Annotated in this window: 43 protein-coding genes, 11 tRNA genes, 8 rRNA genes and 2 pseudogenes (2 of these 64 only partly in view); 15 read left to right on the top strand and 49 right to left on the bottom strand. The window is 43.8% G+C overall.

What is annotated here, in order from left to right; genetic code table 11:
* The 21 genes and pseudogenes from ACFVP7_RS01260 to adaA all read right to left on the bottom strand — a co-directional run.
* A protein-coding gene (locus tag ACFVP7_RS01260) for a hypothetical protein (protein WP_396582912.1) crosses the window boundary here: on the bottom strand, positions 1-14 show its beginning. It extends 250 nt beyond the left edge of the window; the window shows 14 of its 264 coding nt (coding positions 1-14); it begins with the start codon at positions 12-14; the stop codon falls past the left edge of the window.
* 58 nt (positions 15-72) lie between these two features.
* On the bottom strand, positions 73-1,059 hold the full coding sequence (gene ybdK / locus ACFVP7_RS01255; protein WP_396582911.1) for a two-component system sensor histidine kinase YbdK: 987 nt from the start codon (positions 1,057-1,059) through the stop codon (positions 73-75).
* On the bottom strand, positions 1,056-1,727 hold the full coding sequence (ybdJ, locus tag ACFVP7_RS01250) for a two-component system response regulator YbdJ (RefSeq protein ID WP_015382624.1): 672 nt from the start codon (positions 1,725-1,727) through the stop codon (positions 1,056-1,058). The genes ybdK and ybdJ overlap by 4 nt, the downstream gene beginning before the upstream one ends.
* A 1-nt stretch (position 1,728) precedes the next feature.
* Positions 1,729-2,706, bottom strand: a complete 978-nt coding sequence (locus ACFVP7_RS01245; RefSeq protein ID WP_232567384.1) for an alpha/beta hydrolase — start codon at positions 2,704-2,706, stop codon at positions 1,729-1,731.
* A gap of 248 nt (positions 2,707-2,954) precedes the next feature.
* On the bottom strand, positions 2,955-3,380 hold the full coding sequence (skfH, locus tag ACFVP7_RS01240; RefSeq protein WP_396582910.1) for a sporulation killing factor biosynthesis/export protein SkfH: 426 nt from the start codon (positions 3,378-3,380) through the stop codon (positions 2,955-2,957).
* A 4-nt stretch (positions 3,381-3,384) separates the two neighbouring features.
* Positions 3,385-3,900: a sporulation killing factor biosynthesis/export protein SkfG gene (gene skfG, locus ACFVP7_RS01235; RefSeq protein ID WP_396582909.1), complete on the bottom strand. Its 516-nt coding sequence runs from the start codon at positions 3,898-3,900 to the stop codon at positions 3,385-3,387.
* 46 nt (positions 3,901-3,946) lie between these two features.
* Positions 3,947-5,362, bottom strand: a complete 1,416-nt coding sequence (skfF, locus tag ACFVP7_RS01230; protein WP_396582908.1) for a sporulation killing factor system integral membrane protein — start codon at positions 5,360-5,362, stop codon at positions 3,947-3,949.
* Positions 5,355-6,077 carry a sporulation killing factor ABC transporter ATP-binding protein SkfE gene (skfE, locus tag ACFVP7_RS01225; protein ID WP_327846179.1) on the bottom strand — a complete coding sequence of 241 codons (723 nt, stop codon included), beginning with the start codon at positions 6,075-6,077 and terminating at the stop codon, positions 5,355-5,357. Before skfE ends, skfF begins: the two co-directional genes overlap by 8 nt.
* A gap of 18 nt (positions 6,078-6,095) precedes the next feature.
* Positions 6,096-7,586 (bottom strand): sporulation killing factor biosynthesis protein SkfC, encoded by a 1,491-nt coding sequence (gene skfC / locus ACFVP7_RS01220; protein WP_396582907.1) that lies wholly within the window; start codon positions 7,584-7,586, stop codon positions 6,096-6,098.
* Positions 7,583-8,815, bottom strand: coding sequence for a sporulation killing factor system radical SAM maturase (gene skfB / locus ACFVP7_RS01215; protein ID WP_003234902.1), 1,233 nt, complete (start codon positions 8,813-8,815; stop codon positions 7,583-7,585). The genes skfC and skfB overlap by 4 nt, the downstream gene beginning before the upstream one ends.
* Before the next feature lie 66 nt (positions 8,816-8,881).
* Positions 8,882-9,049, bottom strand: coding sequence for a sporulation killing factor (skfA, locus tag ACFVP7_RS01210; protein ID WP_009966416.1), 168 nt, complete (start codon positions 9,047-9,049; stop codon positions 8,882-8,884).
* A 470-nt stretch (positions 9,050-9,519) separates the two neighbouring features.
* Positions 9,520-9,867: pseudogene (locus ACFVP7_RS01205) on the bottom strand (glutamine--fructose-6-phosphate aminotransferase); the annotation flags it as partial.
* A gap of 95 nt (positions 9,868-9,962) precedes the next feature.
* Positions 9,963-11,135 (bottom strand): MFS transporter, encoded by a 1,173-nt coding sequence (locus ACFVP7_RS01200; protein WP_268554238.1) that lies wholly within the window; start codon positions 11,133-11,135, stop codon positions 9,963-9,965.
* Positions 11,136-11,261: 126 nt separating this feature from the next.
* Positions 11,262-11,564, bottom strand: coding sequence for a helix-turn-helix transcriptional regulator (locus tag ACFVP7_RS01195; protein ID WP_003234907.1), 303 nt, complete (start codon positions 11,562-11,564; stop codon positions 11,262-11,264).
* A gap of 483 nt (positions 11,565-12,047) precedes the next feature.
* Positions 12,048-12,422, bottom strand: coding sequence for a DUF2294 domain-containing protein (locus tag ACFVP7_RS01190; RefSeq protein ID WP_003246482.1), 375 nt, complete (start codon positions 12,420-12,422; stop codon positions 12,048-12,050).
* A 57-nt stretch (positions 12,423-12,479) separates the two neighbouring features.
* A complete protein-coding gene (locus tag ACFVP7_RS01185; protein WP_014475635.1) occupies positions 12,480-12,770 on the bottom strand; it encodes a DUF6407 family protein in 291 nt (96 codons plus the stop codon).
* A gap of 63 nt (positions 12,771-12,833) precedes the next feature.
* A complete protein-coding gene (locus tag ACFVP7_RS01180; RefSeq protein ID WP_396582906.1) occupies positions 12,834-13,361 on the bottom strand; it encodes a carbonic anhydrase in 528 nt (175 codons plus the stop codon).
* A gap of 76 nt (positions 13,362-13,437) precedes the next feature.
* Positions 13,438-16,053 (bottom strand): DUF2309 domain-containing protein, encoded by a 2,616-nt coding sequence (locus ACFVP7_RS01175; RefSeq protein ID WP_396582905.1) that lies wholly within the window; start codon positions 16,051-16,053, stop codon positions 13,438-13,440.
* A gap of 14 nt (positions 16,054-16,067) precedes the next feature.
* Positions 16,068-17,585 (bottom strand): NADH dehydrogenase subunit 5, encoded by a 1,518-nt coding sequence (locus tag ACFVP7_RS01170; protein WP_396582904.1) that lies wholly within the window; start codon positions 17,583-17,585, stop codon positions 16,068-16,070.
* A gap of 518 nt (positions 17,586-18,103) precedes the next feature.
* Positions 18,104-18,646: a methylated-DNA--[protein]-cysteine S-methyltransferase gene (adaB, locus tag ACFVP7_RS01165; protein ID WP_396582903.1), complete on the bottom strand. Its 543-nt coding sequence runs from the start codon at positions 18,644-18,646 to the stop codon at positions 18,104-18,106.
* Positions 18,630-19,268, bottom strand: coding sequence for a bifunctional transcriptional activator/DNA repair enzyme AdaA (gene adaA / locus ACFVP7_RS01160; protein ID WP_396582902.1), 639 nt, complete (start codon positions 19,266-19,268; stop codon positions 18,630-18,632). Before adaA ends, adaB begins: the two co-directional genes overlap by 17 nt.
* 273 nt (positions 19,269-19,541) lie before the next feature.
* Between adaA and alkA the strand changes: the two genes are divergently transcribed.
* Positions 19,542-20,453: a DNA-3-methyladenine glycosidase II gene (gene alkA / locus ACFVP7_RS01155; RefSeq protein WP_396582901.1), complete on the top strand. Its 912-nt coding sequence runs from the start codon at positions 19,542-19,544 to the stop codon at positions 20,451-20,453.
* A 278-nt stretch (positions 20,454-20,731) separates the two neighbouring features.
* Here the strand turns inward: alkA and ACFVP7_RS01150 are convergent, their stop codons facing one another.
* From ACFVP7_RS01150 to ACFVP7_RS01095, 12 genes are all read right to left on the bottom strand, one after another.
* Positions 20,732-20,872 carry a hypothetical protein gene (locus ACFVP7_RS01150; RefSeq protein WP_139026436.1) on the bottom strand — a complete coding sequence of 47 codons (141 nt, stop codon included), beginning with the start codon at positions 20,870-20,872 and terminating at the stop codon, positions 20,732-20,734.
* Positions 20,873-20,918: 46 nt separating this feature from the next.
* Complete coding sequence (gene glmS / locus ACFVP7_RS01145; RefSeq protein WP_396582900.1) at positions 20,919-22,721, bottom strand: glutamine--fructose-6-phosphate transaminase (isomerizing); 1,803 nt, start codon at positions 22,719-22,721, stop codon at positions 20,919-20,921.
* A gap of 433 nt (positions 22,722-23,154) precedes the next feature.
* Positions 23,155-24,501 carry a phosphoglucosamine mutase gene (gene glmM, locus ACFVP7_RS01140; RefSeq protein WP_015382618.1) on the bottom strand — a complete coding sequence of 449 codons (1,347 nt, stop codon included), beginning with the start codon at positions 24,499-24,501 and terminating at the stop codon, positions 23,155-23,157.
* 18 nt (positions 24,502-24,519) lie between these two features.
* Positions 24,520-25,974 carry a CdaA regulatory protein CdaR gene (gene cdaR, locus ACFVP7_RS01135; protein WP_024571951.1) on the bottom strand — a complete coding sequence of 485 codons (1,455 nt, stop codon included), beginning with the start codon at positions 25,972-25,974 and terminating at the stop codon, positions 24,520-24,522.
* On the bottom strand, positions 25,967-26,788 hold the full coding sequence (gene cdaA / locus ACFVP7_RS01130; RefSeq protein WP_003223651.1) for a diadenylate cyclase CdaA: 822 nt from the start codon (positions 26,786-26,788) through the stop codon (positions 25,967-25,969). Before cdaA ends, cdaR begins: the two co-directional genes overlap by 8 nt.
* A 160-nt stretch (positions 26,789-26,948) precedes the next feature.
* Complete coding sequence (rsiW, locus tag ACFVP7_RS01125; protein ID WP_134982371.1) at positions 26,949-27,575, bottom strand: anti-sigma-W factor RsiW; 627 nt, start codon at positions 27,573-27,575, stop codon at positions 26,949-26,951.
* A gap of 13 nt (positions 27,576-27,588) precedes the next feature.
* Positions 27,589-28,152 carry an RNA polymerase sigma factor SigW gene (sigW, locus tag ACFVP7_RS01120; protein ID WP_014478649.1) on the bottom strand — a complete coding sequence of 188 codons (564 nt, stop codon included), beginning with the start codon at positions 28,150-28,152 and terminating at the stop codon, positions 27,589-27,591.
* A 230-nt stretch (positions 28,153-28,382) separates the two neighbouring features.
* Positions 28,383-28,454: transfer RNA gene (locus ACFVP7_RS01115), tRNA-Gln, on the bottom strand.
* 4 nt (positions 28,455-28,458) lie between these two features.
* A tRNA-Tyr gene (locus ACFVP7_RS01110) sits at positions 28,459-28,543 on the bottom strand.
* Positions 28,544-28,565: 22 nt separating this feature from the next.
* A tRNA-Thr gene (locus ACFVP7_RS01105) sits at positions 28,566-28,638 on the bottom strand.
* Between the two features lie 4 nt (positions 28,639-28,642).
* Positions 28,643-28,718, bottom strand: a tRNA-Val gene (locus tag ACFVP7_RS01100).
* Positions 28,719-28,721: 3 nt separating this feature from the next.
* Positions 28,722-28,796 (bottom strand) — tRNA-Glu (locus ACFVP7_RS01095).
* Between the two features lie 179 nt (positions 28,797-28,975).
* On the opposite strand from ACFVP7_RS01095, the gene ACFVP7_RS01090 reads away from it, so the two are divergent.
* The 13 genes from ACFVP7_RS01090 to ACFVP7_RS01030 all read left to right on the top strand — a co-directional run bounded on the left by ACFVP7_RS01090 (position 28,976) and on the right by ACFVP7_RS01030 (position 43,407).
* Positions 28,976-29,431: a DUF523 domain-containing protein gene (locus tag ACFVP7_RS01090; protein WP_396582899.1), complete on the top strand. Its 456-nt coding sequence runs from the start codon at positions 28,976-28,978 to the stop codon at positions 29,429-29,431.
* Between the two features lie 12 nt (positions 29,432-29,443).
* Positions 29,444-29,926: a GNAT family N-acetyltransferase gene (locus tag ACFVP7_RS01085; protein ID WP_396582898.1), complete on the top strand. Its 483-nt coding sequence runs from the start codon at positions 29,444-29,446 to the stop codon at positions 29,924-29,926.
* 110 nt (positions 29,927-30,036) lie between these two features.
* Positions 30,037-30,951: an N-acetylmuramic acid 6-phosphate etherase gene (gene murQ / locus ACFVP7_RS01080; protein WP_160831911.1), complete on the top strand. Its 915-nt coding sequence runs from the start codon at positions 30,037-30,039 to the stop codon at positions 30,949-30,951.
* 16 nt (positions 30,952-30,967) lie between these two features.
* The gene (locus tag ACFVP7_RS01075) at positions 30,968-31,819 is read left to right on the top strand and encodes a MurR/RpiR family transcriptional regulator (protein WP_396582897.1); all 852 of its coding nucleotides are present in this window, start codon (positions 30,968-30,970) and stop codon (positions 31,817-31,819) included.
* Positions 31,820-31,844: 25 nt separating this feature from the next.
* On the top strand, positions 31,845-33,212 hold the full coding sequence (locus tag ACFVP7_RS01070; RefSeq protein WP_160831909.1) for a PTS transporter subunit EIIC: 1,368 nt from the start codon (positions 31,845-31,847) through the stop codon (positions 33,210-33,212).
* Positions 33,213-33,268: 56 nt separating this feature from the next.
* Positions 33,269-34,594, top strand: a complete 1,326-nt coding sequence (gene amiE, locus ACFVP7_RS01065; RefSeq protein ID WP_396582896.1) for an N-acetylmuramoyl-L-alanine amidase — start codon at positions 33,269-33,271, stop codon at positions 34,592-34,594.
* 27 nt (positions 34,595-34,621) lie between these two features.
* Complete coding sequence (gene nagZ / locus ACFVP7_RS01060; RefSeq protein WP_396582895.1) at positions 34,622-36,550, top strand: beta-N-acetylhexosaminidase; 1,929 nt, start codon at positions 34,622-34,624, stop codon at positions 36,548-36,550.
* Between the two features lie 13 nt (positions 36,551-36,563).
* The gene (locus tag ACFVP7_RS01055) at positions 36,564-37,808 is read left to right on the top strand and encodes an exo-beta-N-acetylmuramidase NamZ domain-containing protein (RefSeq protein WP_396582894.1); all 1,245 of its coding nucleotides are present in this window, start codon (positions 36,564-36,566) and stop codon (positions 37,806-37,808) included.
* Positions 37,809-37,998: 190 nt separating this feature from the next.
* On the top strand, positions 37,999-39,588 hold the full coding sequence (gene btr, locus ACFVP7_RS01050; RefSeq protein ID WP_128746885.1) for a bacillibactin transport transcriptional regulator Btr: 1,590 nt from the start codon (positions 37,999-38,001) through the stop codon (positions 39,586-39,588).
* A 90-nt stretch (positions 39,589-39,678) separates the two neighbouring features.
* Complete coding sequence (gene feuA, locus ACFVP7_RS01045; RefSeq protein WP_128746884.1) at positions 39,679-40,632, top strand: iron ABC transporter substrate-binding protein FeuA; 954 nt, start codon at positions 39,679-39,681, stop codon at positions 40,630-40,632.
* A gap of 18 nt (positions 40,633-40,650) precedes the next feature.
* Positions 40,651-41,655, top strand: coding sequence for an iron ABC transporter permease (locus ACFVP7_RS01040; RefSeq protein ID WP_014478640.1), 1,005 nt, complete (start codon positions 40,651-40,653; stop codon positions 41,653-41,655).
* Positions 41,648-42,658, top strand: a complete 1,011-nt coding sequence (gene feuC, locus ACFVP7_RS01035) for an iron ABC transporter permease FeuC (protein WP_003234980.1) — start codon at positions 41,648-41,650, stop codon at positions 42,656-42,658. Before ACFVP7_RS01040 ends, feuC begins: the two co-directional genes overlap by 8 nt.
* On the top strand, positions 42,655-43,407 hold the full coding sequence (locus ACFVP7_RS01030) for an alpha/beta hydrolase (RefSeq protein ID WP_396582893.1): 753 nt from the start codon (positions 42,655-42,657) through the stop codon (positions 43,405-43,407). The genes feuC and ACFVP7_RS01030 overlap by 4 nt, the downstream gene beginning before the upstream one ends.
* 10 nt (positions 43,408-43,417) lie before the next feature.
* Here the strand turns inward: ACFVP7_RS01030 and ACFVP7_RS01025 are convergent, their stop codons facing one another.
* Together ACFVP7_RS01025 and ACFVP7_RS01020 are read right to left on the bottom strand one after the other, a co-directional pair.
* On the bottom strand, positions 43,418-44,338 hold the full coding sequence (locus ACFVP7_RS01025) for a bile acid:sodium symporter family protein (RefSeq protein WP_072557088.1): 921 nt from the start codon (positions 44,336-44,338) through the stop codon (positions 43,418-43,420).
* Between the two features lie 145 nt (positions 44,339-44,483).
* A complete protein-coding gene (locus ACFVP7_RS01020) occupies positions 44,484-45,920 on the bottom strand; it encodes a SulP family inorganic anion transporter (RefSeq protein WP_080528835.1) in 1,437 nt (478 codons plus the stop codon).
* Between the two features lie 307 nt (positions 45,921-46,227).
* On the opposite strand from ACFVP7_RS01020, the pseudogene ACFVP7_RS01015 reads away from it, so the two are divergent.
* Positions 46,228-46,605 (top strand): annotated as a pseudogene (locus ACFVP7_RS01015) (MFS transporter); the annotation flags it as partial.
* An 85-nt stretch (positions 46,606-46,690) separates the two neighbouring features.
* Here ACFVP7_RS01015 and rrf (ACFVP7_RS01010) read toward each other — a convergent pair.
* The 14 genes from rrf (ACFVP7_RS01010) to ACFVP7_RS00945 all read right to left on the bottom strand — a co-directional run.
* A 5S ribosomal RNA gene (gene rrf, locus ACFVP7_RS01010) occupies positions 46,691-46,806 on the bottom strand.
* Positions 46,807-46,860: 54 nt separating this feature from the next.
* Positions 46,861-49,788, bottom strand: a 23S ribosomal RNA gene (locus ACFVP7_RS01005).
* 170 nt (positions 49,789-49,958) lie between these two features.
* Positions 49,959-51,508 (bottom strand): 16S ribosomal RNA (locus ACFVP7_RS01000).
* 185 nt (positions 51,509-51,693) lie between these two features.
* A 5S ribosomal RNA gene (gene rrf / locus ACFVP7_RS00995) occupies positions 51,694-51,809 on the bottom strand.
* 54 nt (positions 51,810-51,863) lie between these two features.
* Positions 51,864-54,791 (bottom strand): 23S ribosomal RNA (locus tag ACFVP7_RS00990).
* Between the two features lie 170 nt (positions 54,792-54,961).
* Positions 54,962-56,511: ribosomal RNA gene (locus ACFVP7_RS00985) — 16S ribosomal RNA — on the bottom strand.
* A gap of 172 nt (positions 56,512-56,683) precedes the next feature.
* Positions 56,684-56,759: transfer RNA gene (locus ACFVP7_RS00980), tRNA-Ala, on the bottom strand.
* Between the two features lie 8 nt (positions 56,760-56,767).
* Positions 56,768-56,844 (bottom strand) — tRNA-Pro (locus ACFVP7_RS00975).
* A 27-nt stretch (positions 56,845-56,871) separates the two neighbouring features.
* Positions 56,872-56,948: transfer RNA gene (locus ACFVP7_RS00970), tRNA-Arg, on the bottom strand.
* A 31-nt stretch (positions 56,949-56,979) separates the two neighbouring features.
* A tRNA-Gly gene (locus ACFVP7_RS00965) sits at positions 56,980-57,054 on the bottom strand.
* A 60-nt stretch (positions 57,055-57,114) separates the two neighbouring features.
* A tRNA-Thr gene (locus tag ACFVP7_RS00960) sits at positions 57,115-57,187 on the bottom strand.
* A 2-nt stretch (positions 57,188-57,189) separates the two neighbouring features.
* Positions 57,190-57,264: transfer RNA gene (locus ACFVP7_RS00955), tRNA-Asn, on the bottom strand.
* A 45-nt stretch (positions 57,265-57,309) separates the two neighbouring features.
* Positions 57,310-57,426 (bottom strand): 5S ribosomal RNA (rrf, locus tag ACFVP7_RS00950).
* Positions 57,427-57,480: 54 nt separating this feature from the next.
* A 23S ribosomal RNA gene (locus ACFVP7_RS00945) occupies positions 57,481-57,671 on the bottom strand; it runs 2,737 nt beyond the window's last position.
* The 16S, 23S and 5S rRNA genes sit together here with 6 tRNA genes alongside, the layout of an rRNA operon.

Below are 57,671 nucleotides of genomic sequence, written 5' to 3'. Positions count from 1 at the left end.
CATATGATGTTCACCCCATTTCTTTCTCCCTATTATATAAATTTTATAGGAGAAAGAAAAACATCAGCGGGGTCACTCTTTTGAAAACAAGAACCCCGTTCCGTTATCATTTGTATGCAGCTCATAAGTAATCGCAAGCAGCCTGCATGTATCCTCAATAATCTTTAACCCAAGTCCCTCACTGCTCTCATTCCGATCAAATCCAATACCGTCATCACGAATAAAAACATTGCCATGTTCAATCGTGACTTCCATCTTTTCAGCTTTTGAATGCTTTAACGTATTTTGAAAAATATTATCAAACAGCCTTTGCATCCATAACGTGTTGCTCATCCATATCACATCTTGATCTGCCGGCTTATAGTGCAGCTCAATCCCACTCATACTGTATAAATAATCCCACTTTTTCACCGCTGTTTCTAATAGCTCGTTTAGACGCACTTCTTCATTTACAATATAAGAGCTTTCCAGCGTCTCAGCGGAATATAGATTGAATTCATTGGTTAATTCCGAGATATATTCGATTTGCTGATACAATGATTCGAATACAGCCTGACCATGACATTGGTCTTCCAAATAAAATAACTGCAGCCTGAGAGCCGTTAAAGGTGTATTAATGTCATGCCGCAGTTTTTGCAAAAGCTCCTTTTTGATTTCCTCTTGCTGTCTCAGCTCCAGTTCACGATATGTCGTCCGTTCAATTAACAAATTGACCGACTTGATCAGTTCCCCGATTTCATCAGCACGCTTCACTTCAATTTTATCGGGCACCCTTTGATCACTCGCCAAATGCCTAATGGTTTGATTTAATAGATTGATTTTATGCAACAGAGAATGAATCGACTTTGAAAATAAAAAAGCTAACAATAAGAGTGATATCAAAAATACAACGATCATTGCCGGGTACGCAAACGACCTGTGAAAGGGCATACCATGATTCATCGGTTTAAACATGCTGTCATAAATCACCGACATCAAAACACTGACCGCCAGCAATAGCATCGGAACACTAATGACGGCCGTAAACAATAACAACTGATATTTTGTCTTGAGCTTCATTTCTTCACAACGGTATTCAGCCGATACCCTTCTCCATATATATTTTCAATCATCTCACCCGCTTGATCATTGATTTTAGCTCTGATTTTTTTAATATGCACATTGACAATATTCGGGTTTCTATCTTCGAGCTGCCATAGATATTCAAAGAAATGTTCCTTTGTCAGGATACTGTCTCTATTTTCATATAAATAAAAGAAAATTTTCCGCTCAATCGCAGTAAACAATACCTCATCATGCAGGCTTTCATTGAACACTTTTTTCGTTACCGCATCAATATACAAATGTTTGATTTGCGTAAAGGTGCCATAATGATGCTCAAGCATATTCCGCATTCTTAATAGCAGCTCTCTCGGATCAAAGGGCTTTACCATATAATCCTCGCCGATCTGCAAACCTTGAAGCTTGCTGTCCATATCATTACGGGCCGAAAGAAAAATAACCGGAATGCCCAGCCCCAGCTCTTTGATTTTTGCAGACATTTGATACCCGTCTTCACCCGGCAGCATCACATCCATAATGACCAAATCCACCTTCTGAATCACCGAAAGCACATCCGCTCCATCTGTTTTCCATATCACACGATATCCCTCACGCTGCAAAATCTTTTGCAGCAAATCACCAATCATCACATCGTCTTCAACGATTAAAATATGATAACCCTTCATCCTAGCGAACCTTTCTCATAAACTCCATGGAAAGTTTATATATTTGATCAGGCTGATATAAATAAATACTGTGTGTTCCCCTCAGTTCCTTTATATCGGCAGTATTGAATTGAGCCGCAAACGCTTCATAGTCTTTTCGGTTTTGTATAGCATACTTTGAATGTCTATTTTGGTCAGAGACCGCATCTAAAATCAAGACGGGGGTCTCCTTTGGTGCCGGCAGATTCACAGATTTGCTGCCGTTTTGGTAAGACTGTAAAAGCTCATGCTCCATATCTGCATTAAAAAATTGCTTAAAATTAATGGCTTTATAGATTTCTTTTTCTTCATCAGTTAAAACCGACTGCCGAATCACCTCAGGATTATATACAGCGGAAGGCATAAACCGATGAAAACCAATCGAGGTTAACAGGTGGAACCCTCTCACTTTCAATCTGTCAACTCCGCTCAATTTATACGTGACGTACTGCTGGGGCAATCCAATATCCATCGCAATAATGGCCTTGATTTCCTTAGGATATTTCTGTGCCCAATACATCGCTTCAATCCCGGATATCGAATGAGGCATTAAAATATAAGGAGGCTTATTTCCGCTTTTCATAAGCGCTTTCCTCGTCTGTTCCAATACCGTATCAATATCTCTGTCATCGTGAGACACTTCACTGTATCCATAACCTGCCCGATCTACAACAGCAATCTTATTTTCTTTTGAAAACTTGCTGTACAACCCCTTCATTTCATAAGCAGGCGCTGCAATCCCCGAACCGGACATAAACACAAACGTATCCTTCCCGCTTCCCTCTTGATACACATTCATCTTTTTCCCGTCAACATCGACTACTGTGCCTTTACCTTTCAGCAGTGCCGTCTCCTTATTTAGCTGGAAATGGTGATAAATAAATACCGAGACGCATACAAGCAAAACCAAAGCAGCCAAGCTGACAAATACAATTTTTAGGACTTTCCATAATGTTTTCATATGATGCTCCTTTCACGTGATACTGAAAGGATACAATATGAAAATAAATTTCTGATTAACTTTGGAACAGTTTTATTTTCACATTTGACTTTGCCCTTACGGAAAGGTGTACATTTGGAGCATAGCAGAACATTTGATGAATTTACCTACTAATAAAAAAATATTTCATTAAAAAACCTTCCTGCTTATAGGAAGGACCGTTTCATCATAATATTCAACCGTTTGTCGCACATACAAGACGGAAAATTTCACAAGCCTGCAATTTTTTTTAACATCTTATCCCAACCAACATCTCCCATCGTTTTAGTAATGATCTGACCGTATTGACTTAATAGACAAAAGCTGGGGATGCCTTGTACGTGACAAGTTGTGACGATTTCATAGTTTTGGTCTAATACAATCGGAATAGCTAGTCCCCTATCAAGAGCATACGTCAAGACAACCTCCATAGATTTCTCTTCTTCTATATAAGGGACATGTACTCCGATTACTTTCACATTCATATCCTTTATATCTTGAAGGACTTTGTCTGTTAATTGGTGACAGTTTGGACAGCTCATTGACCAAAAATAAAGAAGAAGATATGTGTCACTTGGAAATGTAAAATCATTCTGTGATTGATTCAACCATGGTAAATCACTTGGCCATTCAGTCAACATTTGTTCATCTTTCATCCTTTCAGTCCTCCTTATCTTTCAGCTGAAAAGCAATCAGCTTTCCTAATGCCTCTTCAGCCGCAAACGGAGCAACTATTCCTGAAGGATGTTCATGCTCGTATTTTAGACATTTATACATCTTAGGTTCAATGCAAGACGGATCAATCCATGCAATACACCAAGATGCCCAAAAGCACGATTGCCCTTCACTTTCTTGAGCGATTTTGATGACAAAGGGCAGACTGGGCTTCCCGATTCTCATTAATGAAATCGCCGCTGCCATTCTTGTATCTTCGGCATGACTTTTTAATAAACATGATAGCTCCTCCGCTGCTTCACTCGCGTCTTCCCCAAACTCACCTAAAACAGCTGCAGCAATATTACACAAAGAGCCTTCCTCTTTTAAGGCCTCAACCAAAACTGGTATTGCATCTTTTCCCGATTTCTTAAGCTCACCTATCGCTTTAACAATTGTGATCTCATTTGTATTCGCTAAATTCTGAACAGATAACGACAATTTATCACCATTTGAATTCATAAAAGAGCCCCTCTCCGCGTTTTAAAACAATAACTCTACATAACCACTATCTGAAACGATAAAACAGGCACCAACTTAGGCTCCCTATACAGACAACCACCACTAATGTATACCAGTCAGCAGTCAATAAATGAATGACATACAAACAAATGCCGCTCAGGCCTAATGCCATAAAAAATGACTTGTAGTATTGAGGCAATGAAAGCTTAATATCGTTTCGGTTTGTATGGGTAAAAGCAAAAAGCCTTATTGTCATGAACCATATATATATCCCTAAGCCATATATATACCAATAAACTAAATTCCCAACTGCCATAAAAGTAATAGAGACACAGTAAAGAATATACAACCAGACTGTATTCGTCAGCTCTAGAATAATGATTTTTTTCCAAAGGGCACCGGGGAATAAATGAAGGGTGCCTGATTGAGAATGTCTGACAATTCCTGAATAATAGGAACTTAACATGACTGCCGAAACGATGAGAAAGAAAAGAAGATAAAACCATTCTGGATACATGAAAATGACGACATAAAAGACGCCACTGAGCATGACCGTATGAATGCTATGAAAAAATAAATATTTTTTAAAAAGCAACAGTTCCAACCACAGAAAAGACCAAATGCCATTTAGACCTTGCAAGCCCCACCAAGTCGTTTTTGGTTTCTGTATAATTTGCCCTGAACCAAATTGACGTTCTTGAAATTCCTCCCAGAATTCAGCTTCTTTCACCAACGATTCCTTCATTTCTACCTGACGGCTCGTAAAAGCAATTGTCATAAAAGAGACTGTGATGATCCCAATAAATACAACCACATACAACGGTGACAATGTATCAAACACTAATCCAACACCACTAATAAGACGGGCAATGCTCTCCCATATCCCAGATGAATGTTGGAGAAAGAAGAAGTGATAAAGACATATGGAGTAAATGCCTAACATTAGAAGAAAAACTAAAACGTATACCCTTTTCATTTTCTTCACTGTTCTGGCACAAGAGACCGACATCAACCACACTTCAGCGATAAAAAAGAGCCCTACAAAAATTATGGATCGGCCTAATAAATTGATATGCTCACCAGACAGAAGCACAATTAATACATCACCGAATATGGCTGAGATGATCCAAAGCAACGCCTTCCAAGTGACGCTGAAAAATAAAACACTATACACAACTTTTGAAAAAGATGTGGCAGTGCCATAAAGCCATATAATATCTGCCATTTGACTTGGTAATCGATTTGAAAAAAGTCCAAATGCCGTATAAAGGATAAAAACACCTGTAAGTACCCAACCAGCAATACTCATATCCCATGTCGTAGATCTAGAAACAAAACTTACTTGAAATCCGATGGCTCCAACAAAAAGGAGCATGATCAAAAAAGGCATTTTTTTTTCCTGACCTTGACTGACAAAACGCCTTTTTGACTGAAGCCATAAAAAAGAAATGATATTATTCATCTGACCATTCCCCCAGAAGACGAATCACTTCTTTTCTCCATTCCGCTTGTTCTTCTTCGAATTGAGGAACATACAAATCCTGCATGAGTTTGCCGTCTCTAATTAATATCACCCTGTCTGCTGTCTCTAAAACAAACTCTAGACTATGAGTTGATACAAATGCTGAACACCCTTGATCGGTTTTAGTTTTTAACCAGTTAGAGAGCCACTGTTTTGATGGGATATCAAGGCCCACAGTCGGTTCGTCTAATATATACAGCAAAGCGTCTTGAACAATCGCCCCCGCCAGGACAACCCGCTGCTTTTGGCCTCTTGACAGCTGACCACACAATTGGTTTGCTTTCTCCTCCAAGTGCACTTCCTTCAATGCATGATAAACCCTTTCTTTTACATCTTTTTTACCTGGATGATATCCTCTTGCCCTAAACTGAATATGTTCTGCAGCGGTTAAAGCGGGATACAGATATGGCTGATCAGGAATAAGCGCGACTTTTTTTTGAACATTTATATGTCCTGGAGGAGAACCCTCAATGAGGATATCTCCTTTATCCGGCTTATAGAGACCTGTCAAACACCGAATTGTCGTTGTTTTCCCAGCTCCATTTGGCCCCAATAGCGCCACGATTTCTCCTCGTTGAATTGAGAAAGACAAATGTTCAACCCCATCACCATTTCGATAGTATTTGCTTAAATTTTGCACTTGCATCAATTGCATCAAATCTTCTCCTAATCATTAGAGTGAAGTATGCTTTGGCTGATCATGATGCATATGTTTCTGAAGCTTGAACTGCCACAGCGGCATACAGACGAGTACTAAATTATGAATGAAATGAGCTACTAATACACAAATAAAACCAAATTTGATGAAGAGAACTCCCAGAAAGCAACCGAATATAAATAGATGCAGCCAACGTATCCACCTTGGGTCATATCCAGTTACTTGGTGCATCACCGCCCATAAAAAGGAAGATACAATAATGGAGATGAGGATATTTCCACTCATCCACCAAATGACTGGAATCATTAATAGCCGATAGATGACCTCTTCTCCAATTGAACTTTGTATGCTCATATTCAATCCTTGCCTAAAGGTAAAACCTGATAGAAAGACAGTTCGGTTAGAAAGCTCAGGTGAAATTCGTAAATAATGCTTTTTCTCCAATAAGTTAAACAGCAGAGAAGTCACTCCTAAACTAATGAGCCCTGCTCCTATTCCATAGAAAATCTGAACTATTGGTTGTTCAAACGTTTTCCATCCAAAATCACCAGCAAGCGCATTTCCTGCCAATGAACATATAAATACTACAAATCCTGTTAATAATCCTGTAAGAAGTGTAGACAAAATACCTAATAAACTGACCGTTTTGACACTCATTCTTGCATCATAAGCATTTACAATTGTTAATTGAATATCTTCTTTCAGCGTCAATGACTGGCATATTATAATCAACAAACCCAGAACAAGACTGAAGATTATGCTTGTTTGCACATCCATAAATACAAGGATGAGAATCGCAAGGATCATCGCTAAAGCTGAACCCAGCATACCAGATACTCCGAATGTCGATTCCACTTGTTCATCTCGAATGACTTTACTCATTTGATCTGTTAGTATTTCTTGTTCAGTACCAATATAAGAAATTCGGCCGCCCTGTAATTCAACAGTCACCTTGAGCCGAATATCTCCCGCTTCCGCTATGTACCAATAAGTACTGACCTCGCGAAAATCCTCCTCTTTTTTACCAGTACCAGTCATATTTGCTCTAGACCAAAGTCCATCAGGTGAAGCCATTAACCTCTGCTTGAGTGTCTCTGGAGAAACTTGTTCGAACTTCCCCGAAAGGGACTTTTTCGGAACATCCGCATAAAAAAAAGTGATTTCTCGATTGGCATTGACACCAACTACAAATGATTGATTCTTGTGAACGAAACGGACTCTCCATGATTCGACCAACCCAACATCATATAAAACCTTTCTATTTTTCTTAAGTATGCCTAAGTGATGAAGTTTATTTACTGTATCGTGGTCATACCAATATACCGAATAAAAATCCCAGTTCTCTACATTTATCCCAACAAACTCTTTTATAAATTGAATGCTTATTTCTTTTGCCTCATCTTTGCTTAAGAGTAGTGAAGCAATTGTTGGGGGTTTGAATTTAATAAATAACAGTAATCCAACAACTGCTAAAATACTCCAGAACACCAATGATAGACTATTCATTCCTGAATCCCTGCCTTGACTTCTTTTTGAAAAGGCAAGTCCGGTTCAGATAGCTCAATTTTCCCTATACATTTGCAATTTTTAGCTTCACATTTTAACTGAAGCAAACGAGCAGGTGAACCAATGTCAGCCATGCTATCTTCTAAAATATGCCCTAGCGGCAAATCTTCTAATTGGCAAGGAGTTACGTATCCATCTGCTCTTATATACCAAGCAAGATATCCTGGTGTGCAAAAATCTGTTGTGAACGAACTCTCTTCGTGCTCCCAATCAATTATGTTCAGGCGATCTCCCCATTTATGACGTGCTTCCCTAAGCTGTATTTGAACCATTTCTTCAAAATCAATATCCAAAGCCTTAAAGCCTTCTGTCGCACGTCCAACAGATAACGTTTTTCCTGCACGAAAGATAAAAGCACCCGCATTGGCACATTGCTCCACCACATCTGATACTTCATCAGCATTGGACTCATTAATGGTCATAGCGACAATCACTGGAATGTTTGCTTCTGATAATTTTTTAATGGTATTCATACTTTCTTTAAAGCCGCCTTTTCTGCCTCTTAATTGGTCATGTGTATTATCCATACCATCAATACTAATCTGTACAGAAACATTACCTAAGTGACTAAGTAATTCAACTTCTTCATCTCGCCAGTTCAATCCATTACTAAATACATTCACATTGGTAAACAACGAACTTGCAACAACGACTAATTCTTTAAACCCTTTGATCAGCTTTGCTTCACCCCCGGTCAGCGTAATATCAGCAACTCCATGGGCTGCTAGCTTTTGCATAACCAATATCCATTGTTCACTAGATAGTTCCTCAGGATATGGTTTACCTGAGCTGGCATAGCAAAACGAACAGCTCAAATTACAAGCATTTGTCAACTGCAAGGTACAACTAATAGGTAAATATGAATCTAGCGAACCCGAAACGTGTAAAGGCTGATCTAACAGCCCTTCCGTCCAAGCCTCCGTAAATGGATGGGCACTAAGCTCTTCTTTTAATTGGTCAGCACTCATCTCTTCTTTTTTCATAATCTCCCAAATACGTGCCGTTTTATGAAGATTTTTGTTTTTTGATAACAGAAACGCCAACTGTGCTCCACGTCCACTGAGTCTGAAATAAAACATACTTTTTCTATCAATCATTACAGCACCATGAGGCTGTAAATGAACCGCTAACTCTGGCAAATCAAAATCTTTAACACGATCATATGACATATAAAATCCCCCTTAAGAGAAAATAAGGAGTATAAGCAAATACGCTCAACTCCCTATTCTCAAATGTTAAATAGCTCTCATAGCAGGATGCGGAAGTGCACAAACACGTGTCATAGCAATACTCTTTGAGGCCCAACAGCCCATACAGCCAGCAGCTTTCACAATCGAAGTACCTCCCGGCTTCATAAGTCCTTTTTTACTCACAGATTCCCATTCTTTTTGGTTTCTTTTCATAAGTAAACCTCCTCTCAATTTTTGCATAGAGTCTATTGACATAGCTCCCATGCGATACGATAATACCAGATTGCAATTGTCGAAGTAAGGGGGATTTTGTATATTATCCTAAAAATTACATTAATTAGTATAAATAGAATATTTTAACCCATTAAAAATAGAAAAGCTGACAAGCTATCCTCTCGAGAAAAACAGGAGCTCACCCCTAATTTTCCACTTATGTTTTAAATATTTTCTTGTTCTATAAACAAAACGTCAAAAGACGATCAATTATGTTATAAAAATTCTGATGCCTAATAGATTGACAAAAAATCTCTTCGAGGAAATTAAATCAAGAGATTATTTTCAAATAAACTTTAGTGATTAAGAAAGCAATGACTTTGGTTAAATGAATGAAGTCTCCTGTAATTTAAATCAAATATCTATACTAAAAACCCCTTCGGCTAAAATATCCAAAAGGGTTAAACATCTTACTCCACAGTAACACTCTTCACAAGGTTACGCTGCTTATCGACATCACAACCGAGATGCAGGGCAGCATTAGTAAGCAATCAGCTGCAATCGACAACGGAAACAGAGCAAGCGCTGTGTTTACTTCCGGCAATACGAATATGTCATCCGCATTGTCTAGGCCTTTCAGCGAGATGATGCAAGTGTTTACTCCCCAAGTGGCAACTTCCTTGACGTTTACGCGGATGTTCAGGTTTACGTTCTCTTGTGTTTCCAGTGTTCGGTCAAGGCAATCGTACTGTACTTCAGCTCGCCGCGGCAAAGCCTTAAGAAATCTCATTCAGCTTCAGTGCACCTTCGACACATACAGAACGATGTCGGCCCTTGGAAGACTCATGCATGGACTGACTACGCTAAAAAAAACACCCGCTTGTATAACGAGCGGATGTTAGATCTTTCGAAATTATTGATTGATATCTTTTAGCGTCTGTTTCGGTTGTGAATGAAAAATCATCAATGATGTAATAATGGCAATCATAACCCCTAACGCACCAACCCAGGTAATCGAGGCCAATGATACGTTTTCCACAAAAACCCCTCCTATACCTGCGCCGACCGCCATGGCGAATTGCATCATTGACTGATTCATGCTAAGCAAAACTCCTGACATTTCCGGTTCTATTGTAGCCAGGTGAAATTGCTGTGTCGGACCGGTAGACCATGCAGCAAACGACCATAATATGAGAATCACCAACACTCCGATATAGGAATGAGTAACAAGTGACAGAAGAATCAGTGTGACGATATGCAACGTCATCCCGCCAACGAGTGTAAAGGGCACTCCCCATTTATCGGTGCTATATCCCCCAAACTTTGATCCAACCAAACTGGCAATTCCAAATATAAGCAAAACACCGCTGAGCAGCTTGCCATTTATACCTGAGATGTTCAAGAGATACGGTGACAAATAAGTGTAAGCAACAGAATATCCCCCGAGCCAGAAGAAAGTGATTGATAATCCCATAGCCACTTTCCGTTTTTTGAAAAGAGCAAGCTGTTGAAGCAAAGGCACAGGCTTATCCCCTTCAGTATGCGGAAGAGTAAAGAAAATAACGACCATCGCGATCAATCCCAACAAAGCAATGGCACCAAATACAGACTTCCAGCCTAATGCTACTGCTATCATTCTTCCAAGCGGAACACCTATGATTAAAGAAGCGGTAAATCCCATCACGACCGTAGCGATGGCACTGCCCTGCTTCCCTTCCGATGCAATCTTAGCCGCAATCGTTAATGCGGTGACAACAACCACACCTGCTCCCATCGCCATAATGATCCGCGCTGCAATAAACCATCCATAACCAGGCAGTACAAAAGCCAGGACATTACCGAACACAAACAAACCTAGGGCATACATCATCAATTTGCGTCTATCCATACTTGCTGTCAACGCCATAAGTACGGGTGTAGAAAGAGCATATACAAGTGAGAAAATGGTAATAAGCTGGCCCGCGGCAGCTAAAGTGATCCCGAGAGTATGAGCAATTTGATCCAAAATTCCCGAAATGATGTACTCTGAGGTTCCAACTAAAAAGCTGACAATGGCTAAAATATAAATTTTCCAAGTGTTAGACATAAAACATTCACTCCTTAATTATTAATAAACATATCACGAATTATCGATATGTTATTATAAAAAATAAACACATCGCAATATGTCGATATGTATGGTGTAAAAATAAACATCTTTTGATGTTTATTTTTATATCTCTGTTTTAAGAAAGTCAGCAAGTTTCCCAATGGCTTCTTCATCTCTTTTGTAATACGTGTACTTTCCGATTCGCTCCGCCTTAATTAGGCCGGCTCTTAAAAGGATGGTAAGATATTGGGAAGCCGTCGATTGCGTCATTTTCAATTTGTCTGTTATTTGACTGACACATACCCCGATTGTGTTCATATCAATCCCTTCATGGGGTGCAAAATGACGATCGGGCTCCTTCAGCCATTGTAAAATTTGCAGTCTTGATTCATTTGATAAGGCTTTGAATACTTCAATTGGTTCCATACCGATTATTATATCGTTATATTTCGATATGTCAATCCGTTTTTTGGATATATTTAATTAAAGGTTTATCTCTGACTAATTCCGTGAAATGAAACTGAAGACAGCATATCAATTTTGTTCACCGCTTAAATTTATCATCAAGCTTTACGAAATTGGTCTCATAATCATGTCACTAAACACTTTGGGGAACCCGGCAGGTGACAAGGATGTTTTCAATTAAAATGAATTTAATATTGTTCAAGTGACTAATCACCAGCATCAAATTCATGTATTTAAAATAGATGTGAAAAAACATCCGCTCATAACAACAGCGGATGTTAGATCTTTCGACAGGAATAACATGACAGTGTACTATGAATTGACATCTCTTTATGTCCGCTTAGGATATGAATAAAAGTTATCAATGATGCCATAATTGTAAAACAAAAGAATCGGCAGTTCAATATGTTCAATTCACACGTCAAAACATTTATTTTCTTTAGATTATAAGATCTTTTCCAAATTTTTCTCTAGATCATTACATAATTTAAATACCATCACTCGTTCACCTGTCCGGGAGCTTAAATCAGTATGAAAACTTTTCACTTTTTCTCCGGTTATTTTTAAGATAATATCTTTAAGGCCTTCTATACCTGATTCGACTAACTCCGAACGAGTTTGTTTGATAGATAACATACCCTCTTTTGATCCACAAACTACATATTCGGCTGGTGTTAAAATCCCTTTTAAATTGACGATGATCATGTCCCGCAGTATATCAGTCTTAACAGATACAGACCCCCGCCCAAGATAATCCTTCTCCCATTGAGTAATGGACTTACTGATCTCTGATTCAATAGAACCCTTCGACTTTTTCATATCTAATACATCTCCTGAGCAAAAAAATTGGCATATTCTATTTGTGATTTCGTCTCATTAATATTCTCTTACAACATATCCTTCATATACACCTTCAATATCCAAATCAGTTTTACCGTTTCTTGTGACCACTATCATTTTGGATAACATATTTTCTTCCATCATAGAGTGGACATGCAAAAATCGAACATTTCCTGAATGGGTTTCCTCAACTTCTTCATAAGACTTTAGATGATAAAAATCAATTGCTTTTCTAATTAGTTTTTTCATACATTCCATATTTTCACGATCAAACGAGTTCATTTCCTCTATTGTTTTCGTGACAAAATCAGTTAAATTAGCGCTCATACAATCTCCTTAGAACTGCTTTCTCCATATATGGGTGCGTTTAGAAGTTGAACCTGTATTTCATCATGACAAGCAATGATCAGGTAAGGCTTGACCTGTTTTAACATCAGGAACCTCCACGGTTGAGGGTTTTCCATCCTTATGATGAACGAATAAACCTCTAACTTTAACATATGACGGCACTAGGGGATGATGTCGAATCATATCAACACTTTTTTCAACGGTGTCACTGCTATTTTCATTTAGCCATTCATCGACCGTACCACCTAAAAATTCAGGCTTGCAATTTTGAAAGAGATAATCCAATGTTTGTATTTTATCTTTCATTGTTTCAAGTTGAGTTAGTCCATTACCTGCGGAAGTCTTCTTGTCTTTTGTTCCTACTACAAAAATCTCCTCAACATCTTCCTGGTAAATCGCAAAAATAACAGACCTCATGATTTCTCCATAAGGATGTGAAATACTGGCACCATAGCTTTGTATAGTCAACATATTCTCTGCAGAAGTGTTAGTTGCTTCTTGTAAAATAGGCTCCAAACCGTTTTCAATATCCGTCAAAAATAATACTTTTTTATTTTGGATTACATTCATACAGCACACCTCTTCCTTATGTTTATCATTTTTATTTTGAATAACAAATCCATTTGATAAATGCTTAAATTCATCATTACCAGCTTTCCCAACATCCTTCTGGATCAATATTAGCCAGTCGGACCCATCCATTTTGAACTTTTTGCAGAAATGCTGAGTCATGATTTAATAACCGTTCTACATATTCTCTAGGTGCTTGGATGAGTATCAATAAACGAAGAGGAGAATGATAGGCCTCGTGATCTGATTCCATGACGGATTGCCAAGGCAGTCCGGCTAACAAGTCGCTTGCATTCCCCTGCATAACGCCGAGACCTGAAGTAACGGTTTGAGTTGCTTTATTTCCGCTGCCATAATAATGAGGTGCTACCGTTGATGCGTAATATTGTAAATTAATCCATTGGGCCACAGTTCCAGGTCCTGCAATAATATTTGCTAGGAGTTCACCGCTTTCATCCTGCTTCCAATCATAATTATGGAGAAAGGCCCTTCCTTCCAAATCACAATCCTGAGTTAGTTCACGTTTACCGATAATAAAAGCGGCATTACGAGCCAGTCCCCATTCCGGACGTATCTCACTCCAATCTTCCGCAAATCGGTGTGCCTCTGCCTTCGGATTTTTTAGCTTCGATTGGAAATTCGGTAATTGGGCCAGACGTTCTGCGTTTACATGATGTCTCACTTTCGGCATAACGGCTTCAATTTGTTCAAATGCTTCTTGTGCAGCTTCGGAAAGCTCTGGTACATAAAGCCAATGTAATTCATCCACCGTTGTATTATGTTCAGCTGCCGCAAAAACCGTATCCTCAGGAATTTTAATTCCTTCAGCTAAAAGAGCTTCCCGTACCTCTGATAGATTACATAAAGCAGCTAAAACTCTTGCATTGAATCCACCAGCCGCTCCACCGCAGGCACCACAATCAAGGGCTGCAGAATAAGGATTATTAGTACTTTGACTGCCATGCCCGCAAATCACGACCAATGGTGCGATGTTTTCTGTTAATCCCATCATTTTTAATGCTTGGCGAGCATAGTTCACTTTTTCTTCATCAGTAAAACCCACAGGTATTTCTGCTTCTGTAGCATCATGATGAAGCGAGAGTTTTGTATCAGGTTTGCGCAACCAAGCCTCACGGAGATTACGAATGAAATGACCCGCCTTTCTTGGCACAAAGCTACGGGCTGCCATTTGCAGAGTAAGCCAAGGTCCGCTTAGCTCAGGCAGTAGTAAGCTCGAAAGCGCATTCTGCTTCATTGTTTTAAAGGTATGGCTTAAAGAATGAATTGCTTGCTTCCGTTGATTGTATTTTTTGAATACATCCTCATCTGCGAACTCTTTTATTTTATTTTGCGGTTTTTGTATGATCGGCAAGGAAGCATGACTGTGATTACTTCCAAGTTCACAAGTTGCAATCGGCACCCCGAAGAAACCAGCAATACCAATTGTTTCAAACGGGCCTTCTTTTTCTAGTTGACGACGAAAAGGCTCTGATCGTACATCGATGCAGAATGCTAATTGAGCTAATGCAGATTTTTTACCGCCGGCTTCACGTTGTTTCGAGATGATCTTCTGGCTTAATCGATCAGTGTACGTTTGTTCCCAAGCTTCTAACCAAAGTTTCTTGCGAAGTTTCTCATCAAAGCTGTAGGCAAATGATAAATATTCGTTTTGTTCAACGGTCGTCATCTGTGACCATTCTTCTAATGTAAGCCCACCCCAATGAATCCAAGCTGCTATAAGGGGAGCAATTGAAATTGTTTTCTTAGATCGTTCATTAGTCAAAGGTAAATATGGCTTTATAAGAGCCCACTCCATGGATATTCGAACCGCTAAATATTCTGTTAGGAGTGCATGTTCGTGGCTCGATTGTTGGGAGCGCCAAAGCATCATCCCTGCCCATCCAGGTAATGAAAGTAAATGACCTTCAAGATAAGTCTGGATTTCTGACTCTGGGATTTCTAGTGCGAATAAAGCTTTCTGTAAAGCCAAATGTGCCTCTTTCGGCCAACCTTTTAACCTTTCTCGCTGCTTTTTGCTAAGTGCTGGATCATATTGAATGAGATGCTGCCAAGCACGATAGAAACCTTCCTCACGATTAGGCATTGTCCAGCCTGCTTGAGAGTCATCAAGATATAATTTACTCCACTTAATGACATGATGATCTAGTATATTGGCTAGCCTTTCACCATCTTGATTCTCTATATGCGAACTTAGTGGCTGCATAAAAAAATTCTCGATATGATCCAATCCACTACATTCACTTACTAATTTCTCCAGCTTATGTGATGATAAAAGGTCGGAAGGCAGAGGATCTAACTTTAATGCAGCATGACAAAATCGCTCTGCCACGTCCCGTGGGATGTGATAGGAATGTGAATCAAGCCAACGCTGCAGCCCCATTTCCACAAAATCTTCATCAATCTCACCTTTATTCTTTGCTGAACGGATCATAGACGCACTAGGGTATATATCAACATCGCGAGTATTTTTCAACCAACTTGCAACCTGATCAAAAGGTTGGTTTTCAAGTCCCATCCACGGATTACGGGTAGCAAATGTAGAAATAGGCCAAAGTGGCGCAATCACTCGGCTGGCAGATGTAATGAATACGTTAAGATCCCTTTCTTGAACATCAATATCTGTATCTATCTTTTTTACATTATCTTTCGTTAATACGGATGTAATGCCCATCTCAGATTAGCTCCTTATGAAATATATTGTTTAAGGTAGTCTGGGTGACTCTCTACTGACTTTGGTTTTGCTTCACCTAATCGAACTAACCAAAGATAGAGTACCGCGAAAAAAACGGAAGAACGATGACGAGCAACCCACGTACCTAAAGCACTGCCAAATAGTAAGAGACATACGACAATCATGACAGCTGACATTGGAGGTTGAACACTTTGAAAAATGGTTGTATGCAGCCACTTATAGAAAAGGTTATGAATGATAAAATATACGAGGGCTGCTCCTCCTAAAACAGTTAAGCCGGCAATTCGGCCAATTCGGCCCTCTCCAAAAGCGACAAGCTGAGTCCAAGAAACGGACAATGACCACCCTAAGATCAGCGCACAGATTAAGTGATACCCGTCTCCAGGAGCAGTGAGCCAAAAAGCAACACCTATCACTAAGGCTAACGCACGACCAGCCACGAGCCATAAATAGGATGATCTCTCCTTAACACGAGCCGATACTTCATGACGCCCTACTGCTGAACCAGCTTGTAGAAACAACGTAGCTTTGAATAAACCATGTAAAATAAGATGAATAATGGCTGCTATATAGGCGCCTAATGCACACTGAATGAGCATAAACCCCATTTGTCCAATCGTGGAGCCTACTAACTGGCGTTTATAGTCAACCTGGACTAAACTAATTCCAGTTCCAATCAATACAGAAATGCTAGCAAGCAGAAGTAAGATAATCGAAGCGATACCACCATGAAATAGAGGTGAAAATCGAGTTAGTATTATTCCTCCAGCATTTACTAAACCTGCATGCATAATTGCAGAAACAGGGGTTGGAGCAACAATAGACTCAACCAACCATCTTTGGAACGGCCATTGAGCTGCAGGAATGATCACCGCCAGTACAATCAATAGCTGAATCCCTGTTCTCTCCCATTCTCCCAGACCAGCTATACTTTCATTTGTTACAACCAATGATAACTGCCATTGACCTGTGGCATGAAAAAGCCACATCATCGCAAAAAACAAAGAAAACCAACTTAACAAAAATAACCGTCCAGAAATTTTGGCTGCTTCACTAGCCACTTGCCAAGCACTGTTTAACCTAATAAGTAAGGTTAAACCAACAAGAGTTGCTCCCCAAAATAGAACCATCAAGCGGAGATCACCACTTAACCATGTCATTGAAGCAGATCCTGTTGTGAAAGTAAAAAGCGTAAAATATTTTCGATAAGATCGATCCCCCATTAAGTAACGTACAGAAAAACGCTGAATGATGAATCCAATTGCAAGAACAAAGAAAGTCATTAAACAAGCTAAGGAATCTAAGTGCCAAGGGCCAACATTTCCACTCACACCACTATTGGCAAGAATCAGTAAGGAAACCAAAAGTGGTAAAGCCAAGATCCCAATATGAATGCGAACAAAACTCAAGGGTACTCGCGGATGTAAAAACAATAGTCCACTAATCCCAGAAGCCATAAGCATAATAAAAAATAATGTTAATAATGATGACAAACTCAGCGAAACTAACATTCTAAATTCTCCCTTTTTTAAAACTCATTATTGGTCAAAAGACCTTTCAATCAGATCATATTTGTCTATTATTTATTTCAATTTTTATTTATCTCTATTTTTTTCCAACAAAAAAGCCGACAACTTCAAAATTTCAATGATTATGTTAGATCATTGAATCCTGAAAATTGTCGGCTTCACTTCAACTAACTTCAGCGAAGTTTTTTGAAGAGCTACCTTATTATTGGTCTTTACTTTATGCTATGTTTAATTTCCTTTAATATAGTCCTGATTATCAAATAAATCGACTTATGTTTCTCTTCCTTTTTAGTTAGGATGCTTTTTCATCCTATCAATATTTAAAATGAAATATGAAAAGAATGCTAAAGGCCTACATATTTTAAAAGGAAAAATAAACATCGGCATCGATTATTAAGTTACGTATAAGATATGATAAATTTTAAAAGTTGTCAAGTTTATCAGTAAACTGGTCTTTACTTTCCTCTAAAATAATCCAACCCATTATAGATGATTCACTTTCAATGAGGAACATCCATTTCAGATGAAGCTCGCTTTTCCAGATCGAGGAGCAGTGTCTTCATTTCAAATCCGCCCCGATAGCCAGTTAATGAGCCATTCTTTCCTATTACACGATGGCATGGTACAGTAATTAATACCGGATTAGCCCCAATAGCCGCACCTACAGCACGAACAGCTGCTGGTTTATTTATATCATTTGCAATGTCGGAATAGGATTTCGTCTGTCCATAAGGAATTTCACAAAGTGCATTCCAGACGGCTAGCTGAAATTGTGTACCGGCGTACTCAACTGGAACAGTAAATTTTTTCCACTTTCCTTCTAGATATTGAATGATTTCAACAGCATAGGGTTCAAGCTTATCATCATCTTCAACAAGAAGACTTCCTGGAAAGCGTTTCTTAGCCCATTCGAACAATTCCTCGATTGGTTTGTTCTGTGAGCCTACAAACACAAGCCCCTTTAAAGTTGAAGCAATATAAAAATTCCAATCCTTGAACATTAGTAAAGACCAATAAAGGGTTGCTTTATTCTTTGTTTCCATTGTACGTTTCCTCCATTTTACTCATTTGACGAAATTGTGCTGGTGTCTGTCCAGTTTTCTTTTTAAATAAAGTAATAAAATAAGGCGCGTTAGCTATACCCACACATATAGCGATATCTCCAATCGCTTTATTTGTCTGAATCAAATACTTTTTAGCGGCGTGTACTCTAACTTGTTGTATATACTCACCCAGCGTAATGCCTTTAATCTTTTTAAATGTTCGATGCATATGATACGGACTCCCATGACAAATATCTGCTAACGATTCTAGCGTTAATTTTTCTGTGAAATTTTTATCAATGTATTCAGTAATTAAATCAACCCACTCGCTATCAGGCATTTTCTCATTAGTGGGCTTGCAACGTTTACAAGGGCGAAAATTTGCGCGGAGAGCTTGTTCTGCGTTTGGAAAAATACATACATTTTCTTTTTTCGGAACACGAGATTTACAGGATGGTTTACAGAATACCCCTGTCGATTTAACAGCGTAGAAAAATTGATTATTGTACGCTGCATCATTATTTATAATTGCTTGCCACTTTTCATCTGTTATCATTTCTGCATCATTCGAAATTCTATGATCATGGCTCTCTTTATGTCCGTTATTGATACTATCCGGCATTTATCTCACCTCTCCTTACATGGCTCATCTAATTCATTTTGAATTGAATCCCAATTTAAATTTTTGACACGCGTTTTTTATATCTTGGGCCATTTTTATCTACTCCCGTTTAGCATTCTTGATAACTACACTATAACCTCATAAATAGAAAAAAATAAGGTGGTTAGAATGTAATAGCAAGATAACAAAATGAGTAAAGATGATTATGTGATAAACTAAATTTCAACCAGCGTGAGTTTTCTTATAATTATTTAAGATAAGGAGAATGAAAAAGTGGCATGGCATGAAGTCAATGATGTTATCGTCATTACATTACCTGAAATATTCGACATGAATGCTAACCTAGGCTACCTAACCAGGGAAAAAAATGAATGCATGTTTGAAATAGAGAACAATATCATTACAAAAGTTATAGCCATTGGAGAAATTCGGTCCTTAGTGCAGGTAAGCGTAATCAATAATAAACAAATGGTTGTTCAATTCCTAAATGAATCTAGACCTGTTGAGCAGTGGAAACGGGAAGAGATTGTAAAATATATTCATGAATGGTTTGATCTTGATAACGATTTAACACCATTTTATGAAATGGCAAAAGCAGATCCATTACTTGAAATGCCTGCCCGAAAATTTTATGGGTTGCGAGTTATCGGCATTCCCGATTTATTTGAAGCTTTATGTTGGGGAGTTTTAGGGCAACAAATTAACTTAGCCTTCGCGTACTCCTTAAAGAAGCAATTTGTAGAAGCATTTGGCGATTCTATTGAATGGAATGGTAAAAAGTATTGGGTGTTCCCACCGTACGAGCGAATTGCACGGTTAACCCCTACCGACCTGGCAGATATTAAAATGACGGTAAAAAAAAGTGAATATATCATTGGAATAGCCAGATTAATGGCAAGTGGAGAATTATCGAAGGAAAAATTAATGAAAATGAACTTTAAAGATGCTGAAAAAAACTTAATTAAAATACGAGGAATCGGTCCTTGGACAGCCAATTATGTTCTAATGCGCTGCCTTAGGTTCCCGACAGCTTTTCCAATCGATGATGTGGGTCTTATTCATTCGATAAAAATATTACGTAATATGAACCGAAAGCCTACGAAAGATGAAATCTTAGAAATATCGGTTCCATGGAAAGAATGGCAATCATACGCTACCTTTTATTTATGGCGTGTCCTTTACTGAATCATTTCAACTTAAACCGGAATGTACTCAATAAAAAAAGAATGAACTTTAAAACCTAATCCCACAAGTACATTGTAAGTGCGACTTCTAGAATTCTTTGCCTTTATTAATTGACAATAAAAAAACACGTTATCATTCCAATAGGCTCTTCGGTTTTCGGATTTCTAGCATGCTAAATTCCAACTGCTATCAAAAGCGTATCTTAATGGGAACTGCTCTCTTATATCTGTATTAACATCAGAAAACTCAGTTAGGCAAAAGCAGTTTCTCTCCAAGTTTTAATGCCTTTTAACCTCGTTGACCGACCTAATGAGGAAACATCTTAAATCTATAGCCATGGCCGATCGATAGTCGAGTCCTGTACCATCACCTTCTTTAATCCATTTTTCCACTGTAGACGTTCTTTCTCTTTTGGACATAAAAACACCCCTTTAGACAATCTTATCCAAAGGGGTTAAACATTTATTACTCCACAGTAACACTCTTCGCAAGGTTACGCGGTTTATCAACATCACAGCCGCGATGCAGTGCAGCATAGTAAGCGATCAGCTGCAATGGAACAACAGATACCAACGGAGCAAGCGCTGGGTTTACTTCCGGCAGTACGAATCTGTCATCCGCATCGTCTAGGCCTTTCAGTGAGATGATGCATGTGTTTGCTCCGCGAGCAGCAACTTCTTTGACGTTTCCGCGGATGCTTAGGTTTACGTGCTCTTGAGTTGCCAGTGCGAATACTGGTGTTCCTTGTTCGATCAAGGCAATCGTTCCGTGCTTTAGCTCACCGCCGGCAAAGCCTTCTGCCTGGATGTAAGAAATCTCTTTCAGCTTCAGTGCGCCTTCGACACATACGAAGTAGTCAAGGCCGCGTCCGATGAAGAAAGCATTTCTGGATACAGTCAGGTATTCATGGGCGATCATTTCCATTTCGTCTTTCTGGTCGCATAGAGCTTCCATTGCGTTTGCAGCGATACCGAGTTCTTTGACGAGGTCAAATCCGATATCGATGCCGTTTTTGTCAGCAGCCACAGAAGCAAGAACCGCAAGAACTGCGATTTGTGCAGTGTATGCTTTTGTTGACGCAACAGCGATCTCAGGGCCTGCATGAAGCAGCAATGTATAGTCAGCTTCACGAGAAAGCGTTGATCCAGGTACGTTTGTGATTGTCAGGGCTTTGTGTCCGAGCGCTTTGACTTGAACGAGAACCGCGCGGCTGTCTGCTGTTTCTCCGCTTTGAGAAAGGAAAATGAAGAGCGGTTTCTTAGACAGAAGCGGCATGTTGTAGGAGAATTCACTCGCTACATGCACTTCAACCGGCACGTTTGCCCACATTTCAATATATTGTTTACCGACAAGTCCTGCATGGTAGCTTGTTCCGCAGCCAATGATATAGATGCGGTCCGCTTCCGCTACAGCGGCAGCGATATCGCCAGGCACAGACAACTTGCCGTTTTCATCTTGATACGTTTGGATGATTTTGCGCATGACAACAGGCTGCTCATCCGTTTCTTTCAACATGTAGTGAGGGTACGTGCCTTTTTCGATATCACTGGCATCAAGCTCAGCAATATAAGACGCACGTGTAATCACGTCACCATCAAGGTTTTTGATGACAACTTGGTCATCAGTGACGATAACCATTTCTTTATCCATCAGCTCAACATATTCGTTGGTTACTTGAAGCATCGCCATCGCATCAGAGGCTACGACGTTGAATGTATCTCCAAGACCTACTAATAGAGGGCTTTTGTTTTTCGCTACAAAAATCGTTTCTCTGTTGTCGTTATCGAATAAAGCAATTGCATAAGAGCCTTTTAACAGTGTAAGTGTTTTGCGGAACGCTTCTTCTGTCTCAAGTCCTCCATTGACGAATTGCTCGATTACTTGAACGACTACTTCTGTATCAGTGTCACTTTTGAGCTCTACATCTTGTAAATACTCTTGCTTCAGCTGAACATAGTTCTCGATCACGCCGTTGTGAACAAGTGTAAAGCGGCCCAGTGCGCTTTGATGCGGGTGAGCGTTCAGATAGCTTGGTTCGCCGTGTGTCGCCCAGCGAGTATGCCCAATTCCGGCTTTCGCTTCTACATTGGCATCCACAACTTCACGAAGATCTGCAATGCGTCCTTTTTCTTTGAACACATGGATTCCCTGTTCGTTGGCAACAGCAATACCAGCAGAGTCATAACCGCGATACTCAAGCTTTTCTAACCCTTTTAATAAAATTTCCTTCGCATCAAGCTGACCGATATAACCTACGATTCCACACATATTTTTCTTCCTCCTAAGATTGTAAAAGGAGACGAAGAAAGTCAAATTTCAAGGGGACTTTCAATCGTCCCCTCCTACATGTTTTTTGGAAGATCATGTGATTTCTCTTTGTTCAAGGAGTCACCCCCTTGGTTTGAAGAAATCCTTACGGCTGTGATCTGTTTACTCAGCCGGGAGGCATCCGCCGAAAATTCGATAACCTCCATCCTCGTCAACTAAGCCTTTTTCCGGGCGCTTAGTTCGGGCGCTATAATTATAGGTGAAGCAATAATCCCGTCTTCTTTTCCTATTGAGAAAATAAGAACAAGACAAGCTTGATTTTACAACATGTGGCATAAACGGTCAATTGTTTTTTAAACAACTTTGCCGTATGTCTCACAATTATCTTATGTAATCCTCGCTTGTCTTGTTCACTCTCTGATAATAGACTTCGTTACTCTAATCCCATTTCTGACCGGACGACTTCAACAATGCGATTGACATACTCATCGCACAGCTCTTTCGTCTTCGCTTCAGCCATGACACGGACGAGCGGTTCAGTTCCTGAAGGGCGCACCAAAATCCGGCCGTCGCCGTTCATTTCTTTTTCAACTTCAGAAATAATTGCTTTTACTTTTTCATTTTCTTCAACTTTATATTTATCAGTCACTCTCACATTGACTAAGAGCTGCGGGAATTTCTGCATTTCAGCTGCAAGCTCTGACAGTGGCTTGCCTGTGGCTTTCAAAGTGTTCATCAGCATAATAGCAGACAATAATCCGTCCCCTGTCGTGTTGTAATCAAGGAAAATAAGATGTCCTGACTGCTCTCCGCCGACGTTGTAGCCGTCTTTTTTCATTGCTTCTACTACGTAGCGGTCGCCGACAGCTGTCTGTACGCTTTTGATGCCTTCTTTTTCGAGCGCCTTATAGAAGCCGAGGTTGCTCATCACGGTTGAAACCACTGTATCATCCTTTAAACGGCCCTCTGATTTCAGATGTTTTGAGCATATGTACATGATTTGGTCGCCGTCTACAATATTTCCTTTTTCATCGACAGCAATCAGGCGGTCGCCGTCACCGTCGAACGCAAGACCGAGATCCGCATTTTTCTCTTTGACAAACGCGCTGAGCGCTTCGGGATGAGTCGAACCGACGCCGTCATTAATGTTTAATCCGTTCGGGGAAGTCCCCATTGTAGAAACATCTGCATCTAAATCAGCAAACAGGTGTGTCGCCAAGGATGACGTTGCGCCATGGGCACAGTCCAATGCCACATGAATGCCTGTGAAATCTTCATCAGCTGTCTGTTTTAAGAATTGCAGATATTTTTGTCCGCCTTCAAAATAATCGTTTACAAGTCCAAGGTCTGCTCCGACAGGTCTTGGCAGCTTATCCTCAGGTTCGTCCATCAGGCGCTCAATTTCAGCCTCTTGTTCATCAGAAAGCTTAAATCCATCTCCCCCAAAGAATTTGATGCCGTTATCCTGCACTGGGTTATGAGAAGCGGAAATCATGACGCCCGCCTCTGCATCCATCGCTTTTGTCAAATAAGATACACCTGGTGTAGAAATGACACCCAGACGCATGACTTCTGCGCCAATGGATAAAAGTCCGGCGACAAGGGCTCCCTCCAGCATATGGCCGGAGATGCGTGTATCGCGGCCTATCAGCACTTTTGGACGTTGTTTGTCTTTTGTCAGCACATAACCGCCGAAACGTCCGACTTTAAAGGCCAGCTCAGGTGTAAGCTCACTATTGGCGACACCTCTTACACCGTCTGTTCCAAAATACTTGCCCATTTTATAATCGCTCCTTTTTTATTCCGATGAGGATTGTGAATTCGCAGTGGATTCATCCTCATCCTGATCTTGGTTTTGATCTTTATTTTCGTCTTGGTTTTGATCGTTGTTGTTTTTATCAGTGTTCTTTGTATCTTCTTGCTGATTGTTCTTTTGATCATTTGTTTGTTTATCTGTGTCATCCTGGTTCCCTGATGTATTGCTGCTGTTATCATTCGTTGATGTATTGCTTTTCTTAGACGTCAGCTTGATTTTGGCGTTTTTCCGCCCCAAGGACCAAGTTACATTCTGTGGCCCGTTCACTTCAAGCTTCACGCTATGCTCCCCGTCCTCTAAATCTGAAACATTCACATACAATTCAATATCTGATTTTTTTAGTTTATTTATATTCGTGGGAGAGCCTTTAGCCGTTACATCTATCGCTTGTGATTCAGGATCAAGAAATTCAATGTTTTGTGAGCTGCTCAGCCCTACAGTCTTGATAGGGACATTCTCGAACTTCTGATCCGCTTCACTATCGACTTCTATATGCAAAGTCACCTTTGACGGTGAGATTTTTTTGACACCGTCAGGAAGCGGAATATCTGCCTCGATATCGGAATCCTTGTTAATTTTACTTAAATCTAAGCTGACGCCGTCAATAAATTCAAGAGAATCCAACACATCCTGTGAGCCGTAAACCGTTACCTCACTGGGGCTGGATTCAATATTCGCTATGCTGACACCGTCAGGAAGGCTTCCTGTCCGTTCAATTTTAAAGGGCACTTTTTTACTCGGGCTTGTCACCGGAACGGTAATCTTGATGACCGAGGGCTCCACGTCGACAGGAAGTGCGTTTCCGTCTTTATCATAGACAGTCACTTTCGCTTCCTTTTCAATCGTTTCATCTGCGTTTTCCAAATTCACTGAAGCTTTTACAAGAGAAATATTATCGATGACATTTTTCGATCCGGTAATCTGCACATTTTTCGGACTGACAATCGGCTGCTCCGGAGAATAGCCTTTTTTCATCTTGCTTTTGTTGTAGTACTCCACTTCTACGGGAAAACTTTTGGTCGTCCGTTCCTGAATGGTCACTGTCGTAACAGACGGATTAATTGAGATTGTCAGCCCATCCGACACGTTTTTGGCCTTAAGCTCAACCTTATGTGTGCCGGTTTTCAAATGTTCCATATCGGCATATATTTCAAAGTTTTTGGTCTGCCGAGCCTTTTTCACGGCGCTTGTCGAGCCTTTTATCGTGACATTAACCGTTTGCGGAACACCCGTCACGACGTAATTTTCATCATCATAATACGCTTTAACCGGAATATCAGTCAGAGTTGCTTCATCAGTTGTTGATGTCGGAAAGAAAGATTCACCCGGTTTTTTTGGAGTCGGTGCTTGGTTGCTGTTAACCGCCACATAAAGCAAGAGCGCGAAAAGCAGAGCAATGATTTTCACAGCCCAGCGGTTGTTTAAGAATTTATCCATTTTTCTTGCCCCTCCAATACCAGCGGTTAGAAGAAGTGTCTCTGGTGTTTTTCTTAAACTCGGCTTCAAGCATTTCTTTCAGCGCTTCTTCTGTCAGCTCTCTGTGAAGGTCGCCGTTCTTTGCCACACTGACGCCGCCGGTCTCTTCAGACACAATAATCGTCAAACTGTCTGTTACTTCACTGATACCGACAGCCGCTCTGTGCCGCGTGCCCAGTTCTTTTGAAATAAACGGGCTCTCAGAAAGCGGCAGATAACAGGCGGCCGCGGCAATTTCATTATTTTTCATAATTACCGCACCGTCATGAAGCGGGGTGTTTGGAATAAAAATATTGATTAGCAGCTCAGAGCTGACTTTGGCATTTAGTGGTATGCCGGTCTCAATATAATCCCCCATTCCAGTATCCCGCTCAATGGTCAGCAGGGCGCCTATACGGCGTTTCGCCATATAATTGATCGCTTTTGTAATGGCCTCAATCGTTTTCTGCTGCGCTTCTTCAACAGGCGTGCCGCTCCTCGAAAAAAAGCGGCCGCGGCCTAGCTGTTCAAGCGCTCTTCTCAGCTCAGGCTGAAAAATAATAATAATTGCTAAAAATCCCCATGTTATCGCTTGGTCCATCAGCCATTGAAGTGTGCTGAGGCCCAAATATTGGCTGGCCATACGAACAAGCACGATGACTACAATTCCTTTTAACAGCTGAACCGCTTTCGTGCCGCGTATCACCATAATCAATTTATATATCACATACCAAACAAGGAGAATATCAACGGCATTGCCGAGGTACTGCAAAAAAGGGATATCCTCAAAAGCCATTTCCTCGTCCTCCAAGATTTCAGTCATTTCGTATTTTGTGTTTTACGTGTTACGCATATGTACTTTACATAGCGAGCCCATTATACCACATTTCGATTTAGCAAGTGAAATGTGCCAGCCCTCTCAGCCCGCAAAAAAAGAGCAAAGCGGCTAACGCGCTTTACTCTTCTCCCTTCGGACTGAATGCATCGAGTACACTTTTCCCCGCAGACTTCATCTTGTACCATGTCCAGTCGAATAATTGATTGATTTCTTCAATCTGACCGGTGACTTGTCCAGCAGAGGCCATATACTTTTCGCCGTTTACGACGGTTACATCCCCGTCTATTTTGCCTTTAATAATCAGCTTGCCGTTTTTAACAGTGACATCACCTTTGACCGTCTCACCTTCTGGCACGGTCACAGTATGGTTATGAACCACAAGATTCGGCTGCTTGGACACGCTGAAATTGTGGTCATTATGCCAGCTGTTAAAAAAACCCCCGCCCATCAAAATGATGAATACCGCAGCAGCTGCGATAACGGGATGGGATCTGAACCATCTTTTTACAGAAGCTCTTTTCTTCTCCTTAGGCAATTTTGCCATGACATTAGCGGTAAAATCCGCGGGGGCTTCGACATGCGATGTGCTCCGTACGAGCGCTATGGATTTCTCCATCTCGTAAAAATGCTTTCTGCATTTCTCGCATGTCTCCAGATGTTCATTTAATACGTGTTCATCTTTTGGAAGGATATCTCCATCAAGATGCATATGCATAAGCTGCACAATTTGTTCAGGACAGCTCATTTCATCACCCCACTTAAAGATCCCTTAATTGTTTTCTAAGAGCCTCTCTGCCTCTGTGAATCCGCGTTTTCACAGTCCCCACAGGAATGTTTAGAATCTCCCCGATTTCAATTAATGAGAGTTCGTCAATATACTTTAATACGATGACTGTTCTGTATTTGTCAGGAAGCTTTAAAATTTTCTGCTGTATCGTGTTTGAGAGCTCCAGCGACACAACTGCATCTTCGGGCAAAACACCATCTGCGGCGATTTGAGAATACATGGTCAAGCCTTCCGTACCAGCCACCTCTGCATCGAGGTAATAATCCGGCTTCTTTTTGCGAATGCGGTCAATGGTCAAATTGGTCGCGATTCGATAAAGCCAAGTTGAAAATTTCCGGTTAATATCAAAACTGTCGATATTAACGTACGCTCTGATGAAAGCTTCCTGTGCAATATCCTCCGCCTCATGCACATTGCCAAGCATACGGTAGCAAAGCTGATAAATTTTATCTTTGTAAATATCTACGATGTCCGCAAATGCATTCTGGTCGCCTTTTTTGACTTGTTTAATTCTTTTTTTAATCATCATTTCCATATTTATCTAACCTCTGCCTTCACCGGTCTGTATGTATACGAGCTTCGTTTCAAAAGGTTTCAATTTTTTTATAAAATAAGTTTATCAAATTTTTGGCAGGGTGTAGATGGTAATTCGTGAATAAACTACCTTAACATATTTTTAAAATTATTATACAGACTGAACAGTTAGAAGTTGGAATGATTTTTCCGGAAAGAAAAAAGACACCTTTTGATCAAAGGTGTCTGTGACTGGGCTAGCTGGATTCGAACCAACGCATGACGGAGTCAAAGTCCGTTGCCTTACCGCTTGGCTATAGCCCAATAATGGTGGAGGGGGGCAGATTCGAACTGCCGAACCCTGAGGGAGCGGATTTACAGTCCGCCGCGTTTAGCCACTTCGCTACCCCTCCACATAAAATTTTGAAAAAACAGTGCCGGCAAGAGGACTTGAACCCCCAACCTACTGATTACAAGTCAGTTGCTCTACCAATTGAGCTACACCGGCAAGATGGTGGAGGATGACGGGCTCGAACCGCCGACCCTCTGCTTGTAAGGCAGATGCTCTCCCAGCTGAGCTAATCCTCCAAATGGTGACCCGTACGGGATTCGAACCCGTGTTACCGCCGTGAAAGGGCGGTGTCTTAACCGCTTGACCAACGGGCCGTTGTGTTCTCGTCGAGCTGACAAAAGTTATTATATACAGGTCACCCCCTGTTTGTAAAGAGAAAAATTAAATTTTTTATTTTCAAACTTTTTAACTCCTTTTTTAACTGAAAAAGCCTCCCAACTAAAGCCATTTATTTTATGATAGAGACAAGCAAAGCAAGAGAGGAGAATCCAATATGATTCTAGTCAGTTCTTGCCTTGGAGGCATTGAATGCAGATATAACGGCTCTCACGCAGCGTCGGAGAAAATCAGAAAACTCGTCGATGAAAAGAAAGCAGTCATGGCTTGCCCTGAACTTCTCGGCGGCTTCTCTACCCCACGCGAACCCGCAGAAATCATAGGAGGCACCGGCGAGGATGTCCTCAATGGAACAGCGAAAATCGTGACAGCTTCAGGAGAAGACGTCACAGAACTATATATGGAAGGCGCCGCGAAAACATTGGCTTACGCAAAAGAAATCAACGCTTCTGCCGTCATATTAAAAGAAAACAGTCCATCTTGCGGAAGCGGTTTTATCTATAACGGCACATTCTCTGGCAAAAAAATCATCGGCAGCGGAGTAACCGCCGCACTGTTAAAACAAGCGGGCTACCGCGTCATTTCGGAAAATGAGCTTGACGACATATTGTAAGGAGGCCACCCCATGACTCAAGACATTTCTTTATCCTTCTATAAGCCTGAACACTTACCCGAGCTTCAATCATTCACGCTCACCAACGATGACAAACGCTTTACCTCCCTCCCGAAAGAGGTGCTGTCTCAGGCTCTGGGCATACAGGACCGATACCCGGTTGTCATCTTAAAAGACGACCTTCCAGTCGGTTTTTTCATTTTACATGCATCGAAAGAAACGCTTGCTTCTTATTCTAACAATCCATTTGCTTTACTGCTCAGCTCCCTGTCTTTAAACGCTGTGCATCACGGAAAAGGCTATGCGAAAAAAGCCATGTTTTTGCTTCCCGCTTTTGTGAGCGGATATTTTCCATGGTGCGACGAAATCATCTTGGCCGTCAATCATCTGAACATACGCGCAAAACACCTTTATATGAAAAGCGGGTTCCTTGATAAAGGACGGCGAAGAATCGGGCCGCTTGGAGAACAGTTGATCCTTCATCATTTCTTATAGTCTTGAGTGAAATAAAATTTCAAAAATTTAAAAACATAGTTGAAATATCATAACAGAAATGAATATACTGAATATTGAGATATATCATTTTAAAACAGGGGGGCATCCTCATGTCTGAACCATTAAACCTTCACCGTCTTACAACGGAATCACGCAATAGCCAAACAGTTGAAATCCACAAAGCAAACACTCTCGGCATCCTCAAAATGATCAACAACGAAGATATGAAAGTCGCTGCAGCCGTTCAGGAGGTTCTCCCCGACATCAAAACAGCTGTAGACTGCGCATATAAATCGTTTCAAAATGGAGGCCGGCTCATATATACAGGCGCCGGCACAAGCGGCAGACTCGGCGTCATGGATGCTGTTGAATGTCCTCCCACCTACAGCGTAAGCCCAGATCAGGTCATCGGAATCATGGCTGGAGGCCCCGAAGCCTTTTTACAGGCAGCAGAGGGCATTGAAGACAGTGAAGAAGCAGGAGCTGAAGATTTAAGAAACATACAGCTCACTTCAAATGACACCGTCATTGCCATCGCAGCAAGCGGCCGCACACCGTACGCCGCAGGCGCCCTAAGATACGCCCGCAAAGTCGGAGCACACACCATCGCCCTTACTTGCAATGAAAATTCCGCCATCAGCAAGGATGCGGATCACAGCATTGAGGTTGTCGTCGGACCTGAGGCCATTACAGGATCAACACGTATGAAAGCCGCAACCGCTCATAAAATGATTCTAAACATGATATCTACCGCTGTAATGGTTAAAATCGGCAAGGTTTACGAAAACTTGATGGTAGACGTCAACGTCAGCAACAAAAAACTAAAAGAACGCGCCATCAGCATCATCCAAAGCCTTACAAACGCTTCATACGACACAGCCAGGCACACCCTGGAACAAGCCGATCATCACGTCAAAACAGCAATTGTCATGCTCAAAACAAGCACAGATCAGAAACAAGCAAAGACATTACTCGATGAAGCAAACGGTTTCATTGACAAAGCAATTGAAAAATACCATCCATGATAAGGAGAGACCAAGAATGGCAACAGGCGGTTTAGCGATCATCCAATCAATGAAGCATAAGCTCCCTCCATCCGAGCGCAAACTTGCAGATTATATCCTAGCCCATCCCCACAAAGCAATCGAAAGCACCGTCAACGAAATCAGCGCCTTAGCCAATTCAAGTGACGCTGCCGTCATCAGGCTCTGCAAATCACTCGGTTTAAAAGGATTTCAAGATTTAAAAATGAGAGTAGCGGGCGATCTGGCAAAGCCTACTTTTCAAGGCTACCGGGATATTGTTCCCCACGAGCCGCTGCCCTCCATTTCCGAAAAAACGGCCGGCAATGCCATTCAAGCCATTCAGGATACTTCAGACCTGATGGACTACAAAGAGCTTGAACGAGCGGTTTCTCTGCTTCTCAAAGCTCATACCGTGCATTTTATCGGCCTTGGGGCTTCCGGCATTGTCGCCAAGGACGCCCAGCAAAAGTGGCTCCGCATTCATAAACAAGCAACCGCGTTTACAGACACTCATCTTGTGGCATCTTTAATCGCAAATGCAGATAAAGACGACATCGTATTCGCCATTTCGTTTTCAGGAGAGACACAGGAAATCATTGAACTGTTTGCCATGGCCAAGGAAAAAGGCATCACAACGATCAGCCTCACACAATTCAGTCAGACATCCGTCTCCGCACTGGCTGATGTCCCTTTGTATACAGCCCATTCCAATGAAGCCTTGATTCGAAGTGCAGCCACTTCCTCCCGCCTCGCCCAGCTTTTTATGATTGATGTTTTGTTTTTAGGCATGGCGGCTGAGCAGTATGAAACGACAACCGGTTATATAGATAAAACGAGAGCAGCCATACAATCTATGAGAATAAAATAAGGCATCTTGAAGGGGAGGGGTTTTAATGAACAAAGAAAATAACTACCATCATCTCGCACAGAAAATCCTTGAGCTATGCGGAGGAAAATCCAATATTTCTTCATATACGCATTGCATGACACGCCTGCGCATTACGCCTTACGATGAAAGCAAAGCAGATGCTCAGGCTTTAAGAAAGCTTGACGGCGTATTGGGGGTCGTTGAAGCTGAAACCTTACAAATTATCCTCGGCACAGGAGTCGTCAATCATGTTACAGCTGCTTTCTCAAAGCTCGTGTCAGCAGAAGAAGATACCGATGTCAAAGAAGCAGCGGCCAAAAAGAAAGCCGATATCAATAGAAAAAACGCCACTCCTTTTAAACTTTTCTTACGTAAAATTGCCAGCATTTTTATCCCTCTTATTCCCGCTCTAGTCGCTTCCGGTTTAATTACTGGGATTACCAAAGCAATTATTCAAGCAGGCTGGCTCTCTGCAAACTCACAAATTGCGATTATCCTGACAGTCATCGGATCAGGGCTGTTCACTTATCTCGGCATTCTCGTCGGTATTAACGCTTCGAAAGAATTTGGCGGGACACCCGCACTTGGGGCTTTGGCCGGGATCTTGATTATCAATCCGGAGATCGCAAAAATCAGTTTATTTGGAGAAGAGCTTCTCCCGGGCAGGGGAGGTCTGATCGGCGTCCTGTTCGCAGCCATATTCATTGCTTACACCGAACAATTTATTCGCCGTTTTATTCCTCAATCACTCGATATCATTGTCACACCCACCGTTTCACTGTTAATCACCGGTATCGTAACGTATGTCGTATTTATGCCTTTAGGCGGATTCATTTCTGATGCTATTACATCCGGCCTACTGTCCATCCTGGACATCGGCGGCATCGCTGCGGGCTTTATTCTGGGCGCAACCTTCCTTCCTCTCGTCGTAACCGGACTGCATCAAGGCTTGACGCCTGTGCACATGGAACTGATCAATTCAATTGGCAATGATCCTCTGCTCCCTATTTTGGCTATGGGAGGTGCAGGACAGGTAGGCGCGGCCTTTGCCGTTTTCGTGAAGACGAAAAAAACAACACTGAGGAAAGCAATCGCCGGCGGGCTTCCATCGGGACTGCTCGGCATTGGTGAACCGCTTATTTTCGGAGTCACGCTGCCGCTTGGCCGTCCGTTTTTAACAGCATGTTTAGGAGCTGGAATCGGCGGCGCCTTTCAAGCTTATTTTCAAGTAGCAACCATTGCGATTGGTGTCTCCGGACTGCCGCTTTCCTTTCTAGTCCTGCCTTCGCAAATCATCCTGTATATCGTTGGGCTCTTTATTTCCTACGCGGCCGGTTTTTTATTGACCTATGCATTCGGATATAAGGATGAAATGGCTTCTCAGTTCGATTAAATTGTTTCTGTTTTAGGGATAGTAAACGGGATAGAAGCACAGAAAGGGGCTAGCCTGTGAAAACAAAGACACTGTTCATATTCAGTGCCATTTTAACCCTATCGATATTTGCGCCAAATGAAACCTTCGCACAAACAGCAGACAACTTGGTTGAGCCGAAAACCATAAATGCAGAAACTGCACAATTCTCGCCGAAGAAGCTAAGGAAGGTAGATCAGATGATAGAACGGGATATTGCAGCAGGATTTCCAGGCGCCGTTCTTGTGGTGGTGAAGGATGGACGCATCATAAAAAAAGCAGCATACGGCTACAGTAAAAAGTACGAAGGGTCAGAACTGCTGCGCCGTCCGGCCAAAATGAAAACCCGCACGATGTTTGACTTAGCCTCAAATACAAAAATGTACGCAACAAATTTTGCATTGCAACGCTTAGTCAGCCAAGGAAAACTTGACGTCTATGAAAAAGTTTCTGCATATTTGCTGGGTTTCAAGGATCAGCCGGGTGACCTCATAAAAGGAAAAGACAAGATACGTGTCATTGATGTCCTCCAGCACCAATCAGGGCTCCCATCAAGCTTTTACTTTTACACGCCGGAAAAAGCCGGCAAGTACTATTCCCAGGAACGGGACAAAACGATTGAATATTTGACGAAAATTCCGCTCGATTATCGAACTGGGACAAAGCACGAATACAGTGACATTGGATATATGCTACTCGGATGTATTGTCGAAAAACTCACCGGCAAACCGCTTGATGTCTACACGGAGCAAGAGCTCTACAAACCGCTCAGGCTGAAGCATACCTTGTACAATCCGCTGCAAAAGGGCTTTAAACCGAAACAGTTCGCAGCTACTGAACGCATGGGCAATACACGTGACGGCGTTATTCAATTCCCTAACATCCGCACAAACACGCTGCAAGGAGAGGTGCATGACGAAAAAGCGTTTTACTCAATGGACGGTGTGTCTGGGCATGCCGGATTGTTCTCAAATGCAGATGATATGGCCATACTGCTGCAAGTCATGTTAAACAAAGGTTCATACCGAAACATTTCTTTATTTGATCAGAAAACAGCCGACCTGTTTACAGCACCTTCAGCAACAGATCCGACATTCGCTCTTGGCTGGAGGCGGAACGGAAGTAAAAGCATGGAATGGATGTTTGGCCCTCATGCCAGCGAAAATGCTTACGGGCATACCGGCTGGACGGGGACAGTTACAATTATTGATCCAGCATACAATTTAGGCATCGCATTGTTAACAAATAAAAAGCATACACCAGTTATTGATCCGGAAGAAAATCCGAACTTCTTTGAAGGTGACCAATTTCCAACAGGCAGTTATGGAAGTGTCATAACCGCGATTTATGAAGCGATGGAGTGAATGATTAGACGATAGGAGGAAGTTTCTATGAGACCTGTCTTTCCGCTTATCCTTTCAGCCGTTCTCTTTCTTTCATGCTTTTTCGGGGCCAGACAGACAGAAGCCTCTGCATCCAAACGTGCAATCGATGCCAATCAGATTGTCAATCGTATGTCGTTAGATGAAAAACTCGGCCAGATGCTGATGCCTGATTTTAGAAATTGGCAAAAGGAAGGCGAGTCCTCTCCGCAAGCCCTTACAGAAATGAATGATGAAGTCGCCAGCCTCGTCAAGAAATATCAATTCGGAGGCATCATCCTTTTTGCAGAAAATGTAAAAACAACAAAACAAACTGTCCAACTGACAGACGATTACCAAAAGGCAAGTCCAAAAATCCCGCTCATGCTGAGTATTGATCAGGAAGGCGGCATTGTAACGAGGTTAGGGGAGGGCACTAATTTCCCAGGGAATATGGCGCTGGGCGCAGCCAGAAGCAGAATCAATGCGTATCAGACCGGCAGCATCATCGGAAAAGAGCTCTCTGCCTTAGGCATCAATACAGATTTCAGCCCTGTCGTGGACATTAACAATAATCCTGATAATCCTGTAATCGGCGTACGGTCATTCAGCTCCAATCGAGAACTGACATCACGCCTCGGTTTATATACGATGAAAGGGTTGCAGCGGCAGGATATCGCGTCTGCCCTCAAACATTTCCCGGGACATGGAGACACGGACGTTGACAGCCATTATGGACTGCCGCTCGTTTCCCATGGCCAAGAACGGCTTCGTGAGGTCGAGCTTTATCCTTTTCAAAAAGCAATTGATGCTGGTGCTGATATGGTGATGACAGCCCATGTTCAGTTTCCCGCCTTTGATGACACCACTTACAAAAGCAAACTCGATGGATCGGACATTCTGGTTCCAGCTACACTTTCAAAAAAAGTGATGACAGGCCTTCTTCGTCAGGAAATGGGCTTTAATGGAGTCATCGTTACCGATGCGCTCAATATGAAGGCAATCGCAGATCATTTCGGACAGGAAGAGGCTGTGGTCATGGCCGTAAAAGCTGGTGTCGATATTGCATTAATGCCAGCCTCAGTCACCTCATTGAAAGAAGAACAGAAATTCGCACGTGTTATTCAAGCTTTGAAAGAAGCCGTGAAAAACGGGGATATTCCTGAACAACAAATCAACAATTCAGTTGAAAGAATCATTTCCCTGAAAATAAAACGCGGCATGTATCCGGCGCAAAACAGCGACAGTACAAAAGAAAAAATAGCCAAAGCCAAAAAAATCGTAGGAAGCAAGCAGCACCTGAAAGCAGAGAAAAAAATAGCTGAAAAAGCAGTAACTGTATTAAAAAATGAACAGCACACTTTGCCGTTCAAGCCTAAAAAAGGCAGCCGAATCTTAATTGTGGCACCTTACGAAGAACAAACTGCTGCAATCGAACAAACCATTCACGATCTCATCAAGCGAAAGAAAATCAAACCCGTATCCCTCAGCAAAATGAACTTTGCCAACCAAGTATTTAAGGCCGAGCATGAAAAACAAGTAAAAGAGGCTGATTATATCATTACCGGCTCCTATGTCGTCAAAAATGACCCTGTCGTCAACGACGGTGTCATCGACGACACAATATCAGATTCAAGCAAATGGGCCACCGTGTTTCCGAGAGCTGTCATGAAAGCCGCACTGCAGCACAACAAACCATTTGTCTTAATGAGTCTGCGCAACCCCTATGACGCAGCCAATTTCGAAGAAGCAAAGGCACTGATTGCAGTCTATGGCTTTAAAGGATACGCAAATGGCCGTTATCTTCAACCTAATATTCCGGCCGGAGTGATGGCGATATTCGGCCAGGCAAAACCTAAAGGCACACTTCCAGTTGACATTCCGTCAGTCACGAAACCAGGGAACACCCTTTACCCATTTGGCTACGGATTAAATATCAAAACGGGAAGACCGCTTTAATAAGGAGGGACACATGAGAAAAACAATATTCGCTTTTCTGACAGGGCTCATGATGTTCGGAACGATAACCGCTGCCTCTGCTTCACCCGATTCAAAGAATCAAACGGCTAAAAAGCCTAAAGTCCAGACTGGGATAGACACGCTCTTGCCAGACTATAAAAAACAGCTCAAGGGAAAACGCATCGGACTGATCACCAATCCAACCGGAGTAAACGCATCTCTGAAAAGCAGTGTCGATATTCTTTACGAGAACCCAGATATCAAACTGACAGCTTTATTCGGCCCTGAACACGGCGTCCGCGGTGACGCCCAGGCTGGAGACGAAGTAGGCTCTTACATTGACGAAAAAACCGGGATTCCCGTATACAGCCTCTACGGAAAAACGAAAAAACCGACTCCAGAAATGCTGAAAAATGTCGATATTCTAATGTTTGACATTCAGGATGTCGGGACCCGTTTCTACACGTACATTTATACAATGGCATACGCAATGGAAGCCGCTAAAGAAAACGGCATTCCATTTATGGTGCTGGACCGTCCGAATCCTCAAGGCGGGAATCATATTGAAGGACCAATCTTAGAACCTGAATACGCCTCATTTGTCGGATTGTATCCCATTCCATTGAAGCATGGGATGACGATAGGCGAATTGGCTTCACTGTTCAACAAAGAATTTAGTATTGATGCCGATCTTACAGTGGTAAAAATGAAACACTGGAAACGAAAAATGGATTTTGACGATACCCGATTGCCTTTCGTCCTCCCTTCGCCTAACATGCCGACGGTGGAAAGCACATTTGTTTATCCTGCAACCGGGCTGATTGAAGGAACAAATATATCCGAAGGGCGAGGGACAACAAAACCATTCGAATTTATCGGAGCTCCCTTTATCAAAAGCACAGAACTTGAAGAAACATTAAACAGCCTCCATTTGCCGGGCGTTACATTTAGGGCAGCATCCTTCACACCGACGTTTTCTAAACATCAAGGAACGCTTTGCCACGGTGTGCAGCTCTATGTGACAGACAGAGATAAGTTTGAAGCCGTTAAAACGGGTCTTTCAGTCATTAAAACCATACACGATCTCTATCCTGAGGATTTTGAGTTCCTGTCAACAGGTTCATTTGATAAACTGGCAGGCAACGGCTGGATCAGGACAAAAATTGAAAATGGAACTTCGGTTGAGGACATCATAAACAGCTATGAAAAAACACTCCAACAATTCAGCAAAACAAGAAAAAAATATCTCATTTATTAGAACGTAAGCATCGTATGTTACACGTGTAACATATTCTTACTGAACGAAAGACCCTTACTTTTACACATAAGTAAGGGTTTTTTTCATGCTAAAAACCCACCCGCTTTATATAGGAAAACTTTCATTTATTTGGTACAATTTTTATTGAAAATGATTATCAATTGAAAGTTTCTGAAAAGGTGGTCTACTCGTGCAAAATGCAGTGATTTATCAACCGGTACAAATTGAATATCTAAAAAAGACAAGTGATCTCTTCTCAGAACAGCAATTAGCCGATTCATTCGTGCTGATTTTTCATTTAAAAGGAAACGGCTATATTTCGATCGGAACAAACACCAATCCTTTGCAAAAAAAGACACTTTATGTTTGTCCGCCTAACGAGACCTTTGGCTTTACGCCAGCAGCCGATGGACATATAGATGCCTGTCTGATCAGGCTTCAAAGCTATATCAAGGAAGCCGGCCAAGATATTTACACACCGTGCACAGAATCGGAATTAGCCAACCTGAAGCTTATGAATGTTTCGCATATCGAGAATCTTGCAGTCCGGCTTCAAGAGCTTGCCGCACTATGGAATGAATCGTCTCAGCTTTCTCAGCTAAAATGTGTGATTGAAGTACAAAGCCTGATTTATGACCTCTTTACTGCCAGTTTATCTGATCAAACGGATACACATTCAGCAATCGAAAAAACAAAACACTATATCGAAACCCATGCTGATACAAAAATCACGCTTGCCCAGCTGTCGCAAATGGCAGGAATCAGTGCCAAACACTACAGTGAAAGCTTTAAAAAATGGACAGGACAGAGCGTAACAGAATTTATTACGAAAACACGAATCACAAAGGCAAAACGGCTAATGGCAAAATCAAACTGTAAATTGAAAGAAATTGCACACCAAACCGGTTATCAAGATGAATTTTATTTCAGCAGAATCTTTAAAAAACATACAGGCTGTTCACCTACAAGCTATATGAAAAAACGCCGAAAGAAAATCGCCGCATACGGAAGGGGCACAATGGGCCATCTCATCCCTCTTCACCACATACCTTTTGCGGCCGCTCTGCATCCGAAATGGACGTCTTACTACTATCAGCATTATTCGACAGACATACCCGTCCAGCTCAGTGCATACCGGTTTAATGAAAAGTGGGAAGAAAACCTATACACATTATCACAGGCAGAACCAGATGTGATTGTCAGCATGGATTCTATTTCTCCAGAAGAACAAGATCGCCTGAATCGCATCGCAGAAGTCATGTACCTTCCTTCAGAAGAAAGCTGGAGAACCCACTTTCTGCAAACTGCCTCATTTTTAAAGGAGGAGTCCGAAGCAGAAAAGTGGCTAGCGGATTATGACCAGCAGACAACAGCCGCCAAAAAAACACTTCAGCACGTTCAAGGGCAGCGTTTTCTCTTTTTGAGGCTACATAAGCAAAACTTCTATCTGGCACATAACCGAAGTGTCCGCGAAGTTTTCTTTGGGGATTTAGGATTCAGCTCGGCAACAACGGCTGACACACCTTCAGAACAAGCGATTTCGTTAGAAAATATCGCAAATTACCAAGCTGACTGTATGATGCTTTTTCTTTTTAAAGAGCCGGAGACCATAGCTTACTACCAGCAATTACAGCAGACAGAAGCATGGCAAAACCTAAGCGCGGTACGGAATAACCGTGTTTATCTTCTATCCCTGGACCCGTGGAATGAATACTCAGCTTGCGGGCACGAACGCATCGTTCAGCAAACTGTTTCTTTATTATCCGGAGATTGTCCATGATAAATCAGGAATTTGTCCATGGTGTTATATCTGTTCATTCTCTATAATTCCAATTGATAATAGTTATCAATTGAACAGGAGGCTCTATAGATGAAAAAGATATCTCTTACCTTATTAATCTTGCTTCTCGCGCTGACAGCGGCAGCTTGCGGCAGCAAAAATGAATCAACTGTCAGCAAGGCAAGCGGCACAGCATCTGAGAAGAAGAAAATTGAATACCTTGATAAAACATATGAAGTAACTGTACCGACAGACAAAATCGCCATTACGGGAAGCGTTGAATCAATGGAAGACGCGAAATTGCTTGACGTTCATCCGCAAGGCGCAATTTCATTCTCCGGTAAATTCCCGGATATGTTCAAAGACATCACTGATAAAGCCGAACCAACCGGAGAAAAAATGGAGCCAAATATTGAAAAGATTCTTGAAATGAAGCCAGATGTTATCCTTGCTTCAACAAAGTTTCCGGAAAAAACGCTGCAAAAAATCAGCACAGCAGGCACGACGATCCCAGTTTCTCATATCTCTTCAAACTGGAAGGAAAACATGATGCTGCTTGCCCAGCTGACTGGAAAAGAGAAAAAAGCAAAGAAAATTATTGCAGACTATAATCAGGATCTAAAGGAAACAAAAACAAAAATAAACGATAAAGCGAAAGATTCAAAAGCGCTTGTCATCAGAATCAGACAAGGCAACATTTACATTTACCCTGAACAGGTGTATTTCAACTCCACACTATATGGTGATTTAGGCCTTAAGGCGCCGAACGAAGTAAAAGCTGCAAAAGCGCAAGAGCTGATTTCATTAGAAAAATTAAGTGAAATGAACCCGGACCATATTTTCGTCCAATTTTCTGATGATGAAAATGCAGACAAACCTGATGCCTTAAAAGATTTAGAGAAAAATCCAATCTGGAAAAGCCTTAAAGCAGTCAAAGAAGATCATGTGTATGTCAACTCAGTGGACCCTCTCGCACAAGGCGGCACAGCTTGGAGCAAAGTCCGTTTCCTGAAAGCGGCTGCTGAAAAATTGACACAAAACTAATTCAGAGTAGGTTTTTGTATGTATTCAAAACAGTGGACACGTATCATATTGATTACTTCTCCATTCGCTATAGCGCTGTCACTTTTGCTTTCAATCCTTTATGGGGCAAAGCATCTTAGCACAGATATTGTTTTTACATCTCTTATTCATTTCGATCCGGGAAACACAGACCATCAAATTATATGGCACTCCCGGATTCCAAGGGCTGCCGGCGCTCTGCTCATAGGGGCAGCCCTTGCTGTTTCTGGAGCGCTTATGCAGGGCATTACGCGCAATTATTTAGCTTCGCCATCCATTATGGGTGTTTCAGATGGTTCAGCGTTTATCATTACGCTTTGCATGGTTCTGCTCCCGCAATCATCTTCGATTGAAATGATGATATACTCTTTTATCGGCTCAGCGTTAGGAGCGGTGTTAGTATTCGGCCTTGCCGCCATGATGCCAAACGGATTTACCCCCGTGCAGCTCGCCATCATCGGCACAGTCACAAGCATGCTGCTTAGCAGCTTATCAGCGGCCATGTCGATTTATTTTCAAATTTCTCAGGATCTCAGTTTCTGGTACAGTGCCAGACTTCATCAAATGAGTCCGGATTTCCTGAAGCTTGCCGCTCCGTTTTTCCTGATTGGCATTATAATGGCCATTTCTCTCAGCAAAAAGGTAACCGCTGTATCATTAGGGGACGACATTTCTAAAAGCCTGGGGCAAAAGAAAAAAACCATTAAAATCATGGCGATGCTTTCCGTCATTATTTTAACCGGCAGTGCCGTAGCGCTGGCCGGGAAAATTGCGTTTGTCGGGTTGGTTGTTCCGCATATCACGAGATTTCTCGTCGGCTCTGATTACAGCAGGCTGATTCCGTGTTCCTGTCTTTTGGGCGGAATCTTTTTAACCCTGTGTGATCTCGCAAGCAGATTTATCAACTATCCGTTTGAAACACCGATTGAGGTCGTAACATCCATTATCGGCGTACCTTTCTTCCTTTATTTAATTAAACGAAAAGGAGGGGAGCAAAATGGCTAAAAAATATGCATTGTTCATCGCTTTGATTCTTGTTGTCAGCTATTTCAGCTTAACGAGCGGATCATTTTCTGTTCGTCCTGCTGAGCTGCTCTCCACTCTTTTTCAAATCGACCCGAATCCGCAGTATGAAATTTTGCTGTTCGATTTAAGACTGCCGCGTGTTGTCATGGCTGCTATTATTGGACTCGGTCTTGGCATTGCAGGCGCCGTCATCCAGGCCATCACGAGAAACGGGCTTGCTGATCCTGGAATTCTCGGAATCAACGCAGGGGCAGGAGCCGGCATTGTAGCGTTTATGCTCTTATTCCAAGGCCAGAAGGAAGTGACATCCATAGCTGCAGCGATGGGAATGCCGCTCTTTGGATTGATAGGCGGGCTCATCGCTGCGATCCTGATTTACATATTTGCATGGCATAGAGGCAATTTAGATTCAGGAAGAATTATTCTGGTAGGGATTGCGATCAATTCAGGATTCAGCGCCCTGTCTTTGTTTTTATCTTTAAAAATGGACCCGCAAGACTATCAAATGGCCATGGTGTGGAAAAACGGAAGCATCTGGTCTGCCAACTGGACGTATATCACAGCCGTTCTCCCATGGATGCTGCTGTTTATACCGATTCTTATCGGCAAATCCCGCCTGCTCGACACCATTCGTTTTGATGAAGACACAGTCAGAAGCCTCGGCATTTCATCAAATAAAGAAAAAACCATCCTGCTCGTAGCCTGTGTAGCAATCATCAGCGCCTGTGTCTCCGTAGCGGGAAGCATGGCGTTTGTCGGCTTAATTGCTCCCCATATCTCACGGAGACTGGCTGGCGTCGAACATCGCTATATCCTGCCACTGAGCGGTTTAATCGGGATGCTTCTTGTGATAAGCGCAGACTTTGCCGGAAAACTGTTTTTTCAGCCCGCAGAAGTGCCCGCAGGCATCATTTTGGCGATCCTCGGAGTTCCTTATTTCTTATATCTGCTTTTCAAGCAAAAAAAGGGGGAGAATGCTTGAAAGGAGCTCTTTCAGAACACAAAGCCGGCAACAGGAGGTTCACGCTGTACCTCCCTCCTTCCTACAGCACAGACAGCGGGGGATTTCCTGCTGTTTACGTGCAGGATGGCAGTTCTTTGTTCCAAAACCAAATCGAATTATTAGAAAGCGCATTTCAACAGCAAAGGCTCCCTGAACTCGTGCTGATCGGTATCGAACCCGAAAACCGGCTAAATGAATACACACCTTGGCCGGCTGCATCACTCAGTGATCGGTTCACGGACTTCGGCGGAATGGGATATCACTATCTGTCTGATATAACGAACCAGTTCATTCCGCTAATCGAAGAAAACTGGAACGTCACCAGGGAACCGCAGTCAAGAGGAATGATCGGTGCCTCATTAGGCGGCCTCATCTCAATGTTCGCCATATTAAAATATCCGTCAATGTTCGGGAAAATAGGCTCTATATCAGGTTCATACTGGTACGAGAACGCAGCGGAAACCATTCATATATCTTCTTTAAAGCCCGGCACTGCACGTGTTTTCATGTCTATCGGGAGTGAAGAAGGCCGTGAAAAACAATCCATTCAGCGACATATGCTGAAAAAAACAAAGCAAGTTCATCAAAGTCTAAAAGAAAAAGGCTTCACTGAAGACCAGTTGTGTCTTTCAATTGAAAAAGGAGCGGTGCACCACCGCAAGTATTTCTGCAAACAGTTTATCAACGCGCTCGAATGGCTATACGGAAAAAACCGCTCAACCCTATGAGCGGTTTTTTTTATGCCTTCTGCAACATTGGTTTTAATTCAAAACGATTCAGCATATAGCCAAACAAAGCAGCCAATATCTGCTGAAACAGCATGCCGATCACAACAGGAACGGCAACCTGAGACGGGAAGAACGTAACGGCAAGAACTGCGCCGGCACTAATATTCCTCATGCCTCCCGTAAATATAAGAGAGACTATTTCCTCTTGCCGCCTTTTCATCATTTTTCCGATCAGCCAAGCAGCGGCATAGCCTGTTAACGCGATAAAGAATACCGTTACAGCTATTCCTGCAAATCTCAAATCAATGGATTTGAAATAAGGAGCAATCGCTGAACTGTTAATCGCAATCACTGCCATCAAGCAAAGCTTTGAAAAAGGCGACAGCGCACTGCTCACAGACGCAGTTCTTTCTGGAGATGACATCTGATTAAACAGCATGCCCAAAAAAGAAGGAATCACGACCATTACAATCAGACCTTTCATCATTCCCCACACATCCATGTGAACCTGAGCGCCGGCCAGCAATGAAAGACTCAGCGGTACGATTAGCGGTGACAGCACAGTATCAACTAAAATAATCGAAAGTGTCAAACCGACATTCCCTTTGTACATCGCTGCCCAAATCAAGCTTGTTATCCCCGTAGGAATCACAACAGCCAATGTTAAACCGGTAATCGTCAAAGGATCACCTTTAAATATAAGATGGCCGCTGCCCCAAGCAAAAAGCGGCATGAAAATATGAAGAACGAATAGTGCAAGAATCATAGGGAGAGGATGAGACAATGCATGTCTCAAAGATTGAAAGTTCGCGCTCAAACTGCCTGCAAACGTAATAAAAGCAAAGATCCAAGGCACAGCCCATTCATACCCATTTAAAAACTGAGACAGCAGCACGCCCAACACCACACTAGTCGGCGTTAACAGCGGCATCACTCTCCCCAATACACGGTTCAGCTTCTGAAGCATCATATGCAAGTCCCCTATTTAAAATTTCTCTTCTCTCTATTATATCAATGCTGCTTAAGTGTATGTTATATAAAAAAGCCCAGATCTCATTCATCTGGGCTTCTCTATTTTATGCCATCTGTTTCATTAGAGATTTACTCGCTTTATTCAAACCTTTTAACTCAGCTTCAATGCCTTGTTCCTTAAACTTCGCAACAATCTTATCAAGTGCGGCCGCTCCAGAATCGTCCCATACGTGAGCTTCAGTTAAGTCAATCACAACCCGCTCAATATCCTCTTGATATATAAACGCATTTGCAAGATCCGTCACTGACGCAAAAAAGATTTGCCCCTTCACTTGATACGTTCTAAGCTTTTGATCCTCTGCATGAGAAACGATTTTCAGCTTCGAGATTTTTGCCACAAAGAACACGGCACTTAAAAGAACACCGACAAATACACCCTTAGATAAGTCATCCGTCACAACAACCGTAACCACAGTCACAACCATGACAATCGAGTCCGTGAGCGGCGCTTTTTTGAGACCTTTTAAAGAAGACCAATCAAAAGTGCCGACAGACACCATAACCATTACAGCTACTAACGCCGCCATTGGGATTTTCACCACGACATGACTTAACACCGCAATTAAAAACATCAGAAAAGCACCGGCAACAAATGCTGACAAACGTCCGCGACCGCCCGCTTTTGTATTAATGACAGATTGTCCGATCATAGCGCAGCCTGCCATTCCGCCAAAGAATCCAGTCACGATATTCGCAATTCCCTGTCCGCGGCTCTCTTTATTTTTATCACTGTCCGTATCCGTCATTTCATCAATAATCTGCGCTGTCAGCAAAGATTCAAGCAACCCGACAAACGCTAAAGCAATTGAATAAGGAAAAATAATTTGCAGTGTTTCAAAGGTAAACGGAACATCAGGGATTAAGAAATGAGGCAATGAACTAGAAATATTGCCCATATCACCAACCGTCCGCACATCCACATGGAAAGTGACCGCAATAATTGTCATCACAATAATTGCCACAAGCGGAGACGGAACAGCAGTCGTAAACCTTGGCAGCACATAAATAATAACCAACGACCCGGCAAGCATCGCATACATGCTCCAAGAAGCACCTTCAAACTGGGGAAGCTGCGCAGAGAAGATAAGGATCGCCAGCGCATTCACAAACCCGATCATCACAGAACGCGGGATGAATTTCATTAATCTTGCAATTTTACTGATACCTAAAATCACTTGAATAATGCCAGTCAAAATCGTAGCCGCAAATAAATACTGAAGCCCATGATCAGCAACCAGCGACACCATAACGACTGCCATTGAGCCTGTCGCAGCTGAAATCATGCCAGGTCTGCCGCCAAAAATAGAAATAATAATGGCGATACAAAATGACGCATAAAGACCGACCATCGGATCCACACCCGCTATAATAGAAAAGCCAATCGCTTCAGGTATTAACGCTAACGCAACTAAAATGCCAGCAAGAATGTCTTTTCGGATATTCCCGAACCATTGCTGTTTTAATGTAAAACTATTATTCAAATATAACGACTCCTTTTTAGTAAAAAATAAATCCGCACCATATCTATTGTATTGGGAGCTTTTTTTATTTTACGGGAGAAAATGAAAAGAAAAACGACCGGGGAAAACGGGGAAACGTTGAGTATATTGTATTGAGGCAAGGAGTTGTCATACAAAGAGTATCATAATAAATTTTTATCAATTACGCAAGATGATTGCTGAAGAAAAAAATGGCTCAAATATAGTCTGAGACATTTTATCATATCCGGATGAAACCAAGAATCGTTTTAATGACAGTAATATCTTTTCTCTCATTTGGCAATCCGAGCCGGTTTCCGAAAAAATAACCTATCATCATTATCTCAGGCTGATAAATATGAGCGGCCTCATTTAACTCTGTATTTTGGCAATCAATAAAACAACTTTTGCAGGGATTATTCTAAGTTTTTTCTTAGGACTTATTTATGGCCGGCATGTTCGCCATTATCTTAATTGTCACCAATCAATTTTATCATGGAAAAACAGAACAAACGACAGGCATGCTGCTCGCTGCCAATGGATTGGCGGCTCTATCCTGCCAATCGCAGTCGGATGGAGTCTGGATGAGTCTCTCGTACAAACTGCATTTTGATTATTTATGATTCTCATGTTGATCAAGCTGAGATTGTATTGGAATTCAAAAGTATTAGAAAACTTTAAAAAGTAGAAGCTTGATGAAATGGATACTGACGAAAGCAAATCGGCACAGATATAAAATTAAAAACCCAGCTCAATGAGCTGGGTTTAAGCTTGCTTGGCGGCGTCCTACTCTCACAGGGGGAAACCCCCGACTACCATCGGCGCTGAAGAGCTTAACTTCCGTGTTCGGTATGGGAACGGGTGTGACCTCTTCGCTATCGCCACCAAACAAATTGAGAGTGTTCTCTCAAAACTAGATAACAGGTGTGACATCATTCAAAATGTGGTTAAGTCCTCGATCGATTAGTATCTGTCAGCTCCATGTGTCGCCACACTTCCACCTCAGACCTATCAACCTGATCATCTTTCAGGGATCTTACTTCCTTGCGGAATGGGAAATCTCATCTTGAGGGGGGCTTCATGCTTAGATGCTTTCAGCACTTATCCCGTCCGCACATAGCTACCCAGCGATGCCCTTGGCAGAACAACTGGTACACCAGCGGTGCGTCCATCCCGGTCCTCTCGTACTAAGGACAGCTCCTCTCAAATTTCCTGCGCCCGCGACGGATAGGGACCGAACTGTCTCACGACGTTCTGAACCCAGCTCGCGTACCGCTTTAATGGGCGAACAGCCCAACCCTTGGGACCGACTACAGCCCCAGGATGCGATGAGCCGACATCGAGGTGCCAAACCTCCCCGTCGATGTGGACTCTTGGGGGAGATAAGCCTGTTATCCCCGGGGTAGCTTTTATCCGTTGAGCGATGGCCCTTCCATGCGGAACCACCGGATCACTAAGCCCGACTTTCGTCCCTGCTCGACTTGTAGGTCTCGCAGTCAAGCTCCCTTGTGCCTTTACACTCTGCGAATGATTTCCAACCATTCTGAGGGAACCTTTGGGCGCCTCCGTTACCTTTTAGGAGGCGACCGCCCCAGTCAAACTGCCCACCTGACACTGTCTCCCCGCCCGATAAGGGCGGCGGGTTAGAAGGTCAATACAGCCAGGGTAGTATCCCACCGATGCCTCCACCGAAGCTGGCGCTCCGGTTTCCAAGGCTCCTACCTATCCTGTACAAGCTGTACCAACATTCAATATCAGGCTGCAGTAAAGCTCCACGGGGTCTTTCCGTCCTGTCGCGGGTAACCTGCATCTTCACAGGTACTATAATTTCACCGAGTCTCTCGTTGAGACAGTGCCCAGATCGTTGCGCCTTTCGTGCGGGTCGGAACTTACCCGACAAGGAATTTCGCTACCTTAGGACCGTTATAGTTACGGCCGCCGTTTACTGGGGCTTCAATTCGCACCTTCGCTTACGCTAAGCGCTCCTCTTAACCTTCCAGCACCGGGCAGGCGTCAGCCCCTATACTTCGCCTTACGGCTTCGCAGAGACCTGTGTTTTTGCTAAACAGTCGCCTGGGCCTATTCACTGCGGCTCTCTCGGGCTTGCACCCTAACAGAGCACCCCTTCTCCCGAAGTTACGGGGTCATTTTGCCGAGTTCCTTAACGAGAGTTCTCTCGATCACCTTAGGATTCTCTCCTCGCCTACCTGTGTCGGTTTGCGGTACGGGCACCTCTCACCTCGCTAGAGGCTTTTCTTGGCAGTGTGGAATCAGGAACTTCGCTACTATATTTCGCTCGCCATCACAGCTCAGCCTTATGGGAAACGGATTTGCCTATTTCCCAGCCTAACTGCTTGGACGCGGATATCCAATACCGCGCTTACCCTATCCTCCTGCGTCCCCCCATTGCTCAAATGGTGAGGAGGTGGTACAGGAATATCAACCTGTTGTCCATCGCCTACGCCTTTCGGCCTCGGCTTAGGTCCCGACTAACCCTGAGCGGACGAGCCTTCCTCAGGAAACCTTAGGCATTCGGTGGAGGGGATTCTCACCCCTCTTTCGCTACTCATACCGGCATTCTCACTTCTAAGCGCTCCACCAGTCCTTCCGGTCTGGCTTCACAGCCCTTAGAACGCTCTCCTACCACTGTTCGAAGAACAGTCCGCAGCTTCGGTGATACGTTTAGCCCCGGTACATTTTCGGCGCAGAGTCACTCGACCAGTGAGCTATTACGCACTCTTTAAATGGTGGCTGCTTCTAAGCCAACATCCTGGTTGTCTAAGCAACTCCACATCCTTTTCCACTTAACGTATACTTTGGGACCTTAGCTGGCGGTCTGGGCTGTTTCCCTTTCGACTACGGATCTTATCACTCGCAGTCTGACTCCCAAGGATAAGTCATTGGCATTCGGAGTTTGACTGAATTCGGTAACCCGGTAGGGGCCCCTAGTCCAATCAGTGCTCTACCTCCAAGACTCTTACCTTGAGGCTAGCCCTAAAGCTATTTCGGAGAGAACCAGCTATCTCCAGGTTCGATTGGCATTTCACCCCTACCCACACCTCATCCCCGCACTTTTCAACGTGCGTGGGTTCGGGCCTCCATTCAGTGTTACCTGAACTTCACCCTGGACATGGGTAGATCACCTGGTTTCGGGTCTACGACCACGTACTCATGCGCCCTATTCAGACTCGCTTTCGCTGCGGCTCCGCATCTTCTGCTTAACCTTGCACGGGATCGTAACTCGCCGGTTCATTCTACAAAAGGCACGCCATCACCCGTTAACGGGCTCTGACTACTTGTAGGCACACGGTTTCAGGATCTCTTTCACTCCCCTTCCGGGGTGCTTTTCACCTTTCCCTCACGGTACTGGTTCACTATCGGTCACTAGGGAGTATTTAGCCTTGGGAGATGGTCCTCCCGGATTCCGACGGAATTTCACGTGTTCCGCCGTACTCAGGATCCACTCAGGAGAGAACGAAGTTTTGACTACAGGGCTGTTACCTCCTATGGCGGGCCTTTCCAGACCTCTTCGTCTACCTCGTTCTTTTGTAACTCCGTACAGAGTGTCCTACAACCCCAAGAGGCAAGCCTCTTGGTTTGGGCTAATCCCGTTTCGCTCGCCGCTACTCAGGGAATCGCATTTGCTTTCTCTTCCTCCGGGTACTTAGATGTTTCAGTTCCCCGGGTCTGCCTTCTCATATCCTATGAATTCAGATATGAATACCACTCCATTACGAGTGGTGGGTTTCCCCATTCGGAAATCTCCGGATCAAAGCTTGCTTACAGCTCCCCGAAGCATATCGGTGTTCGTCCCGTCCTTCATCGGCTCCTAGTGCCAAGGCATCCACCGTGCGCCCTTTCTAACTTAACCGTTAAAAAGAATCACTATGTGATATCTTGTATTACTAATTGAATGTGATGTCTACTGTTATCTAGTTTTCAAAGAACACGTTTCGAAGGAATGATCCTTCAAAACTAAACAAGACAGGGAACGTTCTGTTTATAAGACCCAAGGTCTTATATTCCGTATAATATCCTTAGAAAGGAGGTGATCCAGCCGCACCTTCCGATACGGCTACCTTGTTACGACTTCACCCCAATCATCTGTCCCACCTTCGGCGGCTGGCTCCTAAAAGGTTACCTCACCGACTTCGGGTGTTACAAACTCTCGTGGTGTGACGGGCGGTGTGTACAAGGCCCGGGAACGTATTCACCGCGGCATGCTGATCCGCGATTACTAGCGATTCCAGCTTCACGCAGTCGAGTTGCAGACTGCGATCCGAACTGAGAACAGATTTGTGGGATTGGCTTAACCTCGCGGTTTCGCTGCCCTTTGTTCTGTCCATTGTAGCACGTGTGTAGCCCAGGTCATAAGGGGCATGATGATTTGACGTCATCCCCACCTTCCTCCGGTTTGTCACCGGCAGTCACCTTAGAGTGCCCAACTGAATGCTGGCAACTAAGATCAAGGGTTGCGCTCGTTGCGGGACTTAACCCAACATCTCACGACACGAGCTGACGACAACCATGCACCACCTGTCACTCTGCCCCCGAAGGGGACGTCCTATCTCTAGGATTGTCAGAGGATGTCAAGACCTGGTAAGGTTCTTCGCGTTGCTTCGAATTAAACCACATGCTCCACCGCTTGTGCGGGCCCCCGTCAATTCCTTTGAGTTTCAGTCTTGCGACCGTACTCCCCAGGCGGAGTGCTTAATGCGTTAGCTGCAGCACTAAGGGGCGGAAACCCCCTAACACTTAGCACTCATCGTTTACGGCGTGGACTACCAGGGTATCTAATCCTGTTCGCTCCCCACGCTTTCGCTCCTCAGCGTCAGTTACAGACCAGAGAGTCGCCTTCGCCACTGGTGTTCCTCCACATCTCTACGCATTTCACCGCTACACGTGGAATTCCACTCTCCTCTTCTGCACTCAAGTTCCCCAGTTTCCAATGACCCTCCCCGGTTGAGCCGGGGGCTTTCACATCAGACTTAAGAAACCGCCTGCGAGCCCTTTACGCCCAATAATTCCGGACAACGCTTGCCACCTACGTATTACCGCGGCTGCTGGCACGTAGTTAGCCGTGGCTTTCTGGTTAGGTACCGTCAAGGTATCGCCCTATTCGAACGGTACTTGTTCTTCCCTAACAACAGAGCTTTACGATCCGAAAACCTTCATCACTCACGCGGCGTTGCTCCGTCAGACTTTCGTCCATTGCGGAAGATTCCCTACTGCTGCCTCCCGTAGGAGTCTGGGCCGTGTCTCAGTCCCAGTGTGGCCGATCACCCTCTCAGGTCGGCTACGCATCGTCGCCTTGGTGAGCCGTTACCTCACCAACTAGCTAATGCGCCGCGGGTCCATCTGTAAGTGGTAGCCGAAGCCACCTTTTATGTTTGAACCATGCGGTTCAAACAACCATCCGGTATTAGCCCCGGTTTCCCGGAGTTATCCCAGTCTTACAGGCAGGTTACCCACGTGTTACTCACCCGTCCGCCGCTAACATCAGGGAGCAAGCTCCCATCTGTCCGCTCGACTTGCATGTATTAGGCACGCCGCCAGCGTTCGTCCTGAGCCAGGATCAAACTCTCCGATAAAGTAGTTTGACTGACTACGCACATCGCTGTGCGATTTTTAAAAACTGAATTAACAGGTACGTTTTGTCTTGTTTAGTTTTCAAAGATCATTTTGTTTGTCCGCTTTGTTAAAGCAACTTTATTAGTATACAACGTCACTTCTTCAAAGTCAACAACTTTTTTAAAAATCACACTAATGTGCAATTGCTTGGCGGCGTCCTACTCTCACAGGGGGAAACCCCCGACTACCATCGGCGCTGAAGAGCTTAACTTCCGTGTTCGGTATGGGAACGGGTGTGACCTCTTCGCTATCGCCACCAAACAAATTGAGAGTGTTCTCTCAAAACTAGATAACAGGTGTGACATCATTCAAAATGTGGTTAAGTCCTCGATCGATTAGTATCTGTCAGCTCCATGTGTCGCCACACTTCCACCTCAGACCTATCAACCTGATCATCTTTCAGGGATCTTACTTCCTTGCGGAATGGGAAATCTCATCTTGAGGGGGGCTTCATGCTTAGATGCTTTCAGCACTTATCCCGTCCGCACATAGCTACCCAGCGATGCCCTTGGCAGAACAACTGGTACACCAGCGGTGCGTCCATCCCGGTCCTCTCGTACTAAGGACAGCTCCTCTCAAATTTCCTGCGCCCGCGACGGATAGGGACCGAACTGTCTCACGACGTTCTGAACCCAGCTCGCGTACCGCTTTAATGGGCGAACAGCCCAACCCTTGGGACCGACTACAGCCCCAGGATGCGATGAGCCGACATCGAGGTGCCAAACCTCCCCGTCGATGTGGACTCTTGGGGGAGATAAGCCTGTTATCCCCGGGGTAGCTTTTATCCGTTGAGCGATGGCCCTTCCATGCGGAACCACCGGATCACTAAGCCCGACTTTCGTCCCTGCTCGACTTGTAGGTCTCGCAGTCAAGCTCCCTTGTGCCTTTACACTCTGCGAATGATTTCCAACCATTCTGAGGGAACCTTTGGGCGCCTCCGTTACCTTTTAGGAGGCGACCGCCCCAGTCAAACTGCCCACCTGACACTGTCTCCCCGCCCGATAAGGGCGGCGGGTTAGAAGGTCAATACAGCCAGGGTAGTATCCCACCGATGCCTCCACCGAAGCTGGCGCTCCGGTTTCCAAGGCTCCTACCTATCCTGTACAAGCTGTACCAACATTCAATATCAGGCTGCAGTAAAGCTCCACGGGGTCTTTCCGTCCTGTCGCGGGTAACCTGCATCTTCACAGGTACTATAATTTCACCGAGTCTCTCGTTGAGACAGTGCCCAGATCGTTGCGCCTTTCGTGCGGGTCGGAACTTACCCGACAAGGAATTTCGCTACCTTAGGACCGTTATAGTTACGGCCGCCGTTTACTGGGGCTTCAATTCGCACCTTCGCTTACGCTAAGCGCTCCTCTTAACCTTCCAGCACCGGGCAGGCGTCAGCCCCTATACTTCGCCTTACGGCTTCGCAGAGACCTGTGTTTTTGCTAAACAGTCGCCTGGGCCTATTCACTGCGGCTCTCTCGGGCTTGCACCCTAACAGAGCACCCCTTCTCCCGAAGTTACGGGGTCATTTTGCCGAGTTCCTTAACGAGAGTTCTCTCGATCACCTTAGGATTCTCTCCTCGCCTACCTGTGTCGGTTTGCGGTACGGGCACCTCTCACCTCGCTAGAGGCTTTTCTTGGCAGTGTGGAATCAGGAACTTCGCTACTATATTTCGCTCGCCATCACAGCTCAGCCTTATGGGAAACGGATTTGCCTATTTCCCAGCCTAACTGCTTGGACGCGGATATCCAATACCGCGCTTACCCTATCCTCCTGCGTCCCCCCATTGCTCAAATGGTGAGGAGGTGGTACAGGAATATCAACCTGTTGTCCATCGCCTACGCCTTTCGGCCTCGGCTTAGGTCCCGACTAACCCTGAGCGGACGAGCCTTCCTCAGGAAACCTTAGGCATTCGGTGGAGGGGATTCTCACCCCTCTTTCGCTACTCATACCGGCATTCTCACTTCTAAGCGCTCCACCAGTCCTTCCGGTCTGGCTTCACAGCCCTTAGAACGCTCTCCTACCACTGTTCGAAGAACAGTCCGCAGCTTCGGTGATACGTTTAGCCCCGGTACATTTTCGGCGCAGAGTCACTCGACCAGTGAGCTATTACGCACTCTTTAAATGGTGGCTGCTTCTAAGCCAACATCCTGGTTGTCTAAGCAACTCCACATCCTTTTCCACTTAACGTATACTTTGGGACCTTAGCTGGCGGTCTGGGCTGTTTCCCTTTCGACTACGGATCTTATCACTCGCAGTCTGACTCCCAAGGATAAGTCATTGGCATTCGGAGTTTGACTGAATTCGGTAACCCGGTAGGGGCCCCTAGTCCAATCAGTGCTCTACCTCCAAGACTCTTACCTTGAGGCTAGCCCTAAAGCTATTTCGGAGAGAACCAGCTATCTCCAGGTTCGATTGGCATTTCACCCCTACCCACACCTCATCCCCGCACTTTTCAACGTGCGTGGGTTCGGGCCTCCATTCAGTGTTACCTGAACTTCACCCTGGACATGGGTAGATCACCTGGTTTCGGGTCTACGACCACGTACTCATGCGCCCTATTCAGACTCGCTTTCGCTGCGGCTCCGCATCTTCTGCTTAACCTTGCACGGGATCGTAACTCGCCGGTTCATTCTACAAAAGGCACGCCATCACCCGTTAACGGGCTCTGACTACTTGTAGGCACACGGTTTCAGGATCTCTTTCACTCCCCTTCCGGGGTGCTTTTCACCTTTCCCTCACGGTACTGGTTCACTATCGGTCACTAGGGAGTATTTAGCCTTGGGAGATGGTCCTCCCGGATTCCGACGGAATTTCACGTGTTCCGCCGTACTCAGGATCCACTCAGGAGAGAACGAAGTTTTGACTACAGGGCTGTTACCTCCTATGGCGGGCCTTTCCAGACCTCTTCGTCTACCTCGTTCTTTTGTAACTCCGTACAGAGTGTCCTACAACCCCAAGAGGCAAGCCTCTTGGTTTGGGCTAATCCCGTTTCGCTCGCCGCTACTCAGGGAATCGCATTTGCTTTCTCTTCCTCCGGGTACTTAGATGTTTCAGTTCCCCGGGTCTGCCTTCTCATATCCTATGAATTCAGATATGAATACCACTCCATTACGAGTGGTGGGTTTCCCCATTCGGAAATCTCCGGATCAAAGCTTGCTTACAGCTCCCCGAAGCATATCGGTGTTCGTCCCGTCCTTCATCGGCTCCTAGTGCCAAGGCATCCACCGTGCGCCCTTTCTAACTTAACCGTTAAAAAGAATCACTATGTGATATCTTGTATTACTAATTGAATGTGATGTCTACTGTTATCTAGTTTTCAAAGAACACGTTTCGAAGGAATGATCCTTCAAAACTAAACAAGACAGGGAACGTTCTGTTTATAAGACCCAAGGTCTTATATTCCGTATAATATCCTTAGAAAGGAGGTGATCCAGCCGCACCTTCCGATACGGCTACCTTGTTACGACTTCACCCCAATCATCTGTCCCACCTTCGGCGGCTGGCTCCTAAAAGGTTACCTCACCGACTTCGGGTGTTACAAACTCTCGTGGTGTGACGGGCGGTGTGTACAAGGCCCGGGAACGTATTCACCGCGGCATGCTGATCCGCGATTACTAGCGATTCCAGCTTCACGCAGTCGAGTTGCAGACTGCGATCCGAACTGAGAACAGATTTGTGGGATTGGCTTAACCTCGCGGTTTCGCTGCCCTTTGTTCTGTCCATTGTAGCACGTGTGTAGCCCAGGTCATAAGGGGCATGATGATTTGACGTCATCCCCACCTTCCTCCGGTTTGTCACCGGCAGTCACCTTAGAGTGCCCAACTGAATGCTGGCAACTAAGATCAAGGGTTGCGCTCGTTGCGGGACTTAACCCAACATCTCACGACACGAGCTGACGACAACCATGCACCACCTGTCACTCTGCCCCCGAAGGGGACGTCCTATCTCTAGGATTGTCAGAGGATGTCAAGACCTGGTAAGGTTCTTCGCGTTGCTTCGAATTAAACCACATGCTCCACCGCTTGTGCGGGCCCCCGTCAATTCCTTTGAGTTTCAGTCTTGCGACCGTACTCCCCAGGCGGAGTGCTTAATGCGTTAGCTGCAGCACTAAGGGGCGGAAACCCCCTAACACTTAGCACTCATCGTTTACGGCGTGGACTACCAGGGTATCTAATCCTGTTCGCTCCCCACGCTTTCGCTCCTCAGCGTCAGTTACAGACCAGAGAGTCGCCTTCGCCACTGGTGTTCCTCCACATCTCTACGCATTTCACCGCTACACGTGGAATTCCACTCTCCTCTTCTGCACTCAAGTTCCCCAGTTTCCAATGACCCTCCCCGGTTGAGCCGGGGGCTTTCACATCAGACTTAAGAAACCGCCTGCGAGCCCTTTACGCCCAATAATTCCGGACAACGCTTGCCACCTACGTATTACCGCGGCTGCTGGCACGTAGTTAGCCGTGGCTTTCTGGTTAGGTACCGTCAAGGTATCGCCCTATTCGAACGGTACTTGTTCTTCCCTAACAACAGAGCTTTACGATCCGAAAACCTTCATCACTCACGCGGCGTTGCTCCGTCAGACTTTCGTCCATTGCGGAAGATTCCCTACTGCTGCCTCCCGTAGGAGTCTGGGCCGTGTCTCAGTCCCAGTGTGGCCGATCACCCTCTCAGGTCGGCTACGCATCGTCGCCTTGGTGAGCCGTTACCTCACCAACTAGCTAATGCGCCGCGGGTCCATCTGTAAGTGGTAGCCGAAGCCACCTTTTATGTTTGAACCATGCGGTTCAAACAACCATCCGGTATTAGCCCCGGTTTCCCGGAGTTATCCCAGTCTTACAGGCAGGTTACCCACGTGTTACTCACCCGTCCGCCGCTAACATCAGGGAGCAAGCTCCCATCTGTCCGCTCGACTTGCATGTATTAGGCACGCCGCCAGCGTTCGTCCTGAGCCAGGATCAAACTCTCCGATAAAGTAGTTTGACTGACTACGCACATCGCTGTGCGATTTTTAAAAACTGAATTAACAGGTACGTTTTGTCTTGTTTAGTTTTCAAAGATCATTTTGTTTGTCCGCTTTGTTAAAGCAACTTTATTAGTATACAACGTCACTTCTTCAAAGTCAACAACTTTTTTAAAAAACTTTTGGTGGAGCCTAGCGGGATCGAACCGCTGACCTCCTGCGTGCAAAGCAGGCGCTCTCCCAGCTGAGCTAAGGCCCCATGAAAAATGGTCGGGAAGACAGGATTCGAACCTGCGACCCCATGGTCCCAAACCATGTGCTCTACCAAGCTGAGCTACTTCCCGATTCCCTATCTATTCTATTAAAAGATATGGCGCGCCCGAGAGGAGTCGAACCCCTAACCTTTTGATCCGTAGTCAAACGCTCTATCCAATTGAGCTACGGGCGCAATTCAATTTACAATATCCCGTTGGGATAAATGGAGCGGAAGACGGGATTCGAACCCGCGACCCCCACCTTGGCAAGGTGGTGTTCTACCACTGAACTACTTCCGCATATCGCAATAAAAAAAGCTTTCTCCTTATGAGAAACCTTGGTAATAATACATTTAATAAAGCTTCCAAGCGGGCTCGAACCGCTGACCTCTTCCTTACCATGGAAGTGCTCTACCTGCTGAGCTATGGAAGCAATGGCTCCGCAGGTAGGATTCGAACCTACGACCGATCGGTTAACAGCCGATAGCTCTACCACTGAGCTACTGCGGAATAATATAAAGCTTCATAAACAAACATGGTAGAATTAATAAATCTGCTTGGCGGCGTCCTACTCTCACAGGGGGAAACCCCCCGACTACCATCGGCGCTGAAGAGCTTAACTTCCGTGTTCGGTATGGGAACGGGTGTGACCTCTTCGCTATCGCCACCAAACAAATTGAGAGTGTTCTCTCAAAACTAGATAACAGGTGTGACATCATTCAAAATGTGGTTAAGTCCTCGATCGATTAGTATCTGTCAGCTCCATGTGTCGCCACACTTCCACCTCAGACCTATCAACCTGATCATCTTTCAGGGATCTTACTTCCTTGCGGAATGGGAAATCTCATCTTGAGGGGGGCTTCATGCTTAGATGCTTTCAGCACTTATCCCGTCCGCACATAGCTACCCAGCGATGC

This window comes from Bacillus sp. SG20033 (assembly GCF_044570195.1).
In the GTDB taxonomy this organism is placed as follows: Bacteria; Bacillota; Bacilli; order Bacillales; family Bacillaceae; genus Bacillus; species Bacillus subtilis.
The sequence above is the reverse complement of the archived record's forward strand: the minus strand, read 5'-3'. Positions and strand labels throughout refer to the sequence as shown.

Bases quoted from the DNA above. Each gene is read 5' to 3' on its own strand.
- ACFVP7_RS01190 (WP_003246482.1), bottom strand. From the start codon at position 12,422: ATGAAAAAGTCGAAGGGTTCTATTGAATCAGAGATCAGTAAGTCCATT.
- skfC (WP_396582907.1), bottom strand. From the start codon at position 7,586: ATGAATAGTCTATCATTGGTGTTCTGGAGTATTTTAGCAGTTGTTGGA.
- ACFVP7_RS01185 (WP_014475635.1), bottom strand. From the start codon at position 12,770: ATGAGCGCTAATTTAACTGATTTTGTCACGAAAACAATAGAGGAAATG.
- ACFVP7_RS01200 (WP_268554238.1), bottom strand. From the start codon at position 11,135: ATGTCTAACACTTGGAAAATTTATATTTTAGCCATTGTCAGCTTTTTA.
- ACFVP7_RS01195 (WP_003234907.1), bottom strand. From the start codon at position 11,564: ATGGAACCAATTGAAGTATTCAAAGCCTTATCAAATGAATCAAGACTG.
- glmS (WP_396582900.1), bottom strand. From the start codon at position 22,721: ATGTGTGGAATCGTAGGTTATATCGGTCAGCTTGATGCGAAGGAAATT.
- skfB (WP_003234902.1), bottom strand. From the start codon at position 8,815: ATGTCATATGATCGTGTTAAAGATTTTGATTTGCCAGAGTTAGCGGTT.
- ACFVP7_RS01245 (WP_232567384.1), bottom strand. From the start codon at position 2,706: ATGAAAACATTATGGAAAGTCCTAAAAATTGTATTTGTCAGCTTGGCT.
- ACFVP7_RS01175 (WP_396582905.1), bottom strand. From the start codon at position 16,053: ATGGGCATTACATCCGTATTAACGAAAGATAATGTAAAAAAGATAGAT.
- ACFVP7_RS01025 (WP_072557088.1), bottom strand. From the start codon at position 44,338: ATGCCGCTGTTAACGCCGACTAGTGTGGTGTTGGGCGTGCTGCTGTCT.
- skfE (WP_327846179.1), bottom strand. From the start codon at position 6,077: ATGCAATTGATGCAAGTGCAAAATTTAAGCAAATACTATCGAAATGGT.
- ACFVP7_RS01150 (WP_139026436.1), bottom strand. From the start codon at position 20,872: ATGTCCAAAAGAGAAAGAACGTCTACAGTGGAAAAATGGATTAAAGAA.
- murQ (WP_160831911.1), top strand. From the start codon at position 30,037: ATGTCTGAACCATTAAACCTTCACCGTCTTACAACGGAATCACGCAAT.
- sigW (WP_014478649.1), bottom strand. From the start codon at position 28,152: ATGGAAATGATGATTAAAAAAAGAATTAAACAAGTCAAAAAAGGCGAC.
- skfH (WP_396582910.1), bottom strand. From the start codon at position 3,380: ATGAAAGATGAACAAATGTTGACTGAATGGCCAAGTGATTTACCATGG.
- ACFVP7_RS01070 (WP_160831909.1), top strand. From the start codon at position 31,845: ATGAACAAAGAAAATAACTACCATCATCTCGCACAGAAAATCCTTGAG.
- ybdK (WP_396582911.1), bottom strand. From the start codon at position 1,059: ATGAAGCTCAAGACAAAATATCAGTTGTTATTGTTTACGGCCGTCATT.
- feuC (WP_003234980.1), top strand. From the start codon at position 41,648: ATGGCTAAAAAATATGCATTGTTCATCGCTTTGATTCTTGTTGTCAGC.
- skfF (WP_396582908.1), bottom strand. From the start codon at position 5,362: ATGAATAATATCATTTCTTTTTTATGGCTTCAGTCAAAAAGGCGTTTT.
- nagZ (WP_396582895.1), top strand. From the start codon at position 34,622: ATGAGACCTGTCTTTCCGCTTATCCTTTCAGCCGTTCTCTTTCTTTCA.
- skfG (WP_396582909.1), bottom strand. From the start codon at position 3,900: ATGAATTCAAATGGTGATAAATTGTCGTTATCTGTTCAGAATTTAGCG.
- ybdJ (WP_015382624.1), bottom strand. From the start codon at position 1,727: ATGAAGGGTTATCATATTTTAATCGTTGAAGACGATGTGATGATTGGT.
- glmM (WP_015382618.1), bottom strand. From the start codon at position 24,501: ATGGGCAAGTATTTTGGAACAGACGGTGTAAGAGGTGTCGCCAATAGT.
- rsiW (WP_134982371.1), bottom strand. From the start codon at position 27,575: ATGAGCTGTCCTGAACAAATTGTGCAGCTTATGCATATGCATCTTGAT.
- skfA (WP_009966416.1), bottom strand. From the start codon at position 9,049: ATGAAAAGAAACCAAAAAGAATGGGAATCTGTGAGTAAAAAAGGACTT.
- ACFVP7_RS01170 (WP_396582904.1), bottom strand. From the start codon at position 17,585: ATGTTAGTTTCGCTGAGTTTGTCATCATTATTAACATTATTTTTTATT.
- ACFVP7_RS01075 (WP_396582897.1), top strand. From the start codon at position 30,968: ATGGCAACAGGCGGTTTAGCGATCATCCAATCAATGAAGCATAAGCTC.
- cdaA (WP_003223651.1), bottom strand. From the start codon at position 26,788: ATGGCTTTTGAGGATATCCCTTTTTTGCAGTACCTCGGCAATGCCGTT.
- ACFVP7_RS01090 (WP_396582899.1), top strand. From the start codon at position 28,976: ATGATTCTAGTCAGTTCTTGCCTTGGAGGCATTGAATGCAGATATAAC.
- ACFVP7_RS01085 (WP_396582898.1), top strand. From the start codon at position 29,444: ATGACTCAAGACATTTCTTTATCCTTCTATAAGCCTGAACACTTACCC.
- feuA (WP_128746884.1), top strand. From the start codon at position 39,679: ATGAAAAAGATATCTCTTACCTTATTAATCTTGCTTCTCGCGCTGACA.
- adaA (WP_396582902.1), bottom strand. From the start codon at position 19,268: ATGCCGGATAGTATCAATAACGGACATAAAGAGAGCCATGATCATAGA.
- ACFVP7_RS01180 (WP_396582906.1), bottom strand. From the start codon at position 13,361: ATGAATGTAATCCAAAATAAAAAAGTATTATTTTTGACGGATATTGAA.
- ACFVP7_RS01040 (WP_014478640.1), top strand. From the start codon at position 40,651: ATGTATTCAAAACAGTGGACACGTATCATATTGATTACTTCTCCATTC.
- ACFVP7_RS01055 (WP_396582894.1), top strand. From the start codon at position 36,564: ATGAGAAAAACAATATTCGCTTTTCTGACAGGGCTCATGATGTTCGGA.
- adaB (WP_396582903.1), bottom strand. From the start codon at position 18,646: ATGGAAACAAAGAATAAAGCAACCCTTTATTGGTCTTTACTAATGTTC.
- cdaR (WP_024571951.1), bottom strand. From the start codon at position 25,974: ATGGATAAATTCTTAAACAACCGCTGGGCTGTGAAAATCATTGCTCTG.